Annotated in this window: 58 protein-coding genes (1 of these 58 only partly in view); 19 read left to right on the plus strand and 39 right to left on the minus strand. The window is 65.1% G+C overall.

Translation table 11 applies throughout. From position 1 onward, the window contains the following. A partial coding sequence (locus RBB18_RS18235; protein WP_306111879.1) for a GTP-binding protein occupies nt 1-434 on the minus strand: 434 nt, incomplete at its 3' end. A 161-nt stretch (nt 435-595) separates the two neighbouring features. After that, nucleotides 596-1,264, minus strand: coding sequence for a hypothetical protein (locus RBB18_RS18240; protein WP_306111880.1), 669 nt, complete (start codon nt 1,262-1,264; stop codon nt 596-598). Between the two features lie 153 nt (nt 1,265-1,417). Between RBB18_RS18240 and RBB18_RS18245 the strand changes: the two genes are divergently transcribed. After that, nucleotides 1,418-2,800 carry a cytochrome P450 gene (locus tag RBB18_RS18245; RefSeq protein WP_306111881.1) on the plus strand — a complete coding sequence of 461 codons (1,383 nt, stop codon included), beginning with the start codon at nt 1,418-1,420 and terminating at the stop codon, nt 2,798-2,800. A 68-nt stretch (nt 2,801-2,868) separates the two neighbouring features. Here RBB18_RS18245 and RBB18_RS18250 read toward each other — a convergent pair whose 3' ends face one another. Together RBB18_RS18250 and parC are read right to left on the minus strand one after the other, a co-directional pair. Continuing rightward, nucleotides 2,869-3,327, minus strand: coding sequence for a YHS domain-containing (seleno)protein (locus tag RBB18_RS18250; protein WP_306111882.1), 459 nt, complete (start codon nt 3,325-3,327; stop codon nt 2,869-2,871). Nucleotides 3,328-3,393: 66 nt separating this feature from the next. Continuing rightward, nucleotides 3,394-5,712, minus strand: coding sequence for a DNA topoisomerase IV subunit A (gene parC, locus RBB18_RS18255; protein ID WP_306111883.1), 2,319 nt, complete (start codon nt 5,710-5,712; stop codon nt 3,394-3,396). Nucleotides 5,713-5,857: 145 nt separating this feature from the next. On the opposite strand from parC, the gene RBB18_RS18260 reads away from it, so the two are divergent. The 7 genes from RBB18_RS18260 to RBB18_RS18290 all read left to right on the plus strand — a co-directional run bounded on the left by RBB18_RS18260 (nt 5,858) and on the right by RBB18_RS18290 (nt 11,095). Then, nucleotides 5,858-6,559 (plus strand): SH3 domain-containing protein, encoded by a 702-nt coding sequence (locus tag RBB18_RS18260; RefSeq protein ID WP_103762091.1) that lies wholly within the window; start codon nt 5,858-5,860, stop codon nt 6,557-6,559. 51 nt (nt 6,560-6,610) lie between these two features. Further along, nucleotides 6,611-7,441 (plus strand): SDR family NAD(P)-dependent oxidoreductase, encoded by an 831-nt coding sequence (locus RBB18_RS18265; protein WP_103762090.1) that lies wholly within the window; start codon nt 6,611-6,613, stop codon nt 7,439-7,441. Between the two features lie 109 nt (nt 7,442-7,550). Next, nucleotides 7,551-7,763, plus strand: coding sequence for a twin transmembrane helix small protein (locus tag RBB18_RS18270; protein WP_103762089.1), 213 nt, complete (start codon nt 7,551-7,553; stop codon nt 7,761-7,763). A gap of 2 nt (nt 7,764-7,765) precedes the next feature. After that, nucleotides 7,766-8,338, plus strand: coding sequence for a cob(I)yrinic acid a,c-diamide adenosyltransferase (locus tag RBB18_RS18275; protein ID WP_103762487.1), 573 nt, complete (start codon nt 7,766-7,768; stop codon nt 8,336-8,338). 89 nt (nt 8,339-8,427) lie between these two features. Then, nucleotides 8,428-9,231: a hypothetical protein gene (locus tag RBB18_RS18280; protein ID WP_103762088.1), complete on the plus strand. Its 804-nt coding sequence runs from the start codon at nt 8,428-8,430 to the stop codon at nt 9,229-9,231. Nucleotides 9,232-9,407: 176 nt separating this feature from the next. Then, a complete protein-coding gene (locus tag RBB18_RS18285; protein WP_103762486.1) occupies nt 9,408-10,166 on the plus strand; it encodes an electron transfer flavoprotein subunit beta/FixA family protein in 759 nt (252 codons plus the stop codon). Continuing rightward, a complete protein-coding gene (locus RBB18_RS18290) occupies nt 10,166-11,095 on the plus strand; it encodes an electron transfer flavoprotein subunit alpha/FixB family protein (RefSeq protein ID WP_103762087.1) in 930 nt (309 codons plus the stop codon). The genes RBB18_RS18285 and RBB18_RS18290 overlap by 1 nt, the downstream gene beginning before the upstream one ends. A gap of 108 nt (nt 11,096-11,203) precedes the next feature. Here RBB18_RS18290 and RBB18_RS18295 read toward each other — a convergent pair whose 3' ends face one another. Continuing rightward, entirely contained in the window at nt 11,204-12,040 is an 837-nt protein-coding gene (locus RBB18_RS18295; RefSeq protein WP_306111884.1) for a DUF6473 family protein, read from the minus strand. A 157-nt stretch (nt 12,041-12,197) separates the two neighbouring features. Here RBB18_RS18295 and RBB18_RS18300 point away from each other — a divergent pair, with 157 nt between their 5' ends. Next, the gene (locus tag RBB18_RS18300) at nt 12,198-13,073 is read left to right on the plus strand and encodes a 3-hydroxybutyryl-CoA dehydrogenase (protein ID WP_103762085.1); all 876 of its coding nucleotides are present in this window, start codon (nt 12,198-12,200) and stop codon (nt 13,071-13,073) included. A 103-nt stretch (nt 13,074-13,176) separates the two neighbouring features. Here the strand turns inward: RBB18_RS18300 and RBB18_RS18305 are convergent, their stop codons facing one another. The 7 genes from RBB18_RS18305 to RBB18_RS18335 are packed head-to-tail and all read right to left on the minus strand — an operon-like array spanning nt 13,177 to nt 18,643. After that, entirely contained in the window at nt 13,177-14,085 is a 909-nt protein-coding gene (locus RBB18_RS18305; RefSeq protein ID WP_103762084.1) for a lysophospholipid acyltransferase family protein, read from the minus strand. Between the two features lie 7 nt (nt 14,086-14,092). Continuing rightward, the gene (locus tag RBB18_RS18310) at nt 14,093-14,371 is read right to left on the minus strand and encodes an HPr family phosphocarrier protein (protein ID WP_103762485.1); all 279 of its coding nucleotides are present in this window, start codon (nt 14,369-14,371) and stop codon (nt 14,093-14,095) included. Nucleotides 14,372-14,403: 32 nt separating this feature from the next. Next, a complete protein-coding gene (locus RBB18_RS18315; RefSeq protein ID WP_103762083.1) occupies nt 14,404-14,787 on the minus strand; it encodes a PTS sugar transporter subunit IIA in 384 nt (127 codons plus the stop codon). Beyond that, entirely contained in the window at nt 14,784-15,719 is a 936-nt protein-coding gene (rapZ, locus tag RBB18_RS18320) for an RNase adapter RapZ (protein WP_274592638.1), read from the minus strand. The genes RBB18_RS18315 and rapZ overlap by 4 nt, the downstream gene beginning before the upstream one ends. Nucleotides 15,720-15,743: 24 nt before the next feature. After that, nucleotides 15,744-16,166 (minus strand): HPr kinase/phosphorylase, encoded by a 423-nt coding sequence (locus tag RBB18_RS18325; RefSeq protein WP_103762081.1) that lies wholly within the window; start codon nt 16,164-16,166, stop codon nt 15,744-15,746. Between the two features lie 45 nt (nt 16,167-16,211). Then, nucleotides 16,212-17,930 carry a sensor histidine kinase gene (locus tag RBB18_RS18330; RefSeq protein ID WP_103762080.1) on the minus strand — a complete coding sequence of 573 codons (1,719 nt, stop codon included), beginning with the start codon at nt 17,928-17,930 and terminating at the stop codon, nt 16,212-16,214. 11 nt (nt 17,931-17,941) lie between these two features. Then, on the minus strand, nt 17,942-18,643 hold the full coding sequence (locus tag RBB18_RS18335) for a response regulator transcription factor (RefSeq protein ID WP_103762079.1): 702 nt from the start codon (nt 18,641-18,643) through the stop codon (nt 17,942-17,944). 377 nt (nt 18,644-19,020) lie between these two features. On the opposite strand from RBB18_RS18335, the gene RBB18_RS18340 reads away from it, so the two are divergent. Continuing rightward, nucleotides 19,021-20,619 (plus strand): phosphoenolpyruvate carboxykinase, encoded by a 1,599-nt coding sequence (locus RBB18_RS18340; protein ID WP_103762484.1) that lies wholly within the window; start codon nt 19,021-19,023, stop codon nt 20,617-20,619. Between the two features lie 133 nt (nt 20,620-20,752). Here the strand turns inward: RBB18_RS18340 and RBB18_RS18345 are convergent, their stop codons facing one another. Then, a complete protein-coding gene (locus RBB18_RS18345; RefSeq protein WP_103762078.1) occupies nt 20,753-21,421 on the minus strand; it encodes a MarC family protein in 669 nt (222 codons plus the stop codon). Between the two features lie 130 nt (nt 21,422-21,551). Between RBB18_RS18345 and RBB18_RS18350 the strand changes: the two genes are divergently transcribed. Continuing rightward, nucleotides 21,552-21,746 carry a hypothetical protein gene (locus RBB18_RS18350; RefSeq protein ID WP_103762077.1) on the plus strand — a complete coding sequence of 65 codons (195 nt, stop codon included), beginning with the start codon at nt 21,552-21,554 and terminating at the stop codon, nt 21,744-21,746. Between the two features lie 293 nt (nt 21,747-22,039). Here the strand turns inward: RBB18_RS18350 and RBB18_RS18355 are convergent, their stop codons facing one another. The 4 genes from RBB18_RS18355 to RBB18_RS18370 form a co-directional block, all read right to left on the minus strand. After that, the gene (locus RBB18_RS18355; RefSeq protein WP_103762076.1) at nt 22,040-22,486 is read right to left on the minus strand and encodes a YtoQ family protein; all 447 of its coding nucleotides are present in this window, start codon (nt 22,484-22,486) and stop codon (nt 22,040-22,042) included. A 128-nt stretch (nt 22,487-22,614) separates the two neighbouring features. Next, on the minus strand, nt 22,615-23,373 hold the full coding sequence (locus tag RBB18_RS18360; RefSeq protein ID WP_274592643.1) for a hypothetical protein: 759 nt from the start codon (nt 23,371-23,373) through the stop codon (nt 22,615-22,617). Beyond that, a complete protein-coding gene (gene pheT, locus RBB18_RS18365; RefSeq protein WP_306111885.1) occupies nt 23,354-25,753 on the minus strand; it encodes a phenylalanine--tRNA ligase subunit beta in 2,400 nt (799 codons plus the stop codon). Before pheT ends, RBB18_RS18360 begins: the two co-directional genes overlap by 20 nt. 314 nt (nt 25,754-26,067) lie before the next feature. After that, nucleotides 26,068-26,841, minus strand: coding sequence for a sulfite exporter TauE/SafE family protein (locus RBB18_RS18370; protein ID WP_306111886.1), 774 nt, complete (start codon nt 26,839-26,841; stop codon nt 26,068-26,070). 198 nt (nt 26,842-27,039) lie between these two features. Here RBB18_RS18370 and RBB18_RS18375 point away from each other — a divergent pair, with 198 nt between their 5' ends. After that, the gene (locus RBB18_RS18375) at nt 27,040-28,728 is read left to right on the plus strand and encodes an acyl-CoA dehydrogenase family protein (RefSeq protein ID WP_103762072.1); all 1,689 of its coding nucleotides are present in this window, start codon (nt 27,040-27,042) and stop codon (nt 28,726-28,728) included. A gap of 254 nt (nt 28,729-28,982) precedes the next feature. Here RBB18_RS18375 and RBB18_RS18380 read toward each other — a convergent pair whose 3' ends face one another. Then, nucleotides 28,983-30,125: an alpha-D-ribose 1-methylphosphonate 5-triphosphate diphosphatase gene (locus RBB18_RS18380; RefSeq protein ID WP_306111887.1), complete on the minus strand. Its 1,143-nt coding sequence runs from the start codon at nt 30,123-30,125 to the stop codon at nt 28,983-28,985. Nucleotides 30,126-30,172: 47 nt separating this feature from the next. Between RBB18_RS18380 and RBB18_RS18385 the strand changes: the two genes are divergently transcribed. Further along, nucleotides 30,173-30,856 (plus strand): DUF1045 domain-containing protein, encoded by a 684-nt coding sequence (locus RBB18_RS18385; protein WP_306111888.1) that lies wholly within the window; start codon nt 30,173-30,175, stop codon nt 30,854-30,856. Here the strand turns inward: RBB18_RS18385 and phnN are convergent. The 9 genes from phnN to phnG all read right to left on the minus strand — a co-directional run bounded on the left by phnN (nt 30,832) and on the right by phnG (nt 36,939). Beyond that, nucleotides 30,832-31,398 (minus strand): phosphonate metabolism protein/1,5-bisphosphokinase (PRPP-forming) PhnN, encoded by a 567-nt coding sequence (gene phnN, locus RBB18_RS18390; RefSeq protein ID WP_306111889.1) that lies wholly within the window; start codon nt 31,396-31,398, stop codon nt 30,832-30,834. The genes RBB18_RS18385 and phnN overlap by 25 nt on opposite strands. Next, nucleotides 31,398-32,078 (minus strand): phosphonate C-P lyase system protein PhnL, encoded by a 681-nt coding sequence (phnL, locus tag RBB18_RS18395; RefSeq protein ID WP_103762068.1) that lies wholly within the window; start codon nt 32,076-32,078, stop codon nt 31,398-31,400. The genes phnN and phnL overlap by 1 nt, the downstream gene beginning before the upstream one ends. Before the next feature lie 43 nt (nt 32,079-32,121). Continuing rightward, nucleotides 32,122-32,892, minus strand: coding sequence for a phosphonate C-P lyase system protein PhnK (phnK, locus tag RBB18_RS18400; RefSeq protein ID WP_103762067.1), 771 nt, complete (start codon nt 32,890-32,892; stop codon nt 32,122-32,124). Between the two features lie 76 nt (nt 32,893-32,968). After that, the gene (locus RBB18_RS18405) at nt 32,969-33,838 is read right to left on the minus strand and encodes an alpha-D-ribose 1-methylphosphonate 5-phosphate C-P-lyase PhnJ (protein WP_103762066.1); all 870 of its coding nucleotides are present in this window, start codon (nt 33,836-33,838) and stop codon (nt 32,969-32,971) included. Continuing rightward, the gene (locus tag RBB18_RS18410) at nt 33,835-34,425 is read right to left on the minus strand and encodes an HAD family phosphatase (protein WP_306111890.1); all 591 of its coding nucleotides are present in this window, start codon (nt 34,423-34,425) and stop codon (nt 33,835-33,837) included. The genes RBB18_RS18405 and RBB18_RS18410 overlap by 4 nt, the downstream gene beginning before the upstream one ends. Then, entirely contained in the window at nt 34,422-34,841 is a 420-nt protein-coding gene (gene fosX, locus RBB18_RS18415) for a FosX/FosE/FosI family fosfomycin resistance hydrolase (RefSeq protein WP_274592650.1), read from the minus strand. The genes RBB18_RS18410 and fosX overlap by 4 nt, the downstream gene beginning before the upstream one ends. After that, the gene (locus RBB18_RS18420; RefSeq protein ID WP_306111891.1) at nt 34,838-35,926 is read right to left on the minus strand and encodes a carbon-phosphorus lyase complex subunit PhnI; all 1,089 of its coding nucleotides are present in this window, start codon (nt 35,924-35,926) and stop codon (nt 34,838-34,840) included. Before RBB18_RS18420 ends, fosX begins: the two co-directional genes overlap by 4 nt. Nucleotides 35,927-35,929: 3 nt before the next feature. After that, a complete protein-coding gene (gene phnH, locus RBB18_RS18425) occupies nt 35,930-36,496 on the minus strand; it encodes a phosphonate C-P lyase system protein PhnH (RefSeq protein WP_306111892.1) in 567 nt (188 codons plus the stop codon). Then, nucleotides 36,496-36,939: a phosphonate C-P lyase system protein PhnG gene (phnG, locus tag RBB18_RS18430; RefSeq protein ID WP_103762061.1), complete on the minus strand. Its 444-nt coding sequence runs from the start codon at nt 36,937-36,939 to the stop codon at nt 36,496-36,498. Before phnG ends, phnH begins: the two co-directional genes overlap by 1 nt. A gap of 102 nt (nt 36,940-37,041) precedes the next feature. Between phnG and phnF the strand changes: the two genes are divergently transcribed. Continuing rightward, nucleotides 37,042-37,815 carry a phosphonate metabolism transcriptional regulator PhnF gene (phnF, locus tag RBB18_RS18435; RefSeq protein WP_274592654.1) on the plus strand — a complete coding sequence of 258 codons (774 nt, stop codon included), beginning with the start codon at nt 37,042-37,044 and terminating at the stop codon, nt 37,813-37,815. A gap of 64 nt (nt 37,816-37,879) precedes the next feature. After that, nucleotides 37,880-39,061 (plus strand): alpha-D-ribose 1-methylphosphonate 5-triphosphate diphosphatase, encoded by a 1,182-nt coding sequence (locus tag RBB18_RS18440; protein ID WP_306111893.1) that lies wholly within the window; start codon nt 37,880-37,882, stop codon nt 39,059-39,061. A gap of 305 nt (nt 39,062-39,366) precedes the next feature. Here the strand turns inward: RBB18_RS18440 and RBB18_RS18445 are convergent, their stop codons facing one another. The 5 genes from RBB18_RS18445 to phnC all read right to left on the minus strand — a co-directional run bounded on the left by RBB18_RS18445 (nt 39,367) and on the right by phnC (nt 44,050). Continuing rightward, nucleotides 39,367-39,984, minus strand: coding sequence for a chloramphenicol acetyltransferase (locus RBB18_RS18445; RefSeq protein ID WP_274592656.1), 618 nt, complete (start codon nt 39,982-39,984; stop codon nt 39,367-39,369). 6 nt (nt 39,985-39,990) lie between these two features. Continuing rightward, nucleotides 39,991-41,310 carry a phosphonate ABC transporter, permease protein PhnE gene (gene phnE, locus RBB18_RS18450; protein ID WP_306111901.1) on the minus strand — a complete coding sequence of 440 codons (1,320 nt, stop codon included), beginning with the start codon at nt 41,308-41,310 and terminating at the stop codon, nt 39,991-39,993. 11 nt (nt 41,311-41,321) lie between these two features. Next, nucleotides 41,322-42,209, minus strand: coding sequence for a phosphonate ABC transporter, permease protein PhnE (gene phnE / locus RBB18_RS18455; RefSeq protein WP_306111894.1), 888 nt, complete (start codon nt 42,207-42,209; stop codon nt 41,322-41,324). Nucleotides 42,210-42,277: 68 nt separating this feature from the next. Beyond that, nucleotides 42,278-43,183, minus strand: a complete 906-nt coding sequence (gene phnD, locus RBB18_RS18460) for a phosphonate ABC transporter substrate-binding protein (protein WP_103762056.1) — start codon at nt 43,181-43,183, stop codon at nt 42,278-42,280. 72 nt (nt 43,184-43,255) lie between these two features. Next, nucleotides 43,256-44,050 (minus strand): phosphonate ABC transporter ATP-binding protein, encoded by a 795-nt coding sequence (phnC, locus tag RBB18_RS18465; RefSeq protein WP_103762482.1) that lies wholly within the window; start codon nt 44,048-44,050, stop codon nt 43,256-43,258. Nucleotides 44,051-44,218: 168 nt separating this feature from the next. Here phnC and RBB18_RS18470 point away from each other — a divergent pair, with 168 nt between their 5' ends. Further along, nucleotides 44,219-44,755: a TetR/AcrR family transcriptional regulator gene (locus RBB18_RS18470; protein ID WP_103762481.1), complete on the plus strand. Its 537-nt coding sequence runs from the start codon at nt 44,219-44,221 to the stop codon at nt 44,753-44,755. Further along, the gene (locus RBB18_RS18475) at nt 44,755-45,147 is read left to right on the plus strand and encodes an META domain-containing protein (RefSeq protein ID WP_103762055.1); all 393 of its coding nucleotides are present in this window, start codon (nt 44,755-44,757) and stop codon (nt 45,145-45,147) included. The genes RBB18_RS18470 and RBB18_RS18475 overlap by 1 nt, the downstream gene beginning before the upstream one ends. Nucleotides 45,148-45,207: 60 nt before the next feature. Here RBB18_RS18475 and RBB18_RS18480 read toward each other — a convergent pair whose 3' ends face one another. Next, nucleotides 45,208-46,434 (minus strand): sorbosone dehydrogenase family protein, encoded by a 1,227-nt coding sequence (locus RBB18_RS18480; RefSeq protein WP_306111895.1) that lies wholly within the window; start codon nt 46,432-46,434, stop codon nt 45,208-45,210. 254 nt (nt 46,435-46,688) lie between these two features. Next, a complete protein-coding gene (locus tag RBB18_RS18485) occupies nt 46,689-46,982 on the minus strand; it encodes a DUF1330 domain-containing protein (RefSeq protein ID WP_306111896.1) in 294 nt (97 codons plus the stop codon). A gap of 132 nt (nt 46,983-47,114) precedes the next feature. Here RBB18_RS18485 and RBB18_RS18490 point away from each other — a divergent pair, with 132 nt between their 5' ends. Beyond that, nucleotides 47,115-48,113 (plus strand): LLM class flavin-dependent oxidoreductase, encoded by a 999-nt coding sequence (locus RBB18_RS18490; RefSeq protein WP_306111902.1) that lies wholly within the window; start codon nt 47,115-47,117, stop codon nt 48,111-48,113. Nucleotides 48,114-48,237: 124 nt separating this feature from the next. Here the strand turns inward: RBB18_RS18490 and recO are convergent, their stop codons facing one another. Continuing rightward, on the minus strand, nt 48,238-48,972 hold the full coding sequence (gene recO / locus RBB18_RS18495) for a DNA repair protein RecO (protein WP_103762052.1): 735 nt from the start codon (nt 48,970-48,972) through the stop codon (nt 48,238-48,240). A 153-nt stretch (nt 48,973-49,125) separates the two neighbouring features. Between recO and RBB18_RS18500 the strand changes: the two genes are divergently transcribed. After that, nucleotides 49,126-52,185, plus strand: a complete 3,060-nt coding sequence (locus RBB18_RS18500; RefSeq protein WP_306111897.1) for a VWA domain-containing protein — start codon at nt 49,126-49,128, stop codon at nt 52,183-52,185. A gap of 286 nt (nt 52,186-52,471) precedes the next feature. Here the strand turns inward: RBB18_RS18500 and RBB18_RS18505 are convergent, their stop codons facing one another. The 4 genes from RBB18_RS18505 to RBB18_RS18520 all read right to left on the minus strand — a co-directional run. Beyond that, a complete protein-coding gene (locus RBB18_RS18505) occupies nt 52,472-52,804 on the minus strand; it encodes a DUF1491 family protein (protein ID WP_103762050.1) in 333 nt (110 codons plus the stop codon). A 49-nt stretch (nt 52,805-52,853) separates the two neighbouring features. Beyond that, nucleotides 52,854-53,762 carry a GTPase Era gene (era, locus tag RBB18_RS18510; protein WP_103762049.1) on the minus strand — a complete coding sequence of 303 codons (909 nt, stop codon included), beginning with the start codon at nt 53,760-53,762 and terminating at the stop codon, nt 52,854-52,856. Between the two features lie 59 nt (nt 53,763-53,821). Further along, nucleotides 53,822-54,808, minus strand: a complete 987-nt coding sequence (locus RBB18_RS18515; RefSeq protein WP_103762048.1) for an NAD(P)H-binding protein — start codon at nt 54,806-54,808, stop codon at nt 53,822-53,824. A gap of 141 nt (nt 54,809-54,949) precedes the next feature. Continuing rightward, on the minus strand, nt 54,950-55,524 hold the 3' portion of the coding sequence (locus RBB18_RS18520; protein WP_371931679.1) for an ABC transporter transmembrane domain-containing protein. It continues 1,192 nt past the right edge of the window; the window shows 575 of its 1,767 coding nt (coding positions 1,193-1,767); the start codon falls outside the window, past its right edge; it ends in the stop codon at nt 54,950-54,952.

Genomic DNA, 55,524 nt, shown 5'->3' on the forward strand with positions numbered 1-55,524 from the left:
ACCAGCTCCAGCAGTTCCTCGTCATCGACCTGGTCGACCTTGTTCATGAACACCACCAGCGCGGGCACGCCCACCTGACGCGCCAGCAGGATGTGCTCGCGGGTCTGCGGCATCGGGCCGTCGGCCGCGTTCACCACCAGGATCGCGCCGTCCATCTGGGCGGCGCCCGTGATCATGTTCTTCACGTAGTCGGCGTGGCCGGGGCAGTCCACGTGCGCGTAGTGACGGTTCTCGGTCTCGTATTCAACGTGCGCGGTCGAGATCGTGATCCCGCGCGCTTTCTCTTCCGGCGCACCGTCGATCTGGTCATACGCGCGGAAGTCACCGAAATACTTCGTGATCGCCGCCGTCAGCGTCGTCTTGCCGTGGTCAACGTGACCAACGGTCCCGATGTTCACGTGCGGTTTCGAACGGTCAAACTTTTCCTTTGCCATCTCGTGGGCGCCTTATCCTATTGGGGGCCTGTCGCGGCCCGAATTGCTACTGGCCGCGGATTTATTGGCTTCAACCGGGAAAATCAAGCGGTTCATGCGTCTTTCCGACGCCCGCGCAGGCAGGGATGACACAGGCACAGCAGACGGGCTCCTGCGCCGTCCTACTGCGCCGCCTGCGCTTCGGCCTTTTTCAACGCCGCCTTGGCCGCCGCCTGCATCCGCTCCTCTTCCGAGGCCGCCGCCCGCGCTTCCGCAGCGCGAGCCTTGGCCTTGGACCGGGCGGGCCGACCATCATCCTCGAACCAGCCCTCGGCATTGTTCTGCCGCACCAGCCAGTTCTCGATCAGCTTGGCCGCCTTTTGCGTCAACACCTGCATCTGCTCCTCCGCCGTCCGCGTCAGGCCCGAACCCACGACCGTATCGCCCGACAGGCTCTCGATCACGGTAATCAGTTCCGGCGTCTCGTTCAGCCGGGCCTGTTTGGCGTCGTCCCAGGCCGTGACCTTCAGCACGAGCACCGACTTCGGCGCCGCCACAACCGGGATGCCGGCGCGCGCCAGAACATAGGCCTCCAGCGTGATGCCCAGGTGATATAGCCGCGTGCCCTCCTGCCGCGAGAACCGTTTATCCACCGCCTCTGTCATCGCCGCGATCCACGCCGCCTTGCTGGCCTCGCGCGACAGCGGCCCTTTCTGCAGGTTGGGCGCCGCCACCACGTTATGCCCGAGATGAAAATTGCCCAGGTAGACCGGCGCATCGCCCAGGTCATCCACCCGTGTACAGGCCGCCACGCCGGCAATCATCAACCCCAAAGCCAGTATTCGCAGCATCCCCGCCCCCCGGATCCGTCCACTTTCAGCGATAGCAAGACCGCCCGGCGCTGGCAATTCCCGCCCTGCCCCATATTGCCGCAGATTTCCGCCGCCGGTTTGCCGCCTGCCCCTGGCGCGCCTATGTTTAACGTAGACAGAACCGGAGTCCCCATGTCCCACGCCGACACCCCCGTCAAAGTGCCCCTCGTCACCGAGCCGATGGGCATTCTCGGCAGTCTCGGCGCGGCGCGGCGCAACGTGCTCAGCATCATCCCCGAGCTTGCCACCCGCCAGCCCATGGTGTCAGGCCGCACCGGCAAGCGCTGGCACATGGTGATGGACCCCGGCGCGATCCGCGAAATGCTGCTGGAGCGGGTGGAGACCTATCCCAAGTCGCTTGTCACCAAGAACCTTCTGAAACCGGCCATCGGCGACTCCCTCTTCATTGCCGAGGGCGCGCATTGGCGCTGGCAGCGGCGCACGGCCGCACCGGTGTTCTCGCACCGCAACGTGATGAACCTTGCGCCGATCATGACCGCCGCCGCCCAGCGCAGCGCCGACCGCGTGGCCCAGGCCGGCCCCCGCGCCATCGACATGGCCGCCGACATGGTGCGCACGACCTTCGACGTCATCGCCGACGTCACCTTTTCCGGCGACGGCATGTTCGACGCCGACGCGGTCCATCGCGGCATCGACGCCTATATCTCTGAAGCTGGGAAGATTTCCCTGCTCGATGTGCTGGGCGCGCCCGACTGGGTACCGCGCCCCGGCCGCCTGATCTTTTCCCGCAACGCCGTGGGCGACATGCGCCGCATCGCCGACGAGGCGATCGAGGCCCGCCGCCAGCGTGGCCCCGATGGCGTGCCGGACCTTCTCGACCTGCTGATGGAAGGCGAGGACCCCAAGACCAAGCGCCAGATGAACACCGCCGAGCTGCGCGACAACCTGCTGACCTTCATTGTCGCGGGCCACGAGACGACGGCGCTCACCCTTGGATGGTCGCTCTATCTTTGCGCCTTCGACCAGGACGTGCAGGACCGCGCCCGCGCCGAATTGCGCGAGATCTGCGGCGACGGCCCGGTTACCGGCGAGCATGTGGAAAAGCTCCCTTTCATGCGCCAGATCATCGACGAGGCCCTGCGCCTCTATCCGCCTGCCGGGATGGTTTCCCGCACGGCCATGGCAAATGATACACTCTGCGGGCGCGAGATCCGCAAGGGCGACACGGTGATCCTGCCCATATATGCGCTTCACCGCCATCACATGCTCTGGGAGGATCCCGACGCCTTTCGGCCCGACCGCTTTGCGGATCGCAAATCCGTGGAACGCTACGCCTACCTTCCGTTCGGAGACGGCCCCCGCATCTGCATCGGCGCCAGCTTCGCGCTGCAAGAGGCGGTGATCATCCTTGGCACGTTGCTGAACCGCTTCCGTTTCACCCCCGTCGCGGGCCGCAATCCCGACCCGGTGATGATCCTGACCCTCCGCCCCGAAGGCGGCGTCTGGCTCGAGGCCGAGCCGGTCTCAGCGCCGCAACCGGCCTCTGTCGCCTGACCTTCGTCACGCATCGTAGGGTGGGTGAAAACCCACCTTTGGTGGACGAAAACCCACGCGCGGCCACGCTAACCACCCAAGACCTTCGGCCAGTTCGCCTCGCCTTTCGACACGTTGCCCGGGATGTCCCCCGACCATCGTTGGCGCACCGACTTGTTGTAATTGAGGTAAAGCCTGCCCTGATGCACCGTCCAGGCATCCTTGTCGCCATGCGCGGTGTAGCCCTGCGACACTGCCCAGGAGCAATAGCCGCCAAACTGCGGCGCGTATTTCTGCGGGTTCGCCTCGAACGCCGCCTGGTTCGCGGCAGACGAAAAGCGCCACTTCGCGCCGCTCCACTCGGTCACGAACTCATCCGATCCGGCCACCCCGTTCGCACCCGGTTCCAGCCCGAAATAGGCCACGACGTCTGCGCCGTCTGCAGCATAGGCCCGGTTCTGGTACCAGCGCGGCTCGTCGGCCACCCCCGGCCGTGCCAGCAGTGCCGCAGCGCCGCTTGCGATCAATACCCGTCGTGTCCAAAGCATTTCCATCCTCCTCGCATGCATCCGCAAGCAAGCTAGGCGGTACCCCCCGCACACGACAAATCAATCTCAGGTGAAACGGTTGTTACGCGGAAAGCCTCTTGGTGCCATGCGCCCCGCGCCCGCGCGCCGCGCCGTCCATTCCTCCAGCGCGGTCTCGGTCCGTGTGCGCCCGGCGGGATCGAGCCAGCTCAGCCCCTCGGCCAGCGTGAAGGTCGTCGCATCGGACAGACCGCCATCCTTGTATTTCTGCAGCCGCACGCCCTTGCCGCGGCCCATCTCGGGCAACTCGTCCAGCGGGAAGATCAGCACCTTGCGGTTCTCGCCCACGCAGGCCACGTGATCGCCCGTGACCGTCTGGCACACCTGCGCCCGCACACCGTCGCGCACGTTCAGCACCTGCTTGCCCGAGCGTGTCTGCGCCACGACCTCGTCCTCGGGCACGATGAACCCGTCACCCGCCGAGGACGCCACCAGCAGTTTCCGTCCCGGTTTGTGGATGAAGATCGCCACGATGTCGGACTCGTTCGGCAGGTCCACCATCAGGCGCAATGGCTCGCCCATCCCGCGCCCCCCGGGCAGGTTGGCGGCACTCAGCGTGTAGAACCGCCCGTTCGTGCCAAAGACCAACAGTCGGTCGGTGGTCTCCGCATGGAAGATGAACCGCCCTTCGTCCCCGTCCTTGAATTTCAGCTCGCGGTCCAGGTCGATATGCCCCGACATGGCCCGGATCCACCCCATCTTGGAACAGACCACCGTAATCGGCTCGCGGTCGATCATCGCCTCCAACGGCACATCCTCGACCTCGCCCGCCTCGGCAAAGGTGGTCCGGCGCGCGCCGCCCTCATAGTCCTTGCCGAATTTCTTCTTCACGTCCTTCAGCTGGTCCGAGATCGCGTCCCACTGCAGGCTTTCGCTGTCCAGCAGGTCCTCCAGCCCGGCGCGCTCTTCCATCAGCGCGTCACGCTCCTTGACCAGTTCGATCTCTTCCAGCCGCCGCAAGCTGCGCAGCCGCATGTTCAGGATCGCCTCGGCCTGGACCTCGGTCAGCCCGTCCTCGCCCCCCTCGGCCGGCGGCACGTAATCCGCCTCGTCCTTGGCGCGAGTGAACTCCCGCCCCCAATCCTCGCGCATCAGCGCCGCCTTGGGGTCGTCGTCATAGCGAATGATGTCGATCACCCGGTCGAGGTTCAGGAAGGCCACGATCAGCCCTTCCAGCACCTCCAGCCGGTGGTCGATCTTCTCCATCCGGTGCTCGCTGCGCCGGATCAAAACCTCGCGCCGGAAATCGAGGAAGGCGCGCAGCACTTCCTTCAGGCTGCAGACCTTGGGCGTCACCCCGTCCACCAGCACGTTCATGTTCAGGCTGAACCGCACTTCGAGATCCGAGTTGCGATACAATGACTGCATCAGCACCTCTGGGTCCACGTTCTTGGACCGCGGCTCCAGGATCACGCGGATGTCGTCCGCGCTCTCGTCTCGCACATCGGCCAGGATCGGCACCTTCTTGGTCTGGATAACCTCCGCCAGCTTCTCGATCAGCTTGGACTTCTGCACTTGATAGGGGATTTCCGTGACCACGATCTGCCACTGTCCCCGGCCAAGGTCCTCTACCTCGTAGCGGCACCGCAGCCGGAACCCGCCTTTGCCCGTGCGATAGGCCTGCGCGATCGCCTCAGGCGGCTCCACGATGATGCCCCCCGTGGGAAAATCCGGCCCCGGCACGTAGTTCAACAGCGTGTCGTCCCGCGCATCCGGCGTCTTGATCAGGTGCAGGCAGGCATCCACCAGCTCCGCGATGTTGTGTGGCGGGATGTTCGTCGCCATGCCCACCGCGATGCCGCTCGACCCGTTGGCCAGCAGGTTCGGAAACTGCGCCGGCAGCACCACAGGCTCGGTCAACGTGCCGTCGTAATTGTCCCGGTAATCGACCGCGTTCTCGTTCAGCCCTTCCAGCAGGGCCTCCGCCACGATGGTCAGCCGTGCCTCGGTGTAGCGGCTGGCGGCCGGGTTGTCGCCGTCGATATTGCCGAAGTTGCCCTGCCCGTCGACCAGCGGGTAGCGGACGTTGAAATCCTGCGCCAGACGCGCCATCGCGTCATAGATCGCGGCATCGCCATGGGGGTGATAGTTGCCCATCACGTCGCCGCTGATTTTCGCGGATTTCCGAAAGCCCCCGCTGGCGCTCAGCCGCAGCTCGCGCATGGCGAACAGGATCCGCCGGTGGACCGGCTTCAACCCGTCGCGCGCGTCCGGCAACGCCCGGTGCATGATCGTCGACAGCGCATAGGTCAGATAGCGCTCGCCGATCGCCCGGCGCAGCGGCTCCGCCACGGCATCGCCCCCGCTCTCGGGGCCTATGTTGGGGTCATCGACCAAATCATTCATAGATGCTGTGATACCCCCCGCATTTGCACAGGTAAAGCACAGGTTGGGAAGATTCCGCACCTTTTCCCATGCCGGTGGGAACCGAATCGTGTAACTTGTGTTCTATAACAAGAAATTGACTTTGCTGCCCCGGGGGATTCGCGCAATGTGGCGCTTCATTTTGGTAACTTTTGCATTTCTTGGCTTCGCCTTCTGGGAGATGAGTGGCGGCGCCGATTACGCTCCGCGTGACAATTCCATCCAGGCCCAGGCGAACGCCCCGGAGCCCGAGACAACCGTCGCCGACGCGCAACCTGCCGAACCGGCCGAACCTGTCGAGCCGGAGGTCATCGACCTGCCCGAGCAAGACAAGCCCGAGCGTTTTCAGATCACCCTTGCCTCGCTCAGCGACATGTCCGAAGCCGGGTCGGCGCAGGAAACCGCCCGCACCGAGCGGGTGGAAGACAAGGCCCGTTTCCTGACGGAAAGCAGCGACGAGGACAACGCCGTGCTTGCCGCTCTTGACGAAGGCGGCGCTGCGGCGGACGAGGTCAAGAAACATTGGCCCGGCGCCATTGAACTGTTTGAGCATCAAGCCTCGCAAGCCGAGCTGCGCAAGCAGGCCGAAGCCGCGGCGCGCACGGCGCGCTCCGGCATGACCAGCGGCGACATCCGCTACGTGACCGCCACTTCCGCCAACATGCGCGGCGGTCCCGGCACGGATTTCGCCCGCGTCGGCAATCTTGCCGAAGGTGTCGAAGTGGCCGTGCTCGGCACGGCGGCCAACGGCTGGCTTGAACTCGAGGTTCTCGACACCGGCGAAACCGGCTGGATGGCCGACTGGCTCGTCAGCGCGCCGGCTCGGTGATTTCCACTCAAAGCGATTGCATATAGCACCGGACCGCGCCAAGGTCCGGCCATGACGCGGAAATCTCTTCTTATTACCGGCTGTTCGTCGGGCATCGGCTACGACGCGGCGCACGGCATGCGGGCCCGCGGCTGGCGTGTTTTCGCCTCCTGCCGACAGGAAGAGGACTGCGCGCGGATGCGGGCCGAAGGCTTCGACAGCCCCCTCATAGACTACCAACAGCCCGACACGATCACCTCCGGGCTGGCCGAGGTGCTCGAGGCCACCGGCGGCACGCTCGATGCGCTGTTCAACAACGGGGCCTTCGGCTGCCCCGGGATGGTCGAGGACCTGCCCACCGACGCCCTGCGCGATATATTCGAGGCCAACTTCTTCGGGTGGCACGACCTCACGCGGCAAGTGATCCCGGTGATGCGGGCCCAAGGGCATGGCCGCATCGTGCAGAACTCCTCGGTGCTGGGCTTCGCCACCCTGAGGATGCGCGGCGCCTACAATGCAACCAAGCACGCGCTCGAAGGACTGACCAGCACCATGCGGATCGAGATGCGCGACACGCCCATCCATATCGTCCTGATCGAACCCGGGCCCGTCACCTCCAAGATCCGCGTCAACTCGATCCCGCATTTCGAACGCTGGATCGACTGGGAAAACGCGCCCGCCCGGTCGCTCTACGAAAAACGCCTCATACCGCGCCTCTACACAAGCAGCGGTCCAGACACGTTCGAATTGCCCGCCCCCGCCGTCACGAAAAAGCTGATCCACGCGCTGGAGTCACCACGCCCCAGGCCGCGCTACTTCGTCACCACGCCGACCTACCTTCTGGACATTCTGCGACGCATCCTGCCCACCAGCGCCCTCGACTGGATACAGGCAAAACTGTAGCGAGACGGCCCGGAACGGCGGGTAAGCGGCCCCGCGTCACCATACCCCATTCGCCTTTTGACACAGACGGGCTACCTCCGCCCCTGACCGGAAAAACCAAGAGTCCCACATGCTCAACGACCCCCTTTTCATCCTTGTCGCACTCGCCTGCGGCGTCGTCGCCGTCGTCCTCATCCTGGGCATCTCGAACTTCGGCAAGGAAGGCATCGACAACGCCAAGCGCTCGAACAAGTTCATGCGCTGGCGCATCATCGCACAGTTCGTCGCGGTGGTCCTCATCCTGCTTTTCGTCTATATCCGCCGCCAAATGGGAGGTGAATGAACATGGTCGTTCTCAACAAGATCTACACCAAGACCGGCGATCACGGTGAAACCGCGCTCGGCAACGGCTCTCGCGTGGCCAAGCACTCCATGCGTGTCACCGCCTACGGCACCGTGGACGAGGTGAATGCCACCGTCGGCCTTGCCCGGTTGCACGCCGAGGGCGAAACCGACGCCGCCCTGTCGCGCATCCAGAACGACCTGTTCGATCTCGGCGCAGATCTCTGCCGCCCGGACATGGAAAACGACGACAAGGCCGAATTCACGCCGCTGCGCATGGTCGACAGCCAGGTTACACGCCTTGAGACCGAGATCGACACGATGAACAAGGTGCTCGAACCCCTGCGCAGCTTCATCCTGCCCGGCGGCTCGGCGCTCTCGGCGCATCTGCATCTCTGCCGCACCGTCTCGCGCCGCGCCGAGCGGCTTTCGGTGGAACTCGCAACGATGGAACACGTCAATCCCGCGGCGGTCAAATACCTCAACCGCCTCAGCGACTGGTTCTTCGTCGCCGCCCGCATGGCCAACGATTCGGGCCGCGACGACGTGCTCTGGACCCCCGGCGCCAACCGCTGAAATAACTGGCGCACACCGGGCAGTAGTGACATCCTGACGCGCAAATGCCGGGCGATCCAACGCCCGGCCCGAGCAGCAAGGAGAGGTCCATGTCCCTGCCCACCATCGCCATGTTCTGGGACGGCCCGCCGCTGGGCTTCATCGAACGGCTTTGCGTTACGTCCTTTGTCGATGCCGGGCACCCGGTTGTGATGTTCTCCTACCACGGCGTCGAGGATTGCCCGAAAGGCGTCGAACTGGCACCGGCCTCTGATATCCTGCCCGACCCCGACACGATCGTGCGACACGAACGCACCGGCAGCCCGGCCATTCACGCCGACAAGTTCCGCTATCACCTTTTGGCAAAGAACGACGGCATCATCTGGTCCGACACCGACGCCTACTGCCTCAAGCCCTTCATTCCCAAGGACGGCTTCTTCTTCGGGCGCGAGAACGAAAAGGTCGTCGCCAACGGCGTGATGGCCTTGCCCGCTTCCTCCCCCTCACTGCAAAGCCTGATCGAGTTTTGCGAAGACGAATACGCCATTCCGCCCTGGATGATGCCGCGCCACAAGGAAGAAATGCGCGCCCGTGCCGAGGCTGGCGACCCGATGCATGTTTCCGAAATGCCGTGGGGCGCGTGGGGCCCCAAGGCGCTGTCGCATTTCCTGCACAAGAACGACGAGTTCAAGCATGCGCTGGACCCGCACGTGCTCTATCCCGTGCTGTTCGAAGACCGGCGCATCTATTTCCGCGCGGCGTGGAAGGTCTGGAAAAAGGTGAAGGACGACACCGTTTCCATCCATTTCTACGGCCGCCGCGTGCGCGAACGGCTCCAGAACCGCTTCAACGGCACCCCGCCCGAGGAATCGGTGCTGCACGAACTGGCCCAGAAACACGGCATTACGCCCTGACGCCCCCGCTTTGCGCGCAGATTCCCCATACCGCACCGGAAACGCGACGTCGCAAGTCGGAAACGTGACGATTTTACCCTGTTTCCCCGGCTAACAGTTCTGTATCTAACGCCCCAGAGCAAGGGGCGGGGTCGTATCACAGCGGCTCTGCGCAATTTTTTAGGGAGACCATGCCGATGAAGGTGCTCGTGCCTGTCAAACGCGTGATCGACTACAACGTGAAGGTCCGCGTCAAGGCGGACGGATCGGGCGTCGATCTTGCCAATGTCAAAATGTCGATGAACCCCTTTGACGAGATCGCCGTCGAAGAGGCCATCCGCCTGAAAGAGGCCGGCAAAGCCGACGAGGTCGTCGCCGTCTCCATCGGCGTCAAGCAAGCGCAGGAAACCCTGCGCACCGCGCTGGCCATGGGCGCCGACCGCGCCATCCTGGTCGAGGCCGCCGATGACGTGCACACCGACATCGAGCCGCTCGCCGTCGCCAAGATCCTTGCCGCCGTCGTCAAGGAAGAAGAGCCCGGCCTCGTGATTGCCGGCAAACAGGCGATCGACAACGACATGAATGCCACCGGCCAGATGCTTTCTGCCCTCCTGGGCTGGAGCCAGGGCACCTTCGCCTCGTCGCTGGATGTCGCGGACGACCACGCCGTCATCACCCGCGAGGTCGATGGCGGTCTGCAGACGATCAAGGTCAAGATGCCCACGATCGTCACCGTCGACCTGCGCCTGAACGAGCCGCGCTATGCGTCGCTGCCCAACATCATGAAGGCCAAGAAAAAGCCGCTCGACGAGAAAACCGCCGCCGATTACGGCGTCGACGTCGCGCCGCGCCTCGAAATCGTCAAGACCGAAGAGCCCGAGGCCCGCAAGGCCGGCGAAATGGTCGGATCGGTCGATGAACTTGTCGCCAAACTCAAAGAAGCGGGGGCCGTGTAATGTCTGTACTTCTACTTGCCGAAGTGAACGACGGCGAACTGGCGCTCGACGCCACCGCCAAGGCCGTCACCGCCGCCTCCAAGCTGGGCGACGTGACCGTGCTCTGTGCCGGGGGCTCCGCCGCCGCCGCGGGTGACGCCGCCGCCAAGATCGACGGTGTTTCCAAGGTCCTCGTGGCCGAGGACGCCTCGCTGGGCCACCGCCTGGCGGAATCCACCGCCGCGCTGATCGTGTCGCTCGCGGGCGATTACGAACATATCGTGGCGCCTGCCACCACCGACGCCAAGAACGTGATGCCCCGCGTGGCCGCACTGCTGGACGTCATGGTGATCTCCGACGCCTCGGGCGTGGTCGACGCCAACACGTTCGAGCGTCCGATCTACGCCGGCAACGCGGTCCAGACGGTGAAATCCTCGGATGCCAAGAAGGTCGTGACCTTCCGCACCTCCACCTTCGACGCCGCCGGCGACGGCGGCTCGGCCTCGGTCGAGACCATCTCCGCCGCCGACAACCCCGGCCTGTCGGAATGGGTCGAGGACAAGGTTGCCGAATCCGACCGCCCCGAGCTGACCTCGGCGGGCGTCGTCGTCTCCGGCGGCCGTGGCATCGGATCGGAAGAGAACTTCGCCCTGATCGAGAACCTCGCCGACAAGCTGGGCGCCGCCGTTGGCGCGTCCCGTGCGGCCGTGGACTCGGGCTATGCCCCCAACGACTGGCAGGTCGGACAGACCGGCAAGGTCGTGGCGCCGGATCTCTACATCGCCGTCGGCATTTCGGGCGCGATCCAGCACCTTGCGGGCATGAAGGACTCCAAGGTCATCGTCGCCATCAACAAGGACGAAGAAGCGCCGATCTTTCAGGTCGCCGATTACGGCCTCGTGGCCGATCTCTTCACCGCCGTGCCGGAACTGACCGAGAAACTCGGCTGAACCGTACCGCATATGACACCGAATTGACCCGCCCTCGTGGCGGGTCTTTTCGTTTTGGGCACGTGTAGGGTGGGTGAAAACCCACGCGCGACCGGCCCGTTCAAACTTTCACGGATCCAAGACCCCCGCCAACACGGGGATCAACGCCTCCGCCACCGCGTCATGCGCCGCCTGACCCGGCAGGGTCCGAGGCACGTCCTCTTTGCGCCCCGCCGCGTAGGGTGGGTGACACCCCGCGCCCTGACCGCCCCACGCCATGTCGCTGGCCTCCACAACCGCCACCACGTGGCTCTGCAAACCCGCCAGCATCTCGCGCCCCACCAGCACCGGCTCGCACCGTGTCTCGACCGTGTCATCATCCTGCTCCGGGGCGCGCTCGGAAAACCACAACAGGACCACCGGCGTCCGGATTTCCGCGATCAGCCGCCGCATTCCCGCGTCCCAGGCCTGCGCCAGTCCTTGCCGCAGCACCCCGAACCGTTCCGGCGACACCGTCCGCAGATGCATCAGCATATGCCGCGTAAAGCTGAACTCGGTGAAATCCACCTCTGCGAACAAGCCCTGCAAAGACGGCTCGGCCCGCAGAAAGCGATCGTTGCGTCGCGAATGCACCTTGTAGAACGGGTTCGACAGGTTCGCCGCACACGGCACCTGCAACACCACCGCCGACGCCCCCCACGCGATCCGTGCCAGCCCCGGGTCGCCCAGCATCACGTCGATCCCAGCGTTGGGCTGGCCGAGGTTGACACATGCCACGCCCGTCGCCGCCTCGACGGCTTGCGCGAAAGGCCGGCTGACGAACTTGCCATAGGTCTCCGTTCCGCCGATGAACGCCACGTACTCACTCTTCAGGCTCCGCTTCGGCCCCCGAAACGCCAGCTTCGACGCCCCGTAACGGCACGCCTCCGGCGCCGCATTCCAGCGGCCCTCGCCATGAAAGGACATCACGCCTACCTCATTCAGCTCACCCAATTGCCAGCTTTGGGCCGCAGGCCTTGCGATTCCGTTAAAGGCGCAAATCGACTACAATTTTAACGGCCGCTTTCCCTTGCAGCGCCCGCGGCACGGGGCATATGGTGTCGCAAAAGCGAAAGGGACCTGCATGGACATCCGCAAGGTGGGCGTCGTCGGCGCCGGACAGATGGGCAACGGAATCGCGCATGTGATGGCCGTCGCGGGCTATGATGTCCTGCTCAACGACATCAATCAGGAGGCGCTGGACAAGGGCGTCGGCGTGATCAAGTCCAACATGGACCGCATGGTCAGCCGCGACAAGATGACGGCCGAGGACCGCGACGCCGCGCTGTCGCGCATCACCACCACGCTCGACCTGCCGGAGCTTGGCGCCACCGACCTCGTCGTCGAATCCGCCACCGAGCGCGAGACCGTCAAACAGGCCATCTTCGAGGATCTCGTCCCGCATCTCGGCCCCGACACGATCCTGACGTCGAACACCTCGTCGATCTCGATCACACGGCTTGCCAGCCGCACCGACCGTCCCGAGAAATTCATGGGCTTTCACTTCATGAACCCGGTGCCGGTCATGCAACTGGTCGAATTGATCCGCGGCATCGCCACCGACAAACCCACCTACGACGCCTGCCTCGCCGTGGTCGAAAATCTCGGCAAGACCGCCGCCAGTTCCGAGGATTTCCCCGCCTTCATCGTCAACCGCATCCTCATGCCGATGATCAACGAGGCGGTCTACACGCTCTACGAGGGCGTCGGCTCGGTCATTTCCATCGACACCTCGATGAAACTCGGCACGAACCATCCGATGGGCCCGCTGGAACTGGCCGATTTCATCGGGCTGGACACCTGCCTTGCCATCATGAACGTGCTGCATGACGGGCTCGCGGACACCAAGTACCGCCCCTGCCCGCTGCTGACGAAATATGTGGAGGCCGGCTGGCTCGGCCGCAAGACCGGCCGCGGCTTCTACGATTATCGCGGCGAGGAACCGGTCCCGACCCGCTGACGAGGCTGAAGACCCAAGCGACTCCGGCACGCCGTCGTAGGGTAGGTGATAACCCACGCGCTGCTCCGTCGCGTAGGGTGGGTGAAACCCACCTTCCTGAACGTCACCCCCCGCCCAGGCTCAGGGTATGCTCGCGCAACCACGCCATGAACCCGCGCGGGTCCTTGTCCAAAAGCTCCATCTGCTCTTGCGTGATCGGCGGCCCCACCACGGGCTTTTGCGGGTGATTGCAGCCCCGCACCACCTCGTGCAGCAAAAGACTCTGGCGCAGGGTCGGCGAAATGCAATTGGCCATCTGGTAGGCGCGCGAATTGGCGCCCGGGAAATAGATCGGCACAACCGTCGCGCCCGACCGTCGGATCATCTGCGCGGTGAAGACGTTCCATTCACGCTCCCTCACGGGCCCGAACAGGCTGTCGGACGACGCCACCACACCCGACGGGAACACGCTGATCGCGCCGCCCTCCTTCAGATGCGCCATCGCCTTGGCCCGCATCTCCACCGACTTGCGCTGCGCGTCCGGCTCGTGCGGGAATGGCACCGAGATCATGTAGGACGCCGCCACCTCGTCGATCCCGGTCAACAGCGCCCGTGTCAGGATCTTGTAATCGGTGCGCCGCCGCCCGATCAGGTCGGCCAGGATCATTCCGTCCACCAGCCCGTGCGGGTGGTTCGCAACGATCACCACCGGGCCGGTCTCGGGGATATTGTCGATCTGCTCCTGCGGGGTCAGCAGCGGGATGCCCATCGTATCGAGCGCCGCGCGCCAGAAGGGCTGTCCCGTGGGGGCGCCCTTTTTCTCGAACTCCCGGATCATCTTGATGATCGTCAGCTTGCCGGTGAACCATTCGACCGCCCGTATGGTGAAGGCCGTGCCGGGACTGTCAAAAGAGTTGGCATAGGTCAGGCTACGCCGGTCATATTTCGTGAAATTGACCGACCCGGGCGATCCGTCGCCGCTTTGATCCTGCGCCTTTTCCGCCACGTGGTCTGTTCCCGTCCCGCCGCGCATAGCGCGCCTACATGTCCTCGCCGAACCGGTCGGCCACCAACGCGCTCACGGCATCCGCCAGCGCCTCGGCGTCGGGCCCCCAGGCTCGCACGTCAATAGTCGTTCCACGCGACGCTGCCAACATCAAAAGACCCATGATGCTGTCCGCGCCCGTGGTCTGGCCATCATGGCTGACCTCGGCCTGCGCGTCGAATCCCTCGACCACCTCCACCAGCTTGGCCGCCGCACGCGCGTGCAGGCCCTTCTCGTTGACGATCTCGATCTCGCGCGTGACGGTGTCTGTCATTTCGGTCTTGGTCTTTCTTTGTCCGGCCCACATTACGGGGAGTGACTGTCGATATACTTGCGCCCTGCATCCAGGGCGGCGCGGGCGGCCTCGGGCACCGACAGATCGCGGCTCTTGGCCAGCTTCAGCAGCATCGGCAGGTTCGCCCCGTACAGGATGCGGCGGTTCTCGGGCTGGCACGCCTTGAGCGACAGGTTCGCCGGCGACGCGCCGAAGATGTCCACCACGATCAGAACGCCGTCGCCGGTATCCACCTCGTCGGCGGCGCGGCAGATCTCATCCTGCTTTTCGGACCGGTCGAAATCACCCTCGATCGGGATGGCCTGAATACCCGACTGCCCACCGACGACATGCTCTATCGCCTTCAGATAGCCCTGGGCCAGCCCGCCATGCGCCACGATCACGATCCCGATCACGCCCCGATGTCTCCTTTCTGCTTCGCCTCGGTCTTTTCGCCGGGGCCGGACGGCGCAAGCAAGCCGCGCCGTTCCAGTTCGCGATGCCTTATAGACACCTGCCAGCCTGCCTCTGCAAGGGACTCGGACAAGGTTTCTGCCATCGTGACGCTGCGGTGCTGCCCGCCGGTACAGCCAAAGCCGATCGCCAGATAGGCCTTGCCCTCTGCCTTGTAGGCCGGCAGCAACTGCCGCACCAGGTCACCGACCCGCGCGGCGAAGCCTTCGAACATCGGGTCATCGCCCACATAGGCCCGCACCAGCGCGTCCTGCCCGGTCAATCCGCGCAGGCCGGCCTCCCAATAGGGGTTTCGCAGGAACCGGCAATCCAGCACCATGTCCAGGCCACGCGGCAGCCCGCGCTTGTAGGAAAACGACTGAACCGAGACCGACATCTGCCCGCCATCGCCCGGCGCGAACCAGCGCGACAATTCCGCGCGCAAATCGTGCGGCGACAATTCCGACGTGTCGATCAGGATATCCGCCCGCGCCCGGATCGGGCCCAGCAGGTCGAACTCCCGCGCGATCCCAGCATCCGGCGTCTCCGCCGGGGCCAACGGGTGCCGCCTGCGCGTCTCGGAAAATCGGCGCGTCAGCACCTCGGCGCTGCTGTCGAGATAAAGCACCTGCAAATGCACCGTCGCATCCGCGCTCAGCGTGTCGATCACCTCGATCAGCGCATTGGTCGAGAAATCCCGGTTGCGCGTGTCCACGCCCAGCACCAGCGGCTTGTCCGGCCCATTGCCCTCGATCAGTCGCGGCAACAGGGACAGCGGCAGGTTGTCGATGGCCTCGAACCCCATGTCCTCCAAAGCACGGATCGCCGTGGTGCGCCCGGCACCCGACGGTCCGGTCACCAGAACCAGTCTGTTGCTTATCGGGCCTGCCGGCATCGCGGGCCACTCCTCATTCCAGCCTCATTCCAGGCGTTCGCCTCTTAGATATACTGCCACGGCGGCAGGAAAATGGGCGCTCTCGGATTTGTTAATAACAGGCAAGGGTATGCCCATGAGCCGCGTCTCTCGGGCCTCGGGAAGACGCTCGGTTTCAACCTCGTCCATGTCGACCACGAGCGCAACCGCGCAACGCCCCGCCGCAGCACTGCGCAGGATGCCCACGCCGCGCGCTTCGATCTTGCCGCGGATCGTGTCCGGCGCATCGGCCCAGAGCGTTTCGTCGTCGGCCCACACCACCGTGCGGTCGTCCGACACCAGTTCCGCGCCCATTGCAAGAAGTTGCAGCGCCAGCCCCGACTTGCCACTCCCCGACGCGCCGCGGATCAGCACGGCACGGCCGTCGATGGCAACAGTGGTCGCGTGAAGGATCTGCGCGCCCGTCATTCCGGCGGTCCGGGAGCTGTCAAAGAAGGCGCCGCGCCCATCGCGTCAGACCGGCAGACCCACGACAAAGCGCGCGCCCAACGGGTCCGAGGTAATGTCGGCATCCGTGGGCCGAATGTTCTCGGCCCAGATCACGCCCTCATGCGCCTCGACGATCTGTTTCGAGATCGACAGGCCAAGGCCCGAGTTGTTGCCGAAATCATTGGCGTCGCGTTGTGAATAGAAGCGATTGAAGATCTTGGTCAGCGCCTGTTCGGGAATGCCCGGCCCAGTATCCTCGACCACGACAACGATACGGTTATCGCGTTTACGGGCCCACAGGCGAATGGCGTCGCCTTCCTCGCAGAACGAGATGGCATTGGTAATCAGGTTAACGAAAACCTGCGCCAGCCGTGCTTCCAGCCCCATGATGACAATCGGGTCTTTCGGGAAATCGGTGATGAACTCGACCCCCTTCTGCTGCGCCTGTTCGCCCAGGTAATGCGCCAGGTTGTCCAGCATCTGGATCAGGTCAAAGCTCTCCTGCTCCTCGCGCACCAGCTCGCTGTCCAGCCGCGATGCGTTCGAGATATCGCTGACCAGCCGGTCAAGGCGGCGCACGTCATGCTCGATCACGTTAAGCAGTTTCTCGCGCTGATCCTCGCGCTTGGCCACGCGCATCGTGCCCACTGCGCTGCGCAAGGACGCCAGCGGGTTCTTGATCTCGTGCGCCACGTCCGCAGCGAACTGCTCGTTGCCGTCGATCCGGTGATAAAGCGCCGTCACCATGCCCCGCAACGCGCCCGAAAGCCGCCCGATCTCGTCGGGCCGCGCAGTCAAATCGGGAATGCGGATGCGCCCGCCGCCATTGTTGCCGCCATGGCGGTTGCGCGCACCGCCCACTTCGGCGGCGGCGGCCAGTTCCGCCAGCGGGTTGGCGATGGTCGAGGCCAGGATCAGCGAAAGGCCCACAGACACCAGTATCGCCACCAGGAACATCTGCAAGACGCGCTCGCGCTCCATCCGGCTCAGCTTGTCGATCTCGCCCGAGGCACTGGACAACGCCACAACACCCACGGGCCTGTCGCCCTGCAGGATCGGCGTCGCCACCGCGAATATGGTCGAGCCGTCATTATCGCCGCGGCCGACCTGCGTGCCCTCTTCCAGCGCGTCCTCGACAAGGCCCTGTGCCAGTGTCTCGACGCTGATTTCCGTATCGTTGACCAGGATCGCCGAGAACGGGGCCGACACCCAGTTCCACACGTGGTTCAGCGCATCCGTGATCACCGTGGGCTTGTCCGGCACATCCGCGCCCGGGCGCGGCAGGTGGCCCTCGGTCCGCCCCACCAGCTGGGCCGCGCGGTCATAGACCAGCACCTCGACCCCCTGCTGCACGTCCAGCCCGTCCAGTGTGCCCGCAACGTCCAGCCCGTCCATCGCCACGAGGCTGACGGGCGCGCCTTCGGGCAGTTGCGCCTCGAACACGTCGGCAATCAGTTCCACGTCGCTTTGCAACCCGTCGGCGTGCTGTTGCGCCAACCCGTCACGCGACGAGTTGAGGTAGAGGATTCCCGCGACCAGCACGTTCAGCGCGATCAGGTTGAAGGTAATGATCTTGCGCGTCAGGGATCCGCCGCCACCCGAGAAGTAGCCGCGCCGCGCGCGGCGCCTGCGGACCTCCTCCTCGACGACATTTTCAGGCGCCACGAAATCATCGCCAAGGACAACGCCGTCGTCGTCGTTCAGCGAGTGATCGCGCACCTGGAAGCCCTCCGCCAATGCCATGTTTCAGGCAATCATTCCTCGTTGTACCGATACCCGATCCCGTACAGCGTTTCGATGGCCGAAAACTCCGGGTCCACCATCCGCAGTTTCTTGCGCAGGCGCTTGATGTGGCTGTCGATGGTCCGATCGTCAACATAGACCTGGTCGTCATAGGCCACGTCCATCAGCTGATCGCGGCTTTTCACGAAACCGGGCCGTTGCGCCAGCGCCTGAAGCAGCAGGAATTCGGTCACGGTCAACGATACGTCCTGGCCCTTCCACGCCACCGCGTGGCGCAGCGGATCCATGCGCAGCTCGCCGCGCTCGATCACCTTGGTGTCCTCGGTCTCGGCCACCACGTTGCCGTCAACCGCATCCTGCCGGCGCAGCAGCGCGCGGATACGCTCGACCAGCAAACGCTGGCTGAACGGTTTCTTCACGTAGTCGTCCGCGCCCATGCGCAGGCCCAGCACCTCGTCGATCTCGTCGTCCTTGGAGGTCAGGAAAATGACCGGCATCGCCGATTTCTGGCGTAGCCGCTGCAACAGGTCCATCCCGTCCATCCGGGGCATCTTGATGTCCAGCACCGCCATGTCCGGCAGCTTCTTGGTGAAGGCCTCGTAAGCCTGTTGACCATCGTTATAGGTTTCGACCTCGAAGCCTTCCGCCTCAAGGGTCATGGATACCGATGTCAGAATATTTCTGTCATCGTCCACAAGGGCGATTTTTGACATTATGATTTCCTTGTACTGCTCGGTTGCCTGCTTTTTTTCGATACTATGAGCCGTTTTCGCCTTTTTAATCAATCCCAAACTGCGAATCAGCAGGGCTTTCCGGATTATCTGACGCGAAAATGTCTTAGGAATGGCTAAATTGACTCACTTTTCCAGTCCGCGATTGCAGAACCATGGCGGCAGCGCGCCCATGATGGCGCTAACGTCCGATTTGGTTGCGCTAACTGTGCATTTGCGTCCTGTTCAATCATAAAACCGTCATGTTATGAGGCCCGCGAAACAGCCGGTACGGGCCGGTTTCTTACCGCCAATTTCGGCGGACCTGCATGGCCAGCCCCGCCAAAAGGGCGGACGGCCAGAACTCAAGGAGCGCAAGCATGTCAGCAGGACGGGTCAACCCCAACTTCACCCTCGAGGATCAAGGCATCACCGGACTGGGCGAAGTTCACTACAACCTGATCGAACCCGCCCTCATCGAAGAGGCCCTGCGCAAGGGCGAAGGCCGCCTGGGCAAGGGCGGCACCTTCCTCGTCTCCACCGGCCAGTTCACCGGCCGCTCGCCCAAGGACAAGCATGTCGTCAAGACCGACAGCGTGGCCGAGCATATCTGGTGGGACAACAATGCGCCCATGACACCCGAGGCATTCGACCAGCTTTATACCGACATGCTCGCCCACATGCAGGGCCGCGACTACTTCGTGCAGGATCTCGTCGGCGGCGCCGATCCCGCGCATTCGATCAACATGCGCATGGTCACCGAACTGGCATGGCACGGCCTCTTCATCCGCCACATGCTGCGCCGTCCCGAGCGCGAGACGCTCGACAGCTTCACTGCCGATTTCACCGTCATCAACTGCCCCAGCTTCAAGGCCGACCCCGCCAAGCACGGCTGTGTCTCGGAAACCGTGATTGCCATCAACTTCGATCGCAAACTGATCCTCATCGGAAATTCCGAATACGCCGGCGAGAACAAGAAATCGGTCTTCTCGGTCCTGAACTACCTGCTGCCCGAAAAAGGCATCATGCCGATGCACTGCTCGGCCAATCACGCCAACGGCAACCCGGTCGACACCGCCATCTTCTTCGGCCTCAGCGGCACCGGCAAGACCACCCTTTCGGCCGATCCCAACCGCACACTCATCGGCGATGACGAACACGGCTGGTCGGATCGCGGCACCTTCAACTTCGAGGGCGGCTGCTATGCCAAAACCATCAACCTCGACCCCGAGGCAGAGCCGGAAATCTACGCCACGACCGAGAAGTTCGGCACCGTGATCGAGAACATGGTCTATGACGAGGAAACGCTCGAACTGGACTTTGCCGACGATTCACTGACGGCCAACATGCGCTGCGCCTATCCGATGAGCTATATCTCCAACGCCTCGGAAACCGCGCTTGGCGGGCATCCCAAGAACATCATCATGCTGACCTGCGACGCGTTCGGCGTGCTGCCTCCCATCGCGCGGCTGTCGCCGGCACAGGCGATGTATCACTTCCTCAGCGGCTTCACCGCAAAGGTCGCCGGAACCGAGCGCGGCCTGACCGAGGCCGAGCCGACCTTCTCGACCTGCTTCGGCGCGCCCTTCATGCCGCGCCGCCCCGAGGTCTACGGCAACCTGCTGCGCGAAAAGATCGCCAAGCACGGCGCGACCTGCTGGCTGGTCAACACCGGCTGGACCGGCGGCGCCTACGGCACCGGCGAGCGGATGCCGATCAAGGCCACCCGTGCCCTGCTGACCGCCGCACTCGACGGCTCGCTGAACGAGGTCGAATTCCGCAAGGACGCCAATTTCGGCTTCGAGGTTCCGGTCAGCGCCCCTGGCGTGCCCGAGGTCCTGCTGGACCCGCGCCGCACCTGGGACGACGGCGCGGCCTACGACGCGCAGGCCGAGAAGCTGGTCAAGATGTTCGCCGACAATTTCGAGCAGTACGTGCCCTATATCGACGAGGACGTGAAAGCAGCCGCCATCGGCTAAGGCTTAAACGCCCCGACCGGGCTGACACCGCCCCCGTGCTTCAGGCGCGGGGGCTTTTTCATGCCCGCCCTTCGTCCCGGGCGTGCGCGCCCGAGACACCGTAGGGTGGGTGACAACCCACGCAGCTCCCCTGCTACCGCGGCGTCGCCTTGTTCAACGGGCTCTCCACCGGCGGCGGCGCGACGTCCATCACACCCAGCGCATTGAACCCCCCCAGCACCGCGTCCACCGCGATAGTCGCCAGAACGATCCCCATCACCCGGCTGATCACGCTGGCCCCTGTGCTGCCGATCATCCGGTGCACATGGGTCGCCGCCAGCAAAAGCCCGAGCGTCAACAGCAACACCAGCATCAACAGCCCCGCCGTGATCGCCTGATCGGCCAGCGACTCGGTGTGGTTGTCGGTCAGGATCACGATGGCCAACATCGCCCCGGGCGACGCGATCGACGGCATCGCCAACGGGAAGACCGCGCCCGCCAGGTGGTCGCGCTCGGCCTCCTCGATCTCGCGCGCGGGCTTCGACTCGCCGAAGATCATTGTCATCGCGAACAAGAACAGGATGATCCCGCCCGCGACTTGGAACGACCCCAGTCGCAGACCCAGCGATTCCAGCAAGAACTGCCCGCCCACCAGGAACGCCAGCAGCACCAGCGCCGCAATCGCCACCGCCCGCAGCGCGAACCGTCTGTGCAGTGCCCGTGGCACGCCCTGCACCGCGAACAGGAACACCGGGATGGACCCGACCGGGTCGATCACCACGATCAGCGTCACCAGTTCTCTTGCCAGGGCAGCCCAGTCCATTGGGGTAACTTTCCGATTGAAGCCGATCCGCGAACAGTCGGACCCACCGGTTCCGTTTATCTTATGCCGCGCCGGGTTTGAACCTCGAAGACCACGCAAAGCGCCGATCGACAGCCCGGCTGACACATTGTTGACCTACGCTTTCGCGGACACGGGGAGGTCGAAAGACGACACCCCCTCCATCGGATGTTTCGACAGGCCGTTCCTGATCCACATTATCCGGGACGTCTTCGTCATCTCTCCGATCGTCACTGTGCCGGAGTTCTCGCTGAAAGCCGCACTCGTCAATTACATGGACATCACCAATGGCGAGGACGAAGCCTAGGTGGTGGCCGAGAACCTGACCGATAATGCCCGATCGATCATGCGCAACTAAGGCGGCATCGTCGCAGCCCGCACCATGTTTCCCATACCGGAGACCAAGTGGTCCGACCCAGGCCATGTCACCGCACCACGACACTCAGGTCACCACGCTGGTCCCACCGAAGGCCCGTCCCGGGCTTGACCCGGGGGGACCTCTCTTCGAGAGTCGAAACCACGTCGGCAACGCCCCTGCCGGTCGCGCATCCCGGCAGGCACCGTGGGGTGGGTGGAAACCCACGCCACCCCACGCCGCGTTTACTTCGGCAACGTCCCTTCCAGAACATACCGCAGGATCTCCACCACTTGCCCCGGCTCCCGCGTGACGGCGAGCGCCGCGGCATCCACCTCTTTCAGCGCGTGGTCATGCTCCGGCGGTTGCAGGATGATCAGCGACTTGCCCATCGCGCTGGCATAGCCCGCGTCAAAGGCCGCGTTCCATTGCTTGTACTTGTCGCCGAACCGCACAACGACCACGTCGGCCTCCTCGATCCCCTTGCGGGTGCGGATCGCGTTCACCATGGCGCCCTTGTGGTCGTGCCAGTACTTGTTCTCTTCCGCGCCCAGGATTTCCACGCCGCAATCGTCGCTGGCCCCGTGATCCGTCACCGGCGCGGAAAACTCCACGTCCAGGCCCTTGGCCCCCTCGATGATCTGCTCGCGCCAGTCGGTATGGATCTCGCCGGAAAGGTATACGCTCAGCATCTGATATTCTCCTTGTTCAGTATCGCCGCACAATCTGCATCCCACGGCCCGGATTACAAGCGGAACGCACCGCAACACGCGAATTGGTCCCAACCGTAGGGTGGGTGAAAACCCACGCGCCTGTGCCTTTAACGCACCGCGCCTTCCACGCACGCCCCGTCGATCAGGTACAGCCCGTCTTCCGCCAGCACGACGCCCTCGTCCCTGGCCGGCAGATCTGTCGCGTACTCTCTTACCGGCACGTTGCCGGTGTCAACCTGCGCGAAGGTCAGTCCATCCCGGCTGACCCAAAGCCCCTGTCCCTGCCGCCCTGCAAAGACGGCGCCGAATATCGCGCTCACTTCCAACTCCACATCCAGCGGCGATCGGTACGTCACCGGCAAATCGCCCGGTGTCAGCGTCAGGTCACGCCGCACCTCCCACCAGCCGCGCCGGTCCAGCAGGAACAGCCGCTCTCCCCACTGCGTCCAACGCGGATACGGTCCCGTTTCGTCGCGCCCCAGAGCAGTCGCCGCAACGAACCGCACGCCGTCAAATAACATCCACGTATCCCCGATACGAAAAAGCGGCGGTAGAACATATCCAGTAGCCGAAACGCCATTCCACGGGACGTCCAGTCTCTCGACCTGCTCGCTCACGACCGCATCGTCTGGCTGCACCAGCCTCGGCCCGTCCCGAATGCTGCGCAATGGAAACCCGGCGAAGATGGCGTATGGATAGCCGGGAATCTCGTGAAAATTGAATACCAGACGGGCAGCGGCCGCGCGATCTGTCGGACTACCCTCAATAGCCCGCAAACACCCGGTGTCCGCGAACGCAGCCCCGCCCAGCCAGATCAACAGGCAGCCAAGCAGCCGCCGCACCGCCTCAGCCGCGCAGCGTGCCACCCGTCGCCTTCGTGACCTTCTCGACGATCTTGGCCGAGACGGCCTCGATATCCGCGTCCTTCAGCGTCTTGTCGGTGGGTTGCAGCCGCACCGTCAGCGCAAGGCTCTTCTTGCCCTCGCCCAGGCTGCCGCCGATGAACTCGTCGAAGACCCGCACATCATCGATCAGCACCTTGTCCGCCCCGGCGGCCGCATTGACCAGCGTCAGCGCTTCCACGTCGGCATCCACCACGAAGGCGAAATCGCGTTCCACCGCCTGCAGGTCGCTGATTTTCATCGCGCCCCGATTGGCCCCGGCGTTCCGCGGTTGCGGAATGTCGGCGGGGTAAAGCGTAAAGCCCACGACCGGCCCCTTCACATCCATCTCGCGCAGGATCTTGGGATGCAGCTCGCCAAACACGCCCAGCACCTTCTTGGGCCCCAGGCAGATCATCCCGTGCCGCCCCGGGTGCCACCATTCGGACGCCCCGCGCAGGATCTGCACTTTCGCCGGTGCGCCCAGCGCGCCCAGGATCGCCTCGGCATCCGCCTTGGCATCGTACAGGTCCACCGGACGGCTTGCCTTGTGCACATCCTTGGGCCCGGTCCGGCCCACCAGAATGCCGCTCACCTGCACATGCTGCTCCTCCGGCTCGCCGCCGTGAAACGCATGGCCCAGCTCGAAAAGGGCGAGGTCCATCGCGCCCCGCGCCTGGTTCTTCGCCGCGGCCTGCAACAATCCCGGCAGCAGGTCGGGCCGCATATGGCTCATCTCGCTGCTGATCGGGTTGGCCAGCATCGTGGCATCATCACCGCCACCGAACAACGTGGCGCTCGCCTTGTCGATGAAACTGTAGGTCACGCATTCGTTGTACCCCAGCGCCGCCGCCGTCCGCCGCGCCGCCCGCTCGCGCTTTTGCGCGGCACTCAGGATCGGCTGCGGCACGCCGGCCTGCATCCGCGGCATCGGGCGGCCCACCAGCTTGGTCAGCGACGCCACCCGCGCCACTTCCTCCACCAGGTCGGCCTCGCCCAGGATATCGGGCCGCCAGCTCGGCACATGCGCCGTGTTGCCCTCCAGCCGGAACCCCAATCGTGTCAGAGTCTGCCGCTGCTCGGCTTCGGGGATCTCCATGCCCACCAGCGACTGAACCTTCGCGGCATCGAGACGATAGGCGCGCGCCACATCCGGCGCCTCGCCCGCCACCACGATGTTGGAGGCCTCGCCGCCGCACAGATCCAGGATCATCTGCGTGGCCAGGTCATGCGCCTCCATGTTGAACGCCGGGTCGATCCCCCGCTCGTTGCGATACCGCGCGTCGGAGTTGATCTTCAGCGCCCGGCCCGTGTGCGCGATCTGGATATGGTCCCACACCGCCGCTTCCAGGAACACGTTCGTGGTCTCGGCGGTACAGCCCGTCGCCAGCCCGCCCATGATGCCGCCGACGCTTTCGATGCCGTTGTCGTCCGAGATCACCACCTGCCCTTTCGAGAAGGTGTATTCCTTCTCGTCCAGCCCGGTGAACGTCTCGCCCCCGCTGGCGCGATGCACCCGCAGGTTCCCCGCAACCTTGTCGGCATCGAAGACGTGAAGCGGCCGGTTCCGGTCATAGGTGAAGAAGTTGGTGATATCCACCAGCGCCGAAATCGGTCGCAAGCCAATGGCACGCAGCCTGTCCTGCAGCCACTCCGGGCTCGGACCGTTGGTCACACCCCGGATCAGCCGTCCGGCAAAGACGAAACACCCGTCCGTTTTGGTATCCTCGTCGATGCTGACGGTGATCGGGCACGGAAACTGCCCCTCAACATGTGCCTTGGGCGCATCCTTCATCGTGCCAAGCCCCCGCGCCGCAAGGTCCAGCGCGATCCCCCGCACCCCCAGCGCATCGGGCCGGTTCGGCGTGATCGCGATCTCGATCACCGGATCGACCTTGGCCGGATCGTTTTCGGCCAGCCAGTCCACGAAGCGCGCACCGACCTCGCCCGAGGGCAACTCGATGATGCCGTCGTGCTCGTCCGAAAGCTCCATCTCGCGCTCTGACGCCATCATGCCGAAACTCTCGATTCCCCGGATCTTGCCCACCCCGATCGTCGTGTCGATCCCCGGCACGTAGACGCCGGGCTTCGCCACAACCACGGTGATGCCTTCGCGGGCATTGGGCGCGCCACAGATGATCTGTTTCACCCCCTCGTCGGTCTCCACCTGGCAAACCCGCAGCCGGTCGGCATCGGGATGCTTCTCGGCGCTCACCACCTTGCCGATGGTAAAATCCGCCAGCCGCTCTCCCGGGTTGGAAATCTCCTCCACCTCGAGGCCAAGATCGGTCAGCGCCTCGGCGATCTCCGCCACGCTGGCGGTGGTTTCAAGATGGTCTTTCAGCCAGGACAGGGTGAATTTCATCGTCTCTCATCCATCAGGGGGTCAAACTCATCCCGGGCGCTTTACCGGATATGTCCCGCGCTTGAAAGAGGGCACCGCAGCGGGGGACCAGTCCTCCACGTCGAAACCTCGGTTTCGACGCCCCCTGGGATATTTCCGGCCAGAAGAAGAGCCAAACGCGTCGCCTCTTCTTCTGGCTCCAAATATCCCCGCCGGAGGCGCCTGCCGGCCAAATGCACATCGCGGGAATGACGCGTCACGTTCCCCTCCCTCACCGAGGCGATGCCCAAAGGGCAACGACGAGATATCCTGCGCGGCGCAGCCGCACCTTTGTTCTAGAAGCTCAGTAGGCCGCGCCGCACCAGGTTCAGCCCCGCGATGACCAGCACCGCCATCGTCAGCCGCCGGAACAATCTCTGGTCGATCCGGTCCTGCAACCTGAACCCGATCCAGAGGCCAATCAGCGCCGGCATGATCAACGACAGCGACAACGGCAGCGTGCCGCGGTTGAGTACGCCAGAGGCCGTGTGCGCCCCGGTCAGCAGCACCGCCCCCATGCCGTAGATCACGCCCTGCACCCGCATCTGCTCGGTCTTCTCGGTTTCCAGCGCCGTCAGCATCGCCACCGTCGGCGGCCCCCAGACGCCCGAGATGCCACCGAAGAACCCCGCCACGGCCCCGATCCCCGCTTCCAAGCGCCGCCCCAGGTTGGGCGGCAGGCGCAATGGGCGCCCCGCCAACGCAAAGCCCGCGTAGATGATGATCGGCACCCCGATCAGCAACAGCATCACCGCCTCCGGGATCACCCGCACGAACTGCGCCGAGACAAGCATCACGACCATTCCCGCCAGCAGGAACACGCGGAACCGCGCCAAAGATCCCCAGGCCGCCCGGACGCCTTGGCGCAACGCCTGCCAGACATTGGAGGCCAATGTCGGCAGGATCAGCCCCGCCAGCGCCACTTCCGGCGGCATCATCGAACTGAGCCCCGAGATCACCACCATCGGCATGGCGAATCCCACCACGCCCTTGACGATCCCGCCCAGCACGGCCACGCCCCAGGCGAAGACCATCACCATCAACCAGTCCGGGCCTAGTAACGCGTCCATGCGCCTCTCGTACCACTTTTCTCGGGGTGCGCACGGCCTAAATTACCGTCACGAAAGGCTGAAATCCACGCGGGCCATCCGGCACCCGCGACACGACAGCGCAATATTCGACCAATTCTAACGCCGCACAAGCAAAATAGTTGCGCTGCACTTGCGAAATGGCTATGCCGGTGCGGCGAAAACCGAAGGAGCTACCTCATGGCGCATGACGGACAGGACGTTGACCTTTCGACCGAGATCCTCCTGGAGGACCTGCTGGACCTGACCGGCAAGGCCGTGCCTCCGGCCGAACAGATCCTCGACAAGGCCAGGGACGCCCTGCGCGACCTCGTCACCGTAGAGGGCCGCGTGTCGTCCCGCGCCGTGGAACAGCACCAGACAGCCAGCCACGGTCTTGCCTGGCTCGCCACCTACGTCGAATCCCTGCGCCAGATGCAGGACTGGGCCACGCGCCTGAAAGACGAGGGCAAATTCGGCGAGGTCGAGCAACTCATCCACCAGATCGCGTTCGGCGAATATCTCTGGCAGATCTACGGCGGCATCCCGATGAACCAGGGCGAGATCCTGCGCCTGCAGGACATCGGTCTGTCCCAGGACGACATGCGCGTCCTCATGACCCCCGAGGTCCAGACGCTCACCCAATCCGGCAACACCCAGGCCGCCCGCATCCGCCTTGTGGCGCTGATGCAGGAACGCGCCGCCGAAATCACCGTCGGCACCACCGGCCTCGACGAAGAGCTTGAGATGATCCGCGAGCAGTTCCGCCGCTACGCCGTCGACAAGATCCTGCCCGAGGCGCATGAATGGCACCTCAAGGACGAGTTGATCCCGATGGAGATCATCGAGGAACTCGCGGAAATGGGCGTTTTCGGCCTCACCATCCCCGAGGAATTCGGCGGCCTCGGCCTCAGCAAGGCGTCCATGTGCGTCGTGTCCGAGGAACTCAGCCGCGGCTATATCGGCGTCGGCTCATTGGGCACCCGCTCGGAAATCGCCGCCGAGCTGATCATCGCCGGCGGCACCGACGCGCAGAAGGAAAAATGGCTGCCGGGCCTCGCCTCGGGCGAGATTCTGCCCACGGCGGTCTTCACCGAGCCCAACACCGGCTCCGACCTCGGCGCGCTCAAGACCCGCGCGAAACAGGATGACAACGGCGACTGGATCCTCAACGGCAACAAGACCTGGATCACCCACGCCGCGCGTACCCACGTGATGACCGTGCTGGCCCGCAGCGTGCAGGGCAGCGACGATTACAAGGGCCTCAGCATGTTCCTCGCCGAAAAGACTCCCGGCACCGACGCGGAGCCGTGGCAGGACCCCGGCATCTCGGGCGGCGAGATCGAGGTACTGGGCTATCGCGGCATGAAGGAATACACGCTCAATTTCGACGACTTCAAAGTGAAGGGCGAGAACCTTCTGGGCGGCGAAGAGGGCAAGGGCTTCAAGCAGCTCATGGAAACCTTCGAATCCGCCCGCATCCAGACCGCCGCGCGCGCCATCGGCGTGGCGCAGAACGCGCTCGACCTCGGGATGCAGTACGCGCAGGAGCGCAAGCAGTTCGGCAAGGAACTGATCGAATTCCCCCGCGTCGCCAACAAGCTGGCGATGATGGCCGTGGAAATCATGATCGCCCGCCAACTGACCTACTATTCCGCTTTCGAAAAGGACGAGGGCCGCCGCTGCGACGTCGAGGCCGGCATGGCCAAGCTTCTGGGCGCGCGCGTGGCCTGGGCCGCCGCCGACAATGCGCTGCAAATTCACGGCGGCAACGGCTTCGCGCTGGAATACCCGGTCAGCCGCGTGCTGTGCGACGCCCGCATCCTTAACATCTTCGAGGGTGCCGGCGAGATCCAGGCACAGGTGATTGCAAGAAGATTGCTCGGCTGATGTTTTCGCGGACCGTCCGGTGGACGGTCTGCCTCGCCGGCACGCGAGATCCAGGCACAGGTCATGGCAAGACGACTGCTCGGCTAGACGTAGGGCGGGGTTTCACCCCGCCACACGTCAAAGATGTGGGACGTTCACGCATCACGCTGCTAGCCCGTCCCGGGCTTGACCCTGCCTGCCCCGGGCCGGATCCGGGGGACCTCCGGTGTCACCACGCACCCATGTAGGGTGGGTGAAAACCCACCATCCTCGTCTCACGCCACGCGGGTTCCCCGGCTCCACACCGCGCGCAGGGCCGGCGCCCCGCCGCGCAGGTCGAAGCGAATGAGGTCCGCCCGCTTGCCGGGCGCAATCTCGCCCCGGTCCTGCAATCCCACGGCCTTCGCCGGAGCCGCAGTCACCGTCGCCAGCCCCCGCGCCATGCAGCCCCAGTCCTGCCCCAGCTTCACCGCTGCCAGAAGCAGCGCCGAAGGCACGTAATCGGACGACAGGACATCCAACAGCCCGGCCTCGGCCAGGTCCCCCGCGGCCACGTTGCCTGAATGCGACCCGCCGCGAATAAGGTTCGGCGCGCCCATGATCACCGCGATGCCCCGCGCGTGGCTGGCCTCCGCCGCCTCCACCGTGGTCGGAAACTCCGCCATCGCCACGCCATAGCCCTTCGAGGTCTCGACCTGCGCCTCGGTCGTATCATCATGGCTCGCCAGCACCGCACCATAGCGCGCCGCCTCGCGCACCGCCGCCGCCTCGTGCCGGTCGCCATTGGCGTCACGCAGCCCCTTCAACTGCGCCACATGCGCCTCGAACTCCGCATCCGACAGCGCGTGCTTGCCCTTCATGTAATCGGCCAGCTTGGTGATATCCCGGAACTGTCGCTGCCCCGGCGTATGGTCCATCAAGCTGACGATCCCGACTCGGTCTTCCGGGCCGAACTCCGCCATCTCCTCCTCCAGCGTTTCCGAACACACCTCCGCCCGCAGGTGCAGGAAATGGCTGATCTTCAGCGCGTCCTCCTCGCGCAGCGCCCACAGCTCGCTTGCCAGGCCCCGCGCATAGGCCAGGTACCGCCCGCGCCCCGTCGGGATAGACCCCACCCGCATCGCGTCGAACACCGTCGTGATCCCGGTACTCGCCAGTTCCGCGTCATGTGCCAGGATCGCGGCGTTATGCGGCCAGTCCACCTTGGGCCGCGGCTGGATATGCCGCTCCAGGTTGTCGGTATGCAGCTCGATCAGCCCCGGCGCCACGAAGCCAGCCCCGCAGTCGATCGCCCCAGGGTCCACTTGGTCACCCTCCTCGATCCCGGCGATCACGCCCCCCTCCACGGTCACGCAGCCGGTCATGACCCGGTCCCGCAGGATCACTCTGGCATTGGCAAGGCAAAACGTCTCTGTCATGGAACCATCACTTGTCTTGAAGTTGAAACATCGGCAAACCCGCGCACATGGCTTTCCAACGCTACGCTGTCTACCACACGCCGCAGGGTGCCCTTGGCCGGTTCGGTGCCGACTGGCTCGGCTGGGACTTGGAAAGTGGCCAACCGACCACGCCGCCCGACATCGAAGGCCTTCCGGCCCCGTGGGATGACATCACCGGCACGCCCCGCAAATACGGCTTTCACGCGACGATCAAGCCACCCTTCCACCTGGCCGAGGGCTGGACGGAAAGCGACCTCCTGACCGCCTTCACCACACATTGCGATCTTGCCGCGCCGGTCACGCTCGACGGGCTGGAACTGGCGCAACTCGGCCGCTTCCTGGCCTTGGTGCCCACCGGCGACACCGGGCCGCTCAACCGCCTTGCCGCCGACACCGTCCGCACGCTCGACCCGTTCCGCGCCGCCCTCACCGACGCCGACCTCGCCCGCCGCCGCGCGTCCGGCCTCACGCCCGAACAGGACGCGCTGCTGCTGCACTGGGGCTACCCCTACGTGATGGACCAGTTCCGCTGCCACTACACCCTGTCGGGCAAACTGCCCAAGGCGCAGGCGCGCCGGCTCCACGCGACTCTCGAGCCAGTGGTCGCACCACTGATCCCGCGCCCCTTTACCCTCGACACGCTCAGCCTCTGCGGTGAAGATGCCCAGGGACGATTCCACTTTATTCATCGCGCCACCCTCTCCGGCTGAAGCTGCGTCCAGACGGCCTCCGCCGCCTCGGCCACGGTCCCGGTATTCTCCACCCGGATTACGCGGTCCAGCCCATCAGGCAAGGCAAACCCGGCCCGTTCCAGCCGCGCCGCGATCACCTCGGCGCTTTCCCGCCCGCGCGCCGCCAACCGCGCCGCCAGCACCGCAACCGGTGCGGTCAGATGCACCACCGCAAAGCCGGGAAACATCGCCTGCGCCTCGGCCAGAACCGACCGCGACAGGTTCACAAGGCACAGATGTCCGGCCGCCAGGTCCTCATTCACCGCCACCGGCACGCCATAGCGCAACCCGTGCGCCTGCCAATGCAGCGCAAACGCCTCCGCCAGGACCCGCGCCTCGAACCCGTCCGCGCTCACCGCCTCGAAATTCTCACCGCCCGCCCCCGCGTCCCGCGTGATCACCCGGCGCACCAGCCACACGCCCGCGTGCCGCGCTGCCAGCGCCTGCATCACGCTGTCCTTGCCCACGCCCGACGGCCCGACAACGCCGATCAACCGCCCCCTATGCCCCAAGGCACACATCACGCCGCCTTCGGGGTAAAGACCGACACGTCGATCTCCCGGTCGCACACCCGCGCCCGCGCCGCCTCGTCATGGAAAATCCCGACAATCGCCGTGCCCCGCGCCTTGGCCTCCTCGATCAGGCTCAGCACCGTCTCGCGATTGGCCGCATCCAGGCTCGCCGTCGGCTCGTCCAGCAGCATCGCCGGATAGCCATGCGCGAAACCGCGCGCGATGTTCACCCGCTGCTGCTCGCCGCCCGAGAATGTCGTCGGGCTCAGCCCCCACAACCCCTCGGGAATATTCAACCGCCCCAACAACTCCTCGGCCCGCGCCATGGCCGCATCCCTGTCCACTCCAACCGATAACAGCGGCTCGGCCACCACCTCCCGCGTCGGCACCCGTGGCACCACCCGAAGGAACTGGCTCACGTACCCCAACGTCTCGCGCCTCAACGCCAGTATCTCGCGCGGCTCGGCCCGAGCCACGTCCACGCCCCCCACCACGATCCGCCCCGACGCGGCCAGGTAGTTGCCATAGATCATCCGCATCAGCGTCGACTTGCCCGCGCCCGACGCCCCCGTCAGCGCCACACATTCGCCTGCCGCGACGCACAGCGACGCCCCCGCCATCACCGGAATGACCGCGCCGCCCTGATTGTGCAGCACGAAGTTCTTCGACACGTTCTCGATCTCGATCATGACCCGGCCTTTTTCTTGCCAAAAATACTCAAATCCCGACGGCTCACACCTGCAACACGCTGGAAACCAGCAACTGCGTGTACCCATGCTGAGGATCGTCAAGCACCTGGTCGGTCAGACCCGTCTCGACGACATGCCCGTCCTTCATCACCATCAGCCGGTCCGCCAGCAGGCGCACCACCGCCAGGTCATGCGTCACGATGATGGCGCTCAGCCCCATTTCGCGCACCAGCCCGCGCAACAGGTCCAACAGCCGCGCCTGCACGCTGACATCAAGGCCCCCCGTGGGCTCGTCCATGAACACCAGCCTTGGCCCCGTCACCAGGTTCCGCGCGATCTGCAACCGCTGCTGCATCCCGCCGGAAAACGCCGTGGGCCGGTCATCCACCCGGTCCTCGGCGATCTCCACCCGGCCCAGCCAGTCGATCGCACTGCTGCGGATGTCCCCGTAATGTCGCGCACCCACGGCCATCAGCCGCTCGCCCACATTGCCCCCCGCACTCACACCCATGCGCAGACCATCCCGCGCGTGCTGATGCACGAAGGCCCAGTCCGTCCGCCCCAGCATCCGCCGCTCGGGCTCGGACATTCTCAGCGTATCGCGTGGCCCCTCCACCGCGGTGTCGAATATCACCTCGCCGGCATCAGGAGCCAGATGACCGGCGAGGCAGCCCAGAAGCGTGGATTTACCCGATCCACTCTCCCCGACGATCCCCATCACTTCGCCCGGATAAAGGTCGAAGGACACGTCCCGGCATCCAACCCGGGGACCATAGAACTTCGCCACATCGCGCACCTGCAAAAGCGGAGTCATCACGCCAGCCCTCCCGCACACGGATTTTTCGAAAAATCCGCTCCAAAATTTTTCCAAAAATTTTGCGCGCCGTGTCTCATGCCGCACCCTCCTCATAGGGCACGCCCTGCGCCCCCACATGCCCGGCGGCCCGGCGCCCCCGGCAGTAATCCGTGTCCGAACAGACGAACATCCGCCCGCCCGCATCATCCACGATCACCTCGTCGAGGTAGCTGTCCCCGGCCCCGCACAGGTCACAGTCATGCTCCGCCTTGCTCGGCTCGAACGGATGGTCCTCGAAATCGAGGCTCACCACCTCGCACCACGGCGGCAGCGCATAGATCCGCTGCTCCCGCCCCGCACCGAACAGCTGAATGGCCGCCATCTCCATCTTCGGGTTGTCGAATTTCGGTATGGGCGACGGGTCCATCACGTAACGCCCCTCCACCTTCACAGGATAGGCATAGGCGGTGGCGATCGCCCCGTGCTGGCTGATATCCTCGTAGAGCTTCACATGCATCAGCCCGTATTCCTCCAGCGCATGCATCTTCCGCGTCTCGGTCTCGCGCGGCTCCAGGAACCGCAGCGGCTCGGGAATGGGCACCTGGTAGACCAGGATCTGGTCCTCCGTCAGTGTCTCCTCGGGGATCCGGTGCCGGGTCTGGATCAGCGTCGCGCGGCCCGTCTCCTCGGTCGTCTCCACGCCCGCCGTCCGCTCGAAAAACTTGCGGATCGACACCGCGTTCGTCGTATCGTCGGCCCCCTGGTCGATCACCTTCATCCGGTCCTCGGGCACCAGCGTCGCCGCGCTCACCTGCACGCCGCCCGTGCCCCAGCCATAGGGCATCGGCATTTCACGCGACGCGAACGGAACCTGGTAGCCGGGAATGGCCAGCCCCTTCAGAATGGCCCGCCGGATCATCCGCTTGGTCTGCTCGTCCAGATAGGCGAAATTGTACTCGTTCACAGCAACCCCCGCTCTGTCAGGTCCCGGCGCAGCGCGTCGGGAGAGGTGAAATGATGCGCCTGCCAGCCCGCCTTGCGCGCGCCTGCCGCATTCGCGGCACTGTCGTCGATGAACAGGCAGTCGCTCGGACTCAGCTTGTTGCGCCGGCAAAGAAGGTCATAGATCTCGCGGTCGGGCTTGATCCGCCCCTCATGCCCTGACACCACCACGTCCTCGAACGCCTCGCCCAGCTGCGGATGCACCTCCAGCGCGACGGGCCAGGTATCGGCGGCAAAATTCGTCAGGCCGTAAATCGCATGCCCTTTGCTGCGCAGCCGCTCCATCAGCGACCATGTCTCACGGATCCTGTCCCGGATCGTCAGGTGAAACCGGTCGAAATACCCATCCAGCAAAGCAGCATGGCCCGCGGGCACCGCCGCCACCGCCTCTTGCCGGGTGCGCCCGCGATCCTGTTCGAGGTTCCAGGCATAGAAATCCGCGTCTATCAAGAAGGCGTCGATCTCTGCTTCGCTGTCGAACGCATGCCGGAACGCCGCATGCGGATCCCAGGCGATCAATACGTTGCCGATATCGAATACGATATTCACGCCACGCCCTCCCGTCCGCGCGCATACCGCGCCAACCGTTCCTCCAGCGTGCCCGTGTGCAACTCCAGCAAATGCCCATCCGGCGCATGGAAATACACCGATCGCCCCTCGCCCTCGACCCTTGCCCGCGGCGGACGCATCTCCAGCCCCAGCGCCTCGATCCGCGCCACGCGCGCCTCGAAATCGGCCTCGTCCACCTTGAACGCGACGTGGTTATAGGTCCGCTCTGCCAGCGGCGCGCCCTTCATGATCGCGACCCACACGTCGCCCACCATGAAAAACCGCTCCTCGGACAGCGAGAATTGCTCGGGCCCGCTGGCATAGACACAGCGCGCCTCCAGAACCTCCTCCAGCACCCGCTGCATCCGGTCCAGATTGGCACAGACAAAGGTGATATGCGACAGCCCCGCACTCATTCCGCCGCCTCCCGCGCCTCTTGGCCTTCCGCCTCGCGCCGTAATTTCCGCACCAGCTCCAGCTCGCTCTGGAAATCCACGTAATGCGGCAGCTTGATGTGCTCCAGGAACCCCGTCGCCTGGATGTTGTCGGCATGCATCAGGACGAACTCCTCGTCCTGCGCCGGCGCGCCCACGTCATCCTCGCCCAATTCCTTCCAGCGCAGCGCCCGGTCCACCAGCGCCATGGAAATCGCCTTGCGCTCGGTCTGCCCGAACACCAGCCCATAACCCCGCGTGAACTGCGGCGGCTCTTTCTTGGACCCCTTGAACTGGTTCACCGTCTCACATTCGGTCAGGGTGATCTCGCCGATCCCGATGGCGAACCCCAGCTCGGGCACCTCCATCTCGACCTCCACCGTGCCGATGCGCAGCTCCCCCACGAAGGCGTGGTTGCGCGCGTATCCCCGCTGGGTCGAGTACGCCATGCCCAGCACGAACCCCTCGTCGCCCCGCGTCAGCGATTGCAGCCGCAGCGCCCGGCTCGCCGGCAACTCCATCGGCTCGCGCGTCAGGTCCGGCGGCGTGGCGTCACTTTCGTCCTCGGTCTGGATCAGCCCCTCGCGGTTCAGAAACCCGGTGATATGCGGCACCGCCGCCTCCGATGCCGCCGCCTCCGGCGCGTCCGGGAGGTCCTCTTCGGCCGCCAGTTTGAAATCCAGCAGACGGTGCGTGTAGTCGAAGGTCGGCCCCAGAACCTGGCCGCCCGGCGCATCCTTGAACGTGGCCGAGATCCGGCGGTCACACACCATCTCGCCCGTCTCCACCGGCTCGGACGCACCGAACCGCGGCAGCGTCGTGCGATAGGCCCGGATCAGGAAAATCGCCTCGATCAGATCCCCCCGCGCCTGCTTGATCGCCAGCGCGGCCAGGTCCGGATCGTATAGCGAGCCTTCCGCCATCACCCGATTGACGGCAAGGCTCAATTGCTCCCGGATCTGCGCCACCGACAGTTCCGCAATGCCGGTATCGCCCCGCCGTTCCTCGGCCAGCCACGCATGGGCGTTTTCAATGGCCCGCTCGCCGCCTTTCACCGCAACATACATGGCTCAGCCCTCCACTTTCGTGGTTCGTGGCAACGCCGCCACGCGGTCGCCACAGGTGAAAAAGAAATCCAGGCCCAGCGGAAACGCCGACGCATTGCGCTGGAACGCCGCCACCTCGGGCAGGCTCAATCGCGCCGTCTCCCTGATGCCCGGCCCGCGCAGCACCGCGCCTTCCGCCACCAGTTCCAACATTTCGACGATCAATGTCGTCGACCGGTCGGGGTATTCCGGCGTCCCCACCGGATACGCCTCCAGTGGCCCCAGTGCCTCCCACGTCCCCAGCGCGAACATCGCCCCCTCCGGCCCCGCGAAAGGCGCGCCTGTGTGAAACGTGATCCACTCCCGCACGGCGGGCGCATCAAAGTCTCCGGCCAGGTACACAGGCGTCTCCGCATCGCACAGCGTCAGCACCAGCACCCCGGCGGCCACCGACAACGGCGCAGGCGGCACGGCCCCTGCCAGGTCCTCGATCCGCCCGGGCCGCGCCATCGCGTTCATCGCCCCGCGAAACGCCCGTGCCGCATCCACCGGCGCATCGCCGAACCCGCCTGTCAGTGCCTCGGTGTGCATCAATCCTCTCCCCGCTGCATGGTAAAGAACTCCACCTTGGTCGCCGCCGCCTTGGCCCGGCGCTTCGCCTTTGCCGCCACCAACGCCTCGGTCAGCGGCCCCACGATCCCCTCGCGCACCCGGCCCGCATCCTCGGTCTGCATCAGCGCATCCACCAACGCGGCGTTCGTCGCATGACCCTTGTTGCGCCCCTGCACGTAGCCATGCCCAACCGCGCCACAGCCCAACCGCAGCGAACAGCGCGTCACCGTCATTTCGCCCAAGTTGAACGGCGCTCCCGTCGCCCCGGTCCGGCCGCGCACCATCACCGCCCCAACCTCCGGCGCACGCAGCATCTCGTGCTCCGGTTTCAGGCCAAGCCCCTCCCACAGCCGCGCCAGGTCGGCGGCGGGGGCCTTGGCCAGCGTGCTCATCCACGCCTGTCTCTCGGAATTTTCGGTCATCTAGACACCTTGCGAAGTTGTCTAACTTACTATACAACTAGACAAATCTATAGCGCATCGCCCCCGAGTCGCCAAGCCCCCACCCCGTGAAAGTTTCATGACATGCCGCCCAATACCGCCCCACGCACCGCCCCAAGAACGCCTGTCTGGAAATCCATTCTCGCCACGCTCACCGACGACATCGCGGCGGGCCGCTACGCCCCCGGCGACAAGCTTCCTACCGAGGCCGAACTGGCCCGCCGCTTCGGCGTCAACCGCCACACCGTTCGCCGGGCGCTCGCGGACATGGCCGAGGCCGGCACCGTCTTTCCCCGCCGCGGCGCGGGAGTTTTCGTCGCTCAAAAGCCAACCGATTACCCTTTGGGCGAGCGCGTGCGGTTCCAGACCAACCTGCGCGCCGCCGGTCGCCTGCCCTCGCGCCGCGCCCACTTGATCGAAACCCGCGCCGCCGACGCCACCGAGGCCGAAGCGCTGGCCCTCGCCCCCGGCGACCTCGTGCATTCCTACGATGGCCTCTCGCTCGCCGATGACCAGCCGCTTGCCCTTTTCCGCTCCGCCTTTCCGGCTGCCCGCCTGCCTGACCTGCCGGATGCCCTGCGCCGGCACAATTCCATCACCGAAAGCCTCCGCGCCGTCGGCATCCCCGACTATACCCGCGCCTGGACGCGCGTCGCCGCGCGGTTGGCCTCCCCCACCCAGGCGGGCCACCTTCAGATCCGCGAAGGCGCGCCTCTCCTGCGCACCGTCTCGCTCAATCTCGACCCGAACGGCCAGCCGCTGGAATACGGCCGCACGTGGTTTTCCGGCGATAAGGTCACGCTGACCCTCGGCGACGCCCTGCCCGAAAATGCACCAGAAAAAGACACGCAGAATTAACCATTTGTCACTCCCACGATACAAACCCACGCTACCTTGACACGAAACGAGCGAGAGCAGTGCGATGGCCCCGAAACCCTGCGACATGCGCCTGACAGGCGCGCGCGTCCTGCGCGACGGCGAGTTGCAACGCCGCTCCGTCGTTGTCCGGCAGGGCGTCATCGGCAAGGGCCCGCTGCCCGAGGTCGACCTTTCGGGCTATCTCGTCCTGCCCGGTATCATCGACCTGCATGGCGACGCGTTCGAGCGCCACATCGCGCCGCGCCCCTCCGCGCCGTTTCCGCTTCTCGACGGTCTGGCCGCCACCGACCGCGACGCCGCCTCGAACGGCATCACCACCGCCTGGCTGGCGCAAAGCTGGTCCTGGGAAGGTGGCCACCGCGCCCCCGACCAGGCCGAGGCGCTGGCCCAGGCGCTCGCCGCCTATCGCCCCCGGATGCAGACCGACCTGCGCCTTCAGATCCGCTGCGAAACGCATCTCACCGACAGCGCCGAGCGCCTGCTGACTCTGATCGACACGCATGACATCGACTACGTCGTCTTCAACAACCACCTCGATGACGCGCTCGACGCCGCCCAGACCCGGCCCGCCACGCTGGCCCGCTGGGCCGAAGAGGCCCGCCGCTCGCCGCAGCAACACCTCGCCGCGCTGCGCGCCGCCAAGAAGAACGCCACCTACGTGCCCCGTTTCCTGTGTCGCCTTGCCGAGGGCTTCGACCGCCGCGGCGTCCTTTACGGCAGCCATGACGACCCCGACGCCGAAACGCGCGAGACCTATTCGATGATCGGCGCCAAGATCTGCGAATTCCCGGTGACGCGGGCCGCCGCCCGGCTGGCCACGGCGGTGGGCGACCCGGTCCTGATGGGCGCCCCCAACGTGGTGCGCGGCGGCTCGCAGGCCGGCAACGCCGCCGCCGAGGATTTGATCGAGGCCGGCCATTGCGACGCGCTGGTGTCCGACTACCATTACCCGTCGCTGGCCCGCGCCGCCTTCGCGCTCGTGGACAAGGGCCTGCGCACGCTTCCCTCTGCCTGGGCGCTCATCAGCAGCACCCCCGCGCACATCATGCGCCTGCCCGACCGGGGCGAGATCGACTATGGCCGCCGCGCCGACCTCGTGGTGGTGAACGAAGCCACCCGCCAGATCGAGGCCACCCTCTGCGCCGGCCGCATCACGCATCTCGCAGGCGAGGCCGCCACCCGCTTCTTCGGCGCGGGCACCGAACTTGCCATGGCCGCAGAGTAAGGCGTTTCTCGATGAACTGTGTCACAGCTTATCGTGATACGCCGCGCAACACTCGATCGTTGCACGCGTTTCGCCTTCAGCTGATGGCTCAGGTTAAAGGTGAAACGCTTCGGCCTGTCACCCAGCTTTCACCGAGCCGACACATCCCTGTTGCACGACTCGGCCATACAGACCTCGTTCACTTGTCCCCGAACACCAAGCATTTTTCATGACCAAACCGGGCGGCCTTCGGGCCGTCCTTTTAATATGGAAAGGGCACTGCATCACGCCAATCCGTAGGGTGGGTTTCAAACCCACCGCGCGCCTCACCCTTCGTATTTCTCCAAAAACGCCTCCGCCGGCAGCTCCCGGAAATCCTCCAACGCCGCACGCAGCCGGTCATGCGACCAATCCCACCAGCCCAGGCCCATAACCCGCTCCGCCACCTCCGGCGCAAGCCTTGCCCTGACCGGCACCGCCGGAACTCCGGCGACAATCGTGTAAGGCGCCACGTCCCGCGTCACCACCGCGCCCGACGCCACCACGGCCCCGTGCCCCACGGTGACCTCCGGCTTCACCTGCGCATTGTGCCCCAGCCAGGTGTCATGTCCGATCACTGCGCGCCGCGCCTTGCGCCGACCGAACCACTCCGCGTCATCCTCGGCGTCACCCCAGTAACTTGCCGACCGGTACATGAAATGATGCAGGCTCGCCCGGTCCAGCGGATGATCCGTGGCGCCCACCCGCACGAAGCTCGCGATATTGGAAAACTTGCCCACCTGCGCGTTGGCGATATCGCACATCCGGTCGCAATAGGAATAATCCCCGAAAACCGACTGCGCCACGCGGCTCCCCCGGCCCACCTCGCAAAAGGCACCAAAAGAACTGTCGGAAATCTCGCACTCCGAATGGATCAGCGGCGCGTCGGCACTCAGCTTCGGCATCCTGCCCTAGTGCCCCGCGTCATCCGACTGGATCAGCCGCCGCCGCAGCATCCCCGACACCCAGTCCATGAAGATCACCATCAGCACGACCAGGACGATGTAATAGGTCACCTCTTCCCAATCCTTCTGGGTGATGATCGCCTGCGTCAACAACAAGCCAATCCCACCCCCGGTGATCGCGCCGATGATGGTGGCCGACCGCGTGTTGCTCTCCAGGTAATACAGCACCTGGCTCAGCAGGACCGGCGTCACCTGCGGAATGACACCGAACCGATACCGCTGCACCGGCTTGGCGCCCGTCGACTGCACACCCTCGATCTGCTTCTCGTCCACGTTCTCCAGCGCCTCGGAAAACAGCTTCCCGAACGAGCCTGTGTCCGTCAGCAATATCGCCAGCGCGCCCGTCAACGGCCCCAGCCCGAACGCCCGCGTCAGCACGATGGTCCAGATCAGCGCATCGACCCCGCGCAGGAAGTCGAACAGACGCCGGAACGCGAAGCGTACCGTCTTCAGCGGGGCAAAGTTCTTGGCCGCTATGAACGCGACGGGCAGCGCCACTATGGCCGCCCCCATCGTGCCCAGGAACGCCATCAGGATGGTCTCGAAAATGGCCCACATCACGTCCGAATGCCGCCACATCTCGTTATACCAGAAATCGTCCCAGATCTCGCCCGCCTCGCCACTGAACGCGCGGCCAATCACCTGTCCGAAACTCATCCCGTGATAGGGGCTGTCCAGCGTGAAGAAAAACAGCTCCCAGCCGGTGAAGTACCGAAACACCTCCGCCCGGTTGCGCGTGACCGACAAGCGCCCCGCCTCGGTCGTGATCGCCAGCCGGTTCTTGGAACTGTTGATCCACTCCGGCAGATCGCCGTCCGGAAACTCCTGCACCACGCCCTGGCTGCGGCTGGGCGTCGCCCGGATCACTCCGTATCCCGGCACGTCATAGCTGATCGTCTCGGGGCCAAAGACCACCATGTGACCGTCCCCAAGGTCGATCACCGTGTCACGTCCCAGTTCCACCCACTCAGGCGCCTCGCCCTCGGGATATTCGCCTTTCCGCTCACCCTCGATGGCCACCTCGACGCTGGCATCGCGGTTGTCCCGCGTCACGTGCACCTTGTAGCTATAGGTATCCGCCACCAGCGCCCGCGCGTTCTCGGCGCTCGCCCTCTGCATCAGCCCCGGCACGTCGAAGGCGAAAAACACATAGACGAAATAGGCCAGGATCAGCGCCGGCACGCCAAAGGCCACCATCCGCTTGCGCTGAAACAGCGTGGCCGTCTGCGCCATCAGCGCATCGGTATCGGTCACCTTGGTGTTCATCGACGTCGCGCTCATCGGTGCATCTCCACCTTGCGTCCGTGAACCAGCCGGTCCCGGAAATGGCTCGACAGCTGGTCGAACAGGATGATCGTGGCAAACAGCATCAGGAACATCGCCGCCGCCTCGTCATAGCGCCCCTGCCCCCAGCTGATCGCGTTCTTCAGCTCGTAGCCAAGGCCCCCCGCGCCCACGAAGCCAAGGATCGCCGAGGCACGGATATTGATCTCGAACCGCATCAGCGCATAGCTCAGCCAGTTCGGCGCCACCTGCGGCACCACCCCCAGCATCATCCGCTGGCTCCACGTCGCACCCACCGATGCCAGCCCGTCCAGCGGCTTCAGCGACGCGTTCTCGTTCACTTCCGAGAACAGCTTGCCCAGCGCCCCCGACGTGTGGAACGCAATCGCGATCATCGCCGGCACCGGCCCGCCGCCCAGCACGAAAATCAGGATCAGCGCGATCACGATCTCGGGCACCGCGCGGGTGATGTCCATGATCCGCCGGAACACCGGCACCAGCCTCGGGAACCGCGCCAGCCCGCGGGTGGACAAGAGCGAAAGCACGACCGCCGCCAATGCACCCACCAGCGTACTGACCGCGGCGATGTTCACCGTCTCCAGCAGCGCTGGGAAAAACGTCACGAAATGCGCCGGAAGCTGCCCGATCTTCTCCACAGCCTCGGCCACCACCTCGCCGGGATAATCAAAGAAATTGTCCAGCCCCCCGATGAAGGACCCGCCATTGCGCTCTTCGGCGAGGCGAAACCCCGACACCATCAACAGGATGAAGACCAGCAACGTGATCCCCGAATAAAGCCGCCGCCTCGACACCTGCGCCATGTAGGTCGCCTGCATGTCGCTCAGCGGCCGCGCGCCGCCGGATTGGGTCACATCTGCCATGAAGCCTCTCGGGAAATATGCAAATGGCGGGCCCGCTCGCGGGGCCCGCCATCTATGATGTGTCGCATTTATTGCGACTTGGACTTGCGCGCCTCGATGATCGACAGGTACGCGTCGTGGTCGATCGGATCGAAGCCCAGGCTTTCGCCGGCCGAGATCGAGTAGGTGCAGTCCTTGTCGGTCTCGTACATGCCGTCGACCAGGGCGACCATCGTCTCTTTCACGTCCGCGGGCAGCGACTTGCGCAGCACGATCGGGCCTTCCGGGATCGCCTTGGACTTCCAGATTTCCACCAGGTCGTTCATGTCGACAAGACCCGCATCCACGGCCTTGCGCAGCGCGCCGGAGTTATAGCCGTCTTCCCAGTTGCCCTGGCCGTCGGCCCAGGTCACGCCGGCGTCGATGTCGCCGTTGTTGACCGCAACGATGGTCTGCTCGTGACCGCCGGTGAACTTCACTTCACCGAAATAGTCGCCGGATTCCATCGTGATCTCGTCCGAGCTTTGCGGGATCTCGATCGACGGGATCAAATAGCCCGAGGTCGAGTTCGGGTCACCGAAGCCGAAAACCTTGCCCTGCATATCTTCCAGCGAGGTGATGCCGCTGTCCTTGCGGGCAAAACCGATCGAATGATAACCGTAAGAGCCGTCGAGGTTGATCTTGACCAGCACCGGCTCGACCGCCTCGGGGTCCTGCAGATAGGTCGCCGCATAGCCCGACGCGCCCAGCCAGGCCATGTCCAGCGTGCCGCCGACAAGGCCCTGGATCACACCGGCATAGTCGGCCGGGGCAAACAGCTTCGTTTCCACGCCCAGCGCTTCCTCGGTGTAGTTCTTCAGGCACTCGTGCGAGCTCAGCCGGTCCTGGGCGTTCTCGCCGCCAAGAATACCGATGCGGAACTCTTCGATTTCCTGGGCCATGACAGGCGCGGTCATGGCAGTGGTGGCCGCAAGGGCAGCAATCAGTTTCTTCATCTTGGTCCTCCAGTCGGGTTGTTGCCACCGGCCCCCGTGACCGGCGTGCAGATGAATTTCAGGGTCGTAGGGTCAGGCAATCTCGCGCTCCGGCGTTTCGATCGCGGTCGAGGTCGCGGCCTCGGAAAAGCCTGCGTCGGCGCCATAGATGTCGCGCGCCACGCCGGTGGTCAGCTGTTCGGGCGTGCCGTCGAACACCATCCGCCCGTCGCGCATGCCGATCACCCGGTCACAGTACTTGCGGGCCGTATCCAGCGTGTGCAGGTTCGCCACCACGGTACGGCCGTCTTCCTCGTGGATGCGCCGCAGGTCGTCCATGACCAGCTGCGCGTTCATCGGGTCGAGGCTGGCAATCGGCTCGTCGGCCAGCACGATCTTGGGCTCCTGCATAAGCGCCCGCGCGATGGCGACGCGCTGCTGCTGGCCGCCGGAAAGGGCCTCCGCCCGCTTCGGCGCGTGCTCGGCAATGCCCAGCCGGTCGAGGATGGCGATGGCACGGTAGATATCGGCCTGCGGGTAAAGGTTGAACATCGTCGCAAAGGTGGACCGGCGATTGAGCGTGCCGTGCAGCACGTTGCTCACCACGTCCATGCGCGGCACCAGGTTGAATTGCTGGAAGATCATCGCGCAATCCGACTGCCACGCACGCTTCTCGGCACCTCGCAGGGCGGTCACGTTCCGGCCCTCGAACACGATGCTGCCATTGCTGGCATCGGTCAGCCGGTTCAGCATCCGCAGCAAGGTCGACTTGCCTGCCCCCGACCGGCCGATAATGCCGATCATGGCGGGTCTCTCCACGCTGAACGTGATGTTGTCCACGGCCTTGTGCTGGCCAAAAACCTTCGTCAGCTTGGTAATCTCAAGCACGCTCATGTCCCCCGGTCGTTCGGCGCACACCTACGCAGGGTTTCAGAAGCTTCTGTGACGCTGCGATAAAACTTTTGTAACGCGCGCCGGTCCGCGACACTTTGCGCGCCCATGCTGCATCGCGGCGGAACGCTTGCATTGCGCCCTGCGCGGGCGTATCCCGAAATCATGGCACGCGCATCCACACGTCTGAAGTCCAGCGACTGGCTCTCCGCCGGGCTCGATGCGCTATCCGAACTCGGCCCGACCGCGCTCAAGGCCGAACCGCTGGCGGTGCGCCTGGGCGTCTCGAAGGGCTCGTTCTACTGGCATTTCCGCGACGTGCCAGCCTATCACGACGCCCTGCTGGCCGCGTGGCGCGACGACAGCATCGCCCGCCTGCCCGACCTGATGAATGACGGCGGCACCGAGGTGGCCCGCCTGCGCAACCTCGCCCAGGCGTTTGCGGCCCCCGACGCCACCGAACCCGCCCTGCGCGCCTGGGCCAATTCCGACGACATCGCCCGGGCCGCGGTCAACGATGTCGACGACGCCCGCCTCGCCGCGCTGCAGAACCTGCTCTCCGAGGTCGGCATCGACAACCCAGAGATGGCCCGCATCCTCTATGCCTCGGCCATCGGCATGACGTCGCTGGGCAATGCCAGCCCGGCGGATCATATCAGCGCCATAGGCTCGCTCGTCGACCTGGTGCTGGCCCTGCGGTGATGCGCGGCCTGCTGACGGTGCCCTTGGTGGTGTCCCTGGTGAATTGCAGCGGCGATGAAACCCTCTCGGGCCACGGCGCGGCGGACAAGACGTGGCAGCTCACGGAAATCGACGGCACCGCCTTCGACGCGACTGCCACCATCACCTTCCCCGAGGAAGGCAAGATCGTCGGTGAGGCGCCCTGCAACCGCTACTTCGCCGCGCAGCTGCAACCCTACCCGTGGTTCGAAGCCGCCGAGATCGGCACCACCCGCCGCGCCTGTCCCGAACTTGACCGCGAGACCGCGTTTCTGGACGCGCTCGGTGCCATGAGCCTCGCGGAAGTCACCGAATCCACGCTGATCCTCAGCACCCCAGAGGGCCGCGAGATGATCTTCCGCGCCGTCGATTGAGGCTTGCCGGATAAAAAACGCCCGCGCCCGAACAGGAGCGCGGGCGATCATTCTACATGGTTACTGCATGCTTTCTGCGGTCACCTTATAGATCGTGCCCTCATCCGTGGCGACATAGAGCGCGTTATCGGGCCCCATGGCAAGACCACGGAATCTCTCTGAAAAGCCAAGCGGCATCCGTGTGATGGTGTTGATGCCCATGCCATCATCCGTGAGGCTGATCATGTCGATCCTGGACCCGATCGGCGTGTCACCGAACCCGATTCCCATGATGCCGACGGCCAGGCGACCCTCGTAGATGCCCCAGTTTTCCCCTGTGAGAAACGCGGCCGACCCGGTGCCCTGAGAGAACCCGTTGTTGTTCCACGACGGCGGCATCAGGTCATCAAACCGCGTGTCGCTCATCGGGGTGTAGGCCGCGCGGATCGCCGGGTCCATGCCTTCCGTCTGGTTCGGCTCATAGCCACAGTACTCATCCGGGCACTCGCCCCGGCCACCCGTGTTCTGGGCAGGATCCCATCCGGCATTGCCACCGTTCACAAGCGCCGTGATCTCGTCGTTATGCCACGGCCCGTGCTCTGCGGTGAAAGCTCGGCCGTCGCTCGGGCGGAAATCGATGCCTTGCACGTTCCTGTGCCCGTAGGTGTAGATGCGCGGGTCATAACCTTCGGGGGGATTGTTGTCGGGATGGGCATTGCCGTCCCCGTCGATCCTCAGGACCTTACCGCAAAGCAGTTCGCCATCCTGCGGACAGATCCCCCTGTGACGATCACCACCCGTGACCCAAAGAAATCCATCCGGTCCAATGCGGAGCCTGCCGCCGTTATGCGCGCCCGGCCCGCCAAAGGGCTGATCGGAATCGAACGGCTTGTACTGGATATCCGTAACGATGTCGGTTCTGTCGGACACGCTTGTCAGGTCATCGCTGACCGTGAACTTCATCACGATGTTGCCGTCACACCGCTCGAAGTTGGTCTTGCAGCCATCGCCGTGATACTTGTCCGATGTCGAGTAGAGGTAAAGCGTGCGGTTTTCCGCGAAATCGCTATCCGGTGCCACGCCAAGCATACCGGCCTGCCCTTCGCAGAAAAGGTCACTGCCGGTATCCGCGTAGCCTTCGGTATCCTTCATGCCGTAGAGCGCATTCACGGTTCCATCCGGCGTTCTGACCGAAAGGCCATCGCATTTTTCGGTGAAGAACATCGTGCCGTCCGGCAGAAAAGCCATGTCCCAGGGGGCGTCCAACTCCTCCAGGACAGCCGATGGCGTAATTTTCGGTACGTCCATCGCTCCGTCGTTTCCCTGCGCAAATGCAGCGGGTGCCGCGGTCGTCACAACTAGTGCCGCGACGGCAGATAAAAGCCGTTGTTCCATGGTAGTCCTCCCATTCGTCTATTTTTTTCGTTTAGAGTGTATGATGCTCGGACGAACACAACTTAAGCGTCAAGAAAAATCTCGGTTATGGCGGAAACTGTACCGCATGAAAGTCGGTGGGCATGGATCGTAGAAAACGGCGGCATGACCGGCACGGCACACCCGCGTCAGGCCAGCGCGTCGACCAGAACGGCGTTCAGTTCCGAACCTGACCGGCGTAGCACTGCCAGTTCCTGAAACGCGTCCGACTGCCAGAATGCCCGCGCATGAGCGCGATCGGGAAATTCCAGGATAAAGGCCGCGTCGGGCAACGCACCCTCGCCCTCCAACCGGTCCGGGTTACCGCCCCGCACCAGGAACCGGCCCTCATGCGCCGCCACGACGTCCGGAATCCTGGCGAAATACGCCTCCATCCAGTCCCGGCTATGAATCTCCATCTGCCCGATCACGTATGCCGCCATGGCCCTGCCCTCCGTCCGATCCGCCAATCCTAGGCCGCACGCGGCAGCACGCGCAATGCCACCGGCGCGCCGCACGGTTGTTCTCGGGCCCCTCAACCCCCAAATGACATCCAACAGATGAAAGGCCCCGCCATGCGCTATTCCGTCCTCGATCTCGCCCCCGTGCCCGAAGGCCACGACACCGCGACCGCGATTTCCAACAGCCGCGATCTGGCCATCGCGGCCGAGAATATGGGCTATCACCGCTTCTGGCTGGCCGAGCATCACAACATGCCCGGCATCGCCAGCGCCGCCACGTCGGTCCTGATCGGCCATATCGCCGAAGCGACGACCACCATGCGCGTCGGCGCGGGCGGCGTCATGCTGCCCAACCACGCGCCGCTCACCATCGCCGAGCAGTTCGGCACGCTCGCCACCATCCATCCCGGCCGCATCGACCTTGGCCTCGGGCGCGCACCCGGCGGCGACATGGCCGTGGCCCGCGCCCTGCGCCGCGGGCTCGAGGCCGACCGCTTTCCCGATGACGTGGTCGAACTCATGGGCTACTTCGCCGATGCCGATCCCGCCGCGCCGGTCGCCGCCCATCCCGGCCAGGGCACCCATGTGCCGGTCTGGATCCTCGGCTCCAGCCTCTACGGCGCGCAACTGGCGGCGCATCTGGGCCTGCCTTACGCCTTCGCCTCGCATTTCGCGCCCGACGCGCTCGATCAGGCGCTCGAGATCTACCGCACCCGGTTCCAGCCCTCGACCCAGCTCGACCGGCCCTACTTCATGCTCGCCGCCAACGTCTTTGCCGCAGACAGCGACGCCGAGGGCGCCTACCTGCGCACCTCCATGCAACAGGCCTTCGCCCGCCTGCGCACCGGCCAGCCCGGCAAACTGCCCGTCCCGGTCGAGGATATCGAGGCGGCCATCGGCCCCCAGATGACCGACGGCGTGAACCACGCCTTGCGCGTCTCCGCGACCGGGTCGCCTGCGACCGTCCGCGCCCAGCTTGCCGCCCTAAAGGACCGCTACCAGCCCGACGAGATGATCCTGACCGGCCAGATCCACGACCACGCCGCACGGGTCAACTCGTTCCGCATCGCCGCCGAGATCCTGCAGGACATGACCACCGCCGACGCCGCCTGAGAGCGGGCCAGAGTTTTAAGCCGCGCGATAGCCAGACCGCCCGGACGGGCTGGCGATCGCGCGGCGGCCTACGGCCTTGAGTCCGCGCGGTGCACGATCGGCCACTTGCCGAATAACCGCCCTTTCACCGCTCCGCCACCTGCTCCAGCCGCCGGATCAGCCGCGCCCGCGCCTCTGGCAGCGGCTTGTGCCCCATCTCCGGCGCCAGGTGGTTCATCAGGAAATACCCGGTCACCCCTAGCCCCTCCAATATCTCGCCATCGCCGCACACCCCCTCGCCCAACAGCGGCGCGGGCAGCGGCAACAGCTTGTCGGCCCACTCACCGGCCCCGGCCCGTGACACCGCCCGACCCGTGCGCGGCGAAATGAAACTCAGGTCATTCGCCTGCCGCCCCAGCACCGCGCATTCCGACAGGTCCAGCCCGAACCCCATCTCGTCCAGCAGCGCCATCTCCCACTTCAGGTAGGCCAGCGGCCACACATCCCCCTGCCCCAGCAGGTCCAGCAGCGCCTCGGTCTGTCCGTAAAGCCGCCCATGCGCTTCGCGTTCCGGCAAGCAGAACAGTAGCAAGGACGTGACCGCGTTCAGCCCCGCCAGCGCCACCCGGTCCCCCAGCGATGCTGCGGCGCGCGACCGCACCGGCTCCACCGTGAACGCGCCCAGGTGATCTTCCAGCCGCGCTTTCCACGTCACGTCGACCTGCCCCCCGGGCTGCAAAACCGGCGCCATCTTGCGCGACGCCCCGCCGCGCACCACGCCCGCATGCCGGCCCTTCAGGGGGGTGAACACCTCCAGGATCGCCGCCGCCTCACCATGCGGGCGGCTGGCCAGCACTATGCCTTCGTCACGCCATTCCATGACACTGCTCCGCCTTCCGAACGGCCATAGGACATCAAAAGATGAACCCTGCCAAGGCCCACCCCGACCCACGGTCTGGAAATCCGGACATGACCGGGGGCCAAAGGTATGCTTATCTGCCCCCGAATTGATTTTACGAAAAGGGGGTTCTCGATGCCATTTTCCACCACCCGCGCCCTGGCGCTGACCACCACGCTTCTGGCCGCCCCGGCGGCGCTGGCCAATGACAACGTCATGGTCGTGTTCGACGGCTCCAATTCCATGTGGGGCCAGATCGACGGCACCGCCAAGATCGAGATCGCCCGCGATGTCATCGACAACCTCCTGGGCGACTGGGCCGACGACCGCAGCGTCGGCCTCATGGCCTACGGCCACCGCAGCCGCGGCGACTGCACCGATATCGAGGTCATCGTCGAGCCTGGCGCGGCCCAGCGCAGCGAAATCCTGGATCGCATCAAGTCCATCACCCCCACGGGCAAGACCCCCCTGACCGACGCCGTGGAACAGGCGGCTACACAGCTTTCGTACACCAACCGCCCCGCCACCGTGGTCCTCATCTCCGACGGTCTGGAAAGCTGCGAGCGGGACCCGTGCGAGCTGGCCCGCGCGCTGGAAAAAGGCGGCGTCGGCTTTACCGCCCACGTGGTGGGCTTCGGCCTCGGCGCGGACGAAGATACCGCGTCTCTCTCTTGCATCGCCGAGGAAACCGGCGGGCAATACATCCAGGCCTCCAACGCCGACGAACTGGGCGCGGCCCTCTCCGCCGTCGCCACCGCCGTCGCCGAACCGGAGCCCGAGCCCGAACCGCAGGCGCCCGAGGTGACCGTCGACGCGCCCGACACCGCCGTCGCCGGCAGCCCCACCACCATCACCTGGGACCCCACGGTGAGCGAGGCCGATTACATCGCCGTCGCCCCCGCTGGCTCCCCCGAAACGGAACTTGGCCAATACACCCGCATCGGCAAGAACACCGAAGTCACCATCGCCATGCCCGGCGAGCCGGGCGCCTACGAGGCCCGCTATTACAGTACCGAGACCAAAACCGTCCTCGGCACCGACCCGGTCGAGATCACGCCAGCCCAGGTCACCCTGCAAGCCGCCGACACCGTCCAGACCGGCAGCCCGGTCACCGTCAGCTGGTCGCCCACCATAAACCCGCGCGACTATATCGCCATCGTCCCTGTCGGCGCCGATGCCGGCACGCTGGCCAATTACCGCGCCATCAACAAGCACGAGAGCTTCGACCTCACCTCCCCCGCCGACCCCGGAATGTACGAGATCCGCTACATCCTCAACGTCGACAGCCGCACCGTCGCCAGCCGGCCTATCGAGGTGGCCGACCCGCAGGTCACGCTCCAGACCCCCGAAACCGCCCTCACCGGCGCCGAAATCCCGGTCAGCTGGTCCGGCACGGTCAACGCCAAGGACTATATCACCATCGTCCCCATGGGCGCGGACGAAGGCACCTACACCAACTACTTCCCCGTCCGCGACGACAGCTCCGGTCGCCTTCTGGCCACTGCCGACCCCGGCATGCACGAGATCCGCTACATCCAGCGCGAAGGCACCAAGACGCTCGCCAGCGCCACCATCGAACTGCTGACGCCCGAGGTCACGCTCAGCGGCCCGGCCACCGCCGTCACCGGCGCGCAAGTCCCGGTCAGCTGGACCGGCACCGTGAACGCCAAGGACTACATCACCATCGCGCCGGTGGGCGCCGATGCCGGAACCTATGGCAGCTATCAGCCGGTGCGCGACGACGACACCGTGACGCTCACCATGCCCTCCGACACCGGCATGTACGAACTGCGCTACGTCCTGCGCGAAGGCCCGCGCGTGCTGGCATCCGCCCCGATCGAGGTGACCAACCCCGAGGTCACTGTCTCCGGCCCTGAAACCGTCGCCACCGGCGCACAGTTCACCGTCTCCTGGACCGGCACGGTCAACCCCAAGGATTACGTCACCATCGTCCCCGTGGGGGCCGACCCCGACACCTTCGGCAGCTACCAGCCCGTCCGCGACGACAGCGAGACGCGCCTGGTCGCCCCGTCGGATACCGGCATGTACGAATTGCGCTATCTCCTGCGCGAAGGCCCCAAGGTCATGGCCACCGCCATGATCGAGGTCACCGAGCCGCAGGTTACCGTCTCCGGTCCCGAAACCGTCAGCACGGGCGCGCAGTTCACCGCCCGCTGGACAGGCGCGGTCAACCCAAAGGACTATGTCACCATCGTCCCCGTCGGCGCCGCGGAGAACGAGTTCGGCAACTACCAGGTCGTCCGCGACAACACCGAGACCACGCTGACCGCGCCCTCGGACACCGGCATGTACGAACTGCGCTACCTTCTGCGCGAAGGCCCCAAGGTCATGGCCACCGCCATGATCGAGGTCACCGAACCGCAGGTCACAATCTCCGGCCCTGACAGCGCCGCCACGGGCGCGTCGGTCACCGTGGAATGGACCGGCACCGTGAACCCGCAGGACTACGTCGTCGTCGTCCCCGCCGGTGCGCCGGAAAACGAATTCGGCAACTACCAGGTGGTACGCGACGCCTCAAAGGTGGCGCTCACCATGCCCGCCGATCCGGGCATGTACGAGTTGCGCTACCTGATGCGCGAAGGCCCCAAGGTGCTGGCCACCGCCATGATCGAACTGACCCCGCCCGAGGTCACGGTCACCGGCCCCGAACAGATCCGCGCAGGCGACGATATCACCGTGGACTGGACCGGCACGGTCGCCACCAACGACTACATCAACCTCGTCCCGATGGGCGCGGCGGACGACAAATTCGGCACGTACATCTCGGTGCGCGAAGCCACGTCCGCCACCCTCAAGGCCCCGGCCGAGACCGGCCTCTACGAGGTGCGTTACGTCCTGCGCGAAGGCACCCGCGTCCTGGCCCGCCACACGGTCGAGGTGCTGGCCGAGGACGCCGCCCTCAACACCGGCGCCGCCCTCACCGCCCCCGACAGCGCGGCCCCCGGCAGCACCATCGACGTCGGCTGGCAGGTGGACAGCAACAGCGCCGACCAGCGCATCACGCTGGCGCGCGGCAACCAGGCGATCTTCACCTGGCTCCAGGCGGTCAAGATCACCGACGGCGCCACCACCGCGCAGATCGACCTGCCATCCGAGCCCGGAGTCTACGAACTGCGCTTCCTCGACGTCGCGGGGCAAGAGGTTCTGGCCCGCAAGGTCATCACGGTGGAATAATCACGCCGCGTGAGAGTTAGACCGTCCGAGCGGTCCGGCTCTCACGCGCCAATATCCGCACCCGTCCCGGGCTTGACCCGGGACCTCCCTGCTTCGGGGCGATCCGCCGCGCACGTCGCATTAACTACCGCTTCATTGCGCGCGCCCCGTTAACCCGCCAAAACCGTGAAAAACGCACCGTCGCCATACCACCCGGATACCGACGCGATACCGACGTTCCGTTTCCGCCCAAACCGATCCCATCAACCTTTGTAGGGTGGGTGACAACCCACGCGCCCCGGGGGCGCTAATCCTTCAATCCCGGTTCGTCCAACAGGTGCCGCCCCTGACGGTCCTCCACCTCGACCACCCAAAGATCGGGATCGAAAGACCGCTGTTTCGCCACGGCCTGATCGACGTCCCGCTCGTCCCCCTCGGCCAGCGTAACCCAAGTCCGCGCGCCGCTCATCAGGTCGAAAGAGCGTTGAAAAACAGCCGCTTGCCCATCCAGCGTGTTCAGCTTCACCAGCACCGCCCCGCCGGTGTCATCGCCATGCGCCACCACGAAGGCCGGGATATCCATCAACCGCAGCCGTGCCAGGTAGGCGTGCACCCAGAACTCCGCCGTCAGTCGGCTCATGGCGCCTCCCGCCCCGGACTTCGATCCGGGGCATCTGCGTCAAGGCCGATCACCCGTTCCCGTCCTTGAAATCAAGGCCCATCTCGGAATAGCGCTCCGCCTCGTCCAGCCAGTTCGGTCGCACTTTGACTTGCGTGAACAGGTGAACCCGCCGCCCCAGGAACTCTTCCAGCTCGGTGCGCGCCGCCTGGCTAACCGCCTTGATTGTCTCGCCTTTTTTGCCCAGCACGATCCCCTTGTGACCGTCGCGCATGACATAGATCACCTGGTCGATCCGTGCCGACCCGTCCTCGCGCTCTTCCCAGTTCTCGGTCTCCACCGTCAACTGATAGGGCAGTTCCTGGTGCAGCCGCAGGGTCAGCTTTTCGCGCGTCATCTCGGCAGCGATCATCCGCATCGGCAGGTCCGCAATCTGGTCCTCTGGATAAAGCCAAGGCCCCTCGGGCATCTCCTTCGCCAACCACTTGCGCAGGTCCTCGACACCATGCCCCTTCTCGGCGGAAATCATGAAAGTCTCCACGAAATCATGCCGTTCATTCAGTTCCTTGGTCAGCCCCAACAGCACCTCGGACTGCACCCGGTCGATCTTGTTGATCGCCAGCGCCACGCGCCGCCCCTTGGGCAATTCATCCAGCCCGTCCAGGATCTTCTCGACCCCTTCGGTCACGCCCCGATGCGCCTCGACCAGCAGGACGACCACGTCCGCATCCGCCGCGCCGCTCCAGGCCGCGGCGACCATCGCCCGATCCAGCCTGCGGCGCGGCGCGAACAGCCCCGGCGTATCGACGAAGACAAGCTGCGCGTCGCCTTCGATCGCAACCCCCCTGATACGCGCGCGGGTGGTCTGCACCTTGTGCGTCACGATGCTGACCTTCGCGCCCACCATGCGGTTGAGCAGCGTGGACTTGCCCGCATTGGGCTCCCCGATGAGGGCGATGAAACCGGCGCGTTGGGTCATGATGCGAAGCCTTTTGTCATAAGGGCTTCCCCTACCCGATCCGCATGCGCTTGACCAGTTCAGAACACCGCATGGTCGCCCCGCTCCAGCACGATCTCACCCGCCGCGAGCCTTGCATAGAAGTCCCCCAAACGGTCCTGCCCGAATTCCGGCGTGGCGTCAGCATCATAGCATTGCCGGGTGTCATCCCAGACCAGCATAGACTCGGTCGCGTAGTACCGCCCGATCCGCGCCAGCTCCGTCTTGGCCCGGGCGCGCCTGTTTAACCTTCCGGTAACACTCAGTGTGGCAATGATAGCATCAAGCAAACCCACGGGCACCCGCTTCATCCGGAACGGCACGCCCAGCGAATCGGCCAGCAACCGGCCCTGTTCTTCGGGCGTCAGCGCCGGACCGGGCCCGCCCACCGGCAGGATGCGGTTGTCACAGGCCGGATTCGTCAGCGCGTTCACCAAGAATTGCGCCAAATCGGCGTCGCTTATCGGCTTGCAGGCAGTCAACCGGCCGTCACCGAATGCAAGGTACGGCTTGCCTGCGCGCATCCTGTCCACCTGCCCGGACAGCGATTTGAAAAATGCCGTCGGACGCACGATCACGTGGCACAGGTCCGAGGCCTGCAATTCCGCCTCGAAGGCCAGCTTGGCCTTCTGGAACGCCAGCACCGGCTTCTGCACGCAGATCGCCGACAACAACACGAAACGGCGCACCTCCCGTGCCTTCGCCGCTCGCAAGGCCGCCGCGTTCAGCCCATGATCCACTGCCCACGCATCGCCGGGCGCGCCCGACCGCGACGCCAGGCAACTGATCACCACATCGGCCCCGTGCATCGCCTCGGCCAAAAGATCCGGCGCCGACACGTCCCCGACGACGCACCGAACGCGTTCGGATACCGCCGGGTCCGCGCGACGCAGCGGGCAGATCACATCATGCGCATCCGCCAGCAACGCCTCAAGAACCGCCCGCCCGATCGTGCCGCTCGCGCCCAAAAGCACAACACGCACCGACGCGCCCGAGGGCTTTGAAAGGTAGGCTGGATCGTCTTGCATCAATGAAACCCGGTCATGGCTTGCCAAGACTACACCAAGCCACGGTTGCAAACCAAACGAGGAGCACTCACGGTCGGCGCACCGCTGAAATCCTTTCAAAAAGGATTTGCCAAAAGCTTTCACAAAGCTTTTGGCCCCGCCTTACGCCGCCGCCCCGTCCGTGAACTGCAACCGCGCCAGCCGGGCATACAGCCCGTCCTCGGCCACCAGGCTGTCATGCGTGCCTTCCGCCACGATGCGCCCCTGCTCCATCACGATGATCCGGTCGGCCTTCTTCACCGTGGCCAGCCGGTGCGCCACGATCACCGTCGTACGATCCTTGGCCAGCCCGTCGACCGCCTGCTGCACCGCCCGTTCGCTCTCGGCATCCAGCGCCGAGGTCGCCTCGTCCAGCAACAGCACGGGTGCATCCCGCAGGATCGCGCGGGCAATCGCCACCCTTTGTTTCTGCCCGCCCGACAGCATCACACCGCGCTCGCCCAGGTACGTGTCATACCCCTCCGGCAACGCCATGATGAACTCGTGTGCCGCGGCAGCCCTTGCCGCGGCCTCGACTTCGGAATCCTCTGCGTCGATCCGCCCGAACCGGATGTTGTCCCGCGCCGAGGCGGCAAAGATCACCGGTTCCTGCGGCACCAGCGACAGTTCCGCCCGGAAGTCCGGTCGCGCCATCTGATCGAGCGGTACACCGTCCAGCGTCACCTGCCCCGATTGCG

This window comes from Roseovarius sp. MMSF_3298 (assembly GCF_030733705.1).
Lineage (GTDB): Bacteria > Pseudomonadota > Alphaproteobacteria > Rhodobacterales > Rhodobacteraceae > Roseovarius > Roseovarius confluentis.

What these genes read in the sequence shown, in the direction of transcription:
- RBB18_RS18240 (WP_306111880.1), bottom strand. Translation starts at nt 1,264, where the DNA reads ATGCTGCGAATACTGGCTTTGGGGTTGATGATTGCCGGCGTGGCGGCC.
- RBB18_RS18245 (WP_306111881.1), top strand. Translation starts at nt 1,418, where the DNA reads ATGTCCCACGCCGACACCCCCGTCAAAGTGCCCCTCGTCACCGAGCCG.
- RBB18_RS18250 (WP_306111882.1), bottom strand. Translation starts at nt 3,327, where the DNA reads ATGCTTTGGACACGACGGGTATTGATCGCAAGCGGCGCTGCGGCACTG.
- parC (WP_306111883.1), bottom strand. Translation starts at nt 5,712, where the DNA reads ATGAATGATTTGGTCGATGACCCCAACATAGGCCCCGAGAGCGGGGGC.
- RBB18_RS18260 (WP_103762091.1), top strand. Translation starts at nt 5,858, where the DNA reads ATGTGGCGCTTCATTTTGGTAACTTTTGCATTTCTTGGCTTCGCCTTC.
- RBB18_RS18265 (WP_103762090.1), top strand. Translation starts at nt 6,611, where the DNA reads ATGACGCGGAAATCTCTTCTTATTACCGGCTGTTCGTCGGGCATCGGC.
- RBB18_RS18270 (WP_103762089.1), top strand. Translation starts at nt 7,551, where the DNA reads ATGCTCAACGACCCCCTTTTCATCCTTGTCGCACTCGCCTGCGGCGTC.
- RBB18_RS18275 (WP_103762487.1), top strand. Translation starts at nt 7,766, where the DNA reads ATGGTCGTTCTCAACAAGATCTACACCAAGACCGGCGATCACGGTGAA.
- RBB18_RS18280 (WP_103762088.1), top strand. Translation starts at nt 8,428, where the DNA reads ATGTCCCTGCCCACCATCGCCATGTTCTGGGACGGCCCGCCGCTGGGC.
- RBB18_RS18285 (WP_103762486.1), top strand. Translation starts at nt 9,408, where the DNA reads ATGAAGGTGCTCGTGCCTGTCAAACGCGTGATCGACTACAACGTGAAG.
- RBB18_RS18290 (WP_103762087.1), top strand. Translation starts at nt 10,166, where the DNA reads ATGTCTGTACTTCTACTTGCCGAAGTGAACGACGGCGAACTGGCGCTC.
- RBB18_RS18295 (WP_306111884.1), bottom strand. Translation starts at nt 12,040, where the DNA reads ATGTCCTTTCATGGCGAGGGCCGCTGGAATGCGGCGCCGGAGGCGTGC.
- RBB18_RS18300 (WP_103762085.1), top strand. Translation starts at nt 12,198, where the DNA reads ATGGACATCCGCAAGGTGGGCGTCGTCGGCGCCGGACAGATGGGCAAC.
- RBB18_RS18305 (WP_103762084.1), bottom strand. Translation starts at nt 14,085, where the DNA reads ATGCGCGGCGGGACGGGAACAGACCACGTGGCGGAAAAGGCGCAGGAT.
- RBB18_RS18310 (WP_103762485.1), bottom strand. Translation starts at nt 14,371, where the DNA reads ATGACAGACACCGTCACGCGCGAGATCGAGATCGTCAACGAGAAGGGC.
- rapZ (WP_274592638.1), bottom strand. Translation starts at nt 15,719, where the DNA reads ATGCCGGCAGGCCCGATAAGCAACAGACTGGTTCTGGTGACCGGACCG.
- RBB18_RS18325 (WP_103762081.1), bottom strand. Translation starts at nt 16,166, where the DNA reads ATGACGGGCGCGCAGATCCTTCACGCGACCACTGTTGCCATCGACGGC.
- RBB18_RS18330 (WP_103762080.1), bottom strand. Translation starts at nt 17,930, where the DNA reads ATGGCATTGGCGGAGGGCTTCCAGGTGCGCGATCACTCGCTGAACGAC.
- RBB18_RS18335 (WP_103762079.1), bottom strand. Translation starts at nt 18,643, where the DNA reads ATGTCAAAAATCGCCCTTGTGGACGATGACAGAAATATTCTGACATCG.
- RBB18_RS18340 (WP_103762484.1), top strand. Translation starts at nt 19,021, where the DNA reads ATGTCAGCAGGACGGGTCAACCCCAACTTCACCCTCGAGGATCAAGGC.
- RBB18_RS18345 (WP_103762078.1), bottom strand. Translation starts at nt 21,421, where the DNA reads ATGGACTGGGCTGCCCTGGCAAGAGAACTGGTGACGCTGATCGTGGTG.
- RBB18_RS18355 (WP_103762076.1), bottom strand. Translation starts at nt 22,486, where the DNA reads ATGCTGAGCGTATACCTTTCCGGCGAGATCCATACCGACTGGCGCGAG.
- pheT (WP_306111885.1), bottom strand. Translation starts at nt 25,753, where the DNA reads ATGAAATTCACCCTGTCCTGGCTGAAAGACCATCTTGAAACCACCGCC.
- RBB18_RS18370 (WP_306111886.1), bottom strand. Translation starts at nt 26,841, where the DNA reads ATGGACGCGTTACTAGGCCCGGACTGGTTGATGGTGATGGTCTTCGCC.
- RBB18_RS18375 (WP_103762072.1), top strand. Translation starts at nt 27,040, where the DNA reads ATGGCGCATGACGGACAGGACGTTGACCTTTCGACCGAGATCCTCCTG.
- RBB18_RS18380 (WP_306111887.1), bottom strand. Translation starts at nt 30,125, where the DNA reads ATGACAGAGACGTTTTGCCTTGCCAATGCCAGAGTGATCCTGCGGGAC.
- RBB18_RS18385 (WP_306111888.1), top strand. Translation starts at nt 30,173, where the DNA reads ATGGCTTTCCAACGCTACGCTGTCTACCACACGCCGCAGGGTGCCCTT.
- phnN (WP_306111889.1), bottom strand. Translation starts at nt 31,398, where the DNA reads ATGTGTGCCTTGGGGCATAGGGGGCGGTTGATCGGCGTTGTCGGGCCG.
- phnL (WP_103762068.1), bottom strand. Translation starts at nt 32,078, where the DNA reads ATGATCGAGATCGAGAACGTGTCGAAGAACTTCGTGCTGCACAATCAG.
- phnK (WP_103762067.1), bottom strand. Translation starts at nt 32,892, where the DNA reads ATGACTCCGCTTTTGCAGGTGCGCGATGTGGCGAAGTTCTATGGTCCC.
- fosX (WP_274592650.1), bottom strand. Translation starts at nt 34,841, where the DNA reads ATGAGTGCGGGGCTGTCGCATATCACCTTTGTCTGTGCCAATCTGGAC.
- RBB18_RS18420 (WP_306111891.1), bottom strand. Translation starts at nt 35,926, where the DNA reads ATGTATGTTGCGGTGAAAGGCGGCGAGCGGGCCATTGAAAACGCCCAT.
- phnH (WP_306111892.1), bottom strand. Translation starts at nt 36,496, where the DNA reads ATGCACACCGAGGCACTGACAGGCGGGTTCGGCGATGCGCCGGTGGAT.
- phnG (WP_103762061.1), bottom strand. Translation starts at nt 36,939, where the DNA reads ATGACCGAAAATTCCGAGAGACAGGCGTGGATGAGCACGCTGGCCAAG.
- phnF (WP_274592654.1), top strand. Translation starts at nt 37,042, where the DNA reads ATGCCGCCCAATACCGCCCCACGCACCGCCCCAAGAACGCCTGTCTGG.
- RBB18_RS18440 (WP_306111893.1), top strand. Translation starts at nt 37,880, where the DNA reads ATGGCCCCGAAACCCTGCGACATGCGCCTGACAGGCGCGCGCGTCCTG.
- RBB18_RS18445 (WP_274592656.1), bottom strand. Translation starts at nt 39,984, where the DNA reads ATGCCGAAGCTGAGTGCCGACGCGCCGCTGATCCATTCGGAGTGCGAG.
- phnE (WP_306111901.1), bottom strand. Translation starts at nt 41,310, where the DNA reads ATGAACACCAAGGTGACCGATACCGATGCGCTGATGGCGCAGACGGCC.
- phnE (WP_306111894.1), bottom strand. Translation starts at nt 42,209, where the DNA reads ATGGCAGATGTGACCCAATCCGGCGGCGCGCGGCCGCTGAGCGACATG.
- phnD (WP_103762056.1), bottom strand. Translation starts at nt 43,183, where the DNA reads ATGAAGAAACTGATTGCTGCCCTTGCGGCCACCACTGCCATGACCGCG.
- RBB18_RS18470 (WP_103762481.1), top strand. Translation starts at nt 44,219, where the DNA reads ATGGCACGCGCATCCACACGTCTGAAGTCCAGCGACTGGCTCTCCGCC.
- RBB18_RS18475 (WP_103762055.1), top strand. Translation starts at nt 44,755, where the DNA reads ATGCGCGGCCTGCTGACGGTGCCCTTGGTGGTGTCCCTGGTGAATTGC.
- RBB18_RS18480 (WP_306111895.1), bottom strand. Translation starts at nt 46,434, where the DNA reads ATGGACGTACCGAAAATTACGCCATCGGCTGTCCTGGAGGAGTTGGAC.
- RBB18_RS18485 (WP_306111896.1), bottom strand. Translation starts at nt 46,982, where the DNA reads ATGGCGGCATACGTGATCGGGCAGATGGAGATTCATAGCCGGGACTGG.
- RBB18_RS18490 (WP_306111902.1), top strand. Translation starts at nt 47,115, where the DNA reads ATGCGCTATTCCGTCCTCGATCTCGCCCCCGTGCCCGAAGGCCACGAC.
- recO (WP_103762052.1), bottom strand. Translation starts at nt 48,972, where the DNA reads ATGGAATGGCGTGACGAAGGCATAGTGCTGGCCAGCCGCCCGCATGGT.
- RBB18_RS18500 (WP_306111897.1), top strand. Translation starts at nt 49,126, where the DNA reads ATGCCATTTTCCACCACCCGCGCCCTGGCGCTGACCACCACGCTTCTG.
- RBB18_RS18505 (WP_103762050.1), bottom strand. Translation starts at nt 52,804, where the DNA reads ATGAGCCGACTGACGGCGGAGTTCTGGGTGCACGCCTACCTGGCACGG.
- era (WP_103762049.1), bottom strand. Translation starts at nt 53,762, where the DNA reads ATGACCCAACGCGCCGGTTTCATCGCCCTCATCGGGGAGCCCAATGCG.
- RBB18_RS18515 (WP_103762048.1), bottom strand. Translation starts at nt 54,808, where the DNA reads ATGCAAGACGATCCAGCCTACCTTTCAAAGCCCTCGGGCGCGTCGGTG.